This window comes from Paenibacillus sp. FSL M7-0656 (genome assembly GCF_038003225.1).
Classification (GTDB): Bacteria; Bacillota; Bacilli; order Paenibacillales; family Paenibacillaceae; genus Paenibacillus; species Paenibacillus amylolyticus.
In genome coordinates, this window is sequence record NZ_JBBOOT010000001.1 from 461,372 (window position 1) to 519,042 (window position 57,671).

Here is a 57,671-nt window from a genome sequence, read left to right on the forward strand (position 1 = left end):
TAGCTTGCCTAAAATTAATAAATAATGGGATTTTGTTTAACCAAGCTTGACTCACAGTATTTTCCTTACAATAGCCGTTTAAGAAGTTGCAATAGTAACGCTTTGCAATCTCCTTCCTTACATATCCAGACACAACCCAAGGAATAGGGATTTCATAGAATATTTGTCGGATGATATTCTTAGATGTTAATAGGAGGAAAACATGAAAAAGCAACCTCAAATAACAGAGAAAACAAGACAAACCTTTGTTGGAGTTTTTTGTGAGTTATATAGCCAAAAACCAATCGAGAAAATTTCAGTTCAGGAAATCGCGAATAAGTCAGGATATAACCGTAGCACCTTTTATCAATACTTTACTGATATTTACGAATTGTTAGATGCTCTTGAAAATGACTTATTGAACGACATAAAAGAAGAATTGGCGAAAAAAGAGCTATCGATGCATACGGTTCAAGATGCGCTCCATTGTCTGGACAAAAAAGAACATCTTTTGGTTCTCCATGCCCTTTTAGGTGATTATGGAAGTCCCCGTTTTTTAAAACGCTTAAAAAAAGAAATTACTCTAAATCAGTTGGAATTAAATGTTCCGCAAAACCCTGCCTTAACGCCATACTTGATTGAGTTTTACCTGTCAACCTCCCTTTCCTTATTTCGTCTTTGGCTCCAGCGACAAAAGGATTTATCGTCAGAAGAGTTTTTCAAGTTAGTGGACAACCTCTACTCAAAGGGGGTTACGTCCTATTCTAAAGAATGAGTCTGGCATTCAAACCTAATCGGTGTATAGTACAATAAAAAAACTGCCCTTTCTTGTGGTACGGTTCACGCTTAAACTATCTTGCCCGTTAGTTTAAGGAATTGAAGGACAAGATGACGATTAGATACACGCCTAATCGGCAATAGGAACATGTTCTTGTCCAATACGGTAATCGGTACAAGTTCTTGTCCTTGGCCCGGGACAAGAACTTGTACCGATAAAACAAAAAAGCCGCTAAAATAGCGACTTCAATGGGACCATGTTCTTGTCCCTCGACATTGTAGGTATTGTTGGCTCGGGACAAGAACTTGTACCGATAAATAAAAAAGCGGCTAAAATAGCGACTTTAATGGGAATATGTTCTTGTCCCTCGACAGCACCAATTAAAACTGCATTGCAGGTTGTATTTAGGTTATTCGCCGAAACGAATATTTTTAACAGTTTTATTGACTAACGAGAAGTTCTGGAAAGTCCGTGGTCCACCCTCTCCTAATGGCGCCTGTGCTTCAAGGCCAACCTTAATGGTCTCTTCCACTGGTAGTGTAAAGAAACGCATCATCACATATTTGAGACCATCCAGTGAATAGTGGAATGCAAAGGAATTGCCGACTCGTGCTATTTGTAGCCAAATGGTGTCACTGTCGATATTGGACCCGTTTGCATCATCCGATGTTTGATTTGTTACTACGCTAACTACTGCATGTGTATCAAAATCTGTTTTTTCAAAACAAGCTTTAGCCCACACCTGGAAATCCTGCATAATCATAAGTGTTGCTGAATCATAAGTGTCCTTAAATCCATGGGAGACTTGAGCACGCATTACAAAATCCCCCGTAACTTCTTGATAATAAAAAGGTGCATTGGCAAGACTCTCTGGTGTGATCCCTTCTTCTGAAACGGGTCCAGGTCCACAATTATTAAAGAAATCGGATTTAGCAGTTGCCTCAATAATCAATTTGTCATTCTCAAAGGTTGCTTTGCTTTCATTAATCCATTTGAAATGTTCAAAAGCTGATTTTTCCATCTAATTGCCTCCTTAAATTATGTCACAAAGTATCACTAAAACTTTAAGGCTTAATAACCATGTAACTTAGGTCACTTTATAAACGTATATTGAAATCATGTTACAAAATGGCAATGTTTCTTTTACCGAATTACTGTGGTTGACCTCTGAGAATTCTATCTTATATTAGTTTCCCCCTACTGTCGTGTACAGTGGCATTCTTTTTAATAAAACGATCGTTCTTGAAAAAGAATACATTGATTCTTAGGTGTTTGAAAACTAGGAGTCAGATTAATGACTTTTCCAAATCAAATATAGCTACTTGGGAACGATCAGTCAACATATCGGTTACATGGATTGAGATCGTTTTTTGTAATCGTAGTCCTTTAGCTCCTCTTTTTTTGTTGTATTTACAACAAAAAAATTATCGTTTATAATCATTCTAAAAGTATGTTTAATTTGTTTTTAATTACAAAATGAATTTCTGAAAGGATTATAAGAAATGAAATCAAAAAAAATAGACTCAATTGAGGGGCTCAACATCGCTTTTCAAATAAGAGAAGAAGTGTTTGTGAAAGAACAAAATGTACCAATTGAAGATGAGTTTGATGATTATGATAATTTAGATGGACAGTGTGAGCACATCCTGGTCTATTTTAATGAACTACCCGCCGGAACAGGCAGAATTATTATTCGAGATGGCGTAGGTAAATTAGATCGAATATGTATCTTAAAACCTTATCGCGAATATGGTCTCGGTAAATTAATCGTTACATCACTGGAAGAAATTGCAGAAAATAAAGGAATATCCAAAGTTAAATTACACGGACAGACACATGCAGAGGGATTTTATCACAAGCTAGGATACCATACTACCTCCGATGTATTTATGGAAGATGGAATTCCGCATTATCTAATGGTAAAAGATTTATTATCGAAATGATGCCATTATCACGTGTAAATCAATGTTTAATTTATGCAATAGGTATCTTAATTCTAACTCTTGGCATTACCTTGACCATACAATCAGATTGTTTTTCAAATTTTTGTGTTTCGGCTGCGTTTTGGTTGTTGCAGGAATAGGAACGGCCATGTATCTACAGACCAATTTTGCACCGATTCCGATCGATCGGTTAACACTCTCACTAAAAAAATAACTCGAACGAATATATTTTTTTCGAGATTCGAGAACTCTGATTAACGTTGTACTTCTGTTCACGGCATTCATTTTTGGTGGACCCATAGGTATAGGAACTGCACTGGCTGTCTGCTACAGTGGGGCCATTTTAAATGTTTTTATGCCATGTATCAGAAAGATGATAGAAAAATTGAGTTCAACAGAACCAGGAAGTAATGAGGTGGATGGAAACAATTCCGCTAAAATCATCGTGTATATAAGACTTTAGTCTTTATGAGTTGTATCTACTCATTATTTAGGTCTTTGTCTAATCGGATATGGGAACAAGTTCTTGTCCCTCAACGGCTAGTTTTATTATGAAATCTCACTAATGTAATCCTTAGCAACCCGTGTTTACCCTCAGAAACTCAGTTGCTTCATCTTGACGCGACAATTGTATAATGTGTATTTGTCCTAATAAAGCCTTACCTGAATGTACTTTTTACTTAGATATTCATCTAATCGGTAATCGGACCATCTTCTTGTCCATTTCGGTAATCGGTACAAGTTCTTGTCCTTGGCTCGGGACACGAACTTGTACCGATAAAACAAAAAATCCGCTAAAATAACGGCTTCAATGGGAATATGTTCTTGTCCCTGGACAGCATAACACATAGTGCTGTTATTGAGCTAATGTCAATTTATATGATCTCTTGACTTTAAAAAAATAGCCCGCTATGCGAGCGAGCTTGATAATCATCTTCATTGAGTTAAAGAACATAAGGAGTTGCCTCTACACTTTTATTGTAATTACTGGACTACCCGCAGAAATATTTTGTGCCCCCATCCGACTTACTGACACATAATTGTCAGAGTTCGTTATTATCAGCGGAGTAATCAATTCAAAACCTCTTTCTTTAATTTTCGCCAAATCTACTTCCATCAGGACATCACCGACATTCACCAAATCACCTTCTTGGACTTTGAGAGAGAAGCCCTCGCCTTTCAGTTTGACCGTATCAAGGCCAACATGGATAAGAACCTCCACACCATCGTTGGCAATGACTGCAATCGCATGTCTTGATTTGGTTATCGTGGTAACTACACCTTCAACAGGAGATACAATCGTTCCGTTTGAAGGGATAATTGCAATTCCTTTGCCCATCGCTTCACTAGAGAACGCCTCATCTGCAACATTTGCAAGGTCAACAACCTCTCCAGTCACAGGGCTATACACCGTCATCTCTGCTTTCGTAACAGATGAACTTGAACCTTCATCCGTTTCCTCAATACCGGAAACAGATACGGAATCCGTTGTGCTTTGCGTTGCTAACTCGCCGGATTTGGTGCGGGTTTGGTATCCCCACAGATAGGTCAAAATGAAACCAACCACCAGACCCACCGCCATTTGCAACACATAACCATAGAAGCCGGGATCAATGCCTTGAGGATTGACTGCACCAGGAATACCGAATACGCCGGATGGAGCAAATGCATAAACTTTGGACAAAAAGGCTCCACCGATCACTCCACCAATACTACCACCAATAATCGCCATTATGAGCGGTTTTTTTTGAGGAAGCAGTACACCGTAAAGTGCAGGTTCACTCACACCGAGCAATGCTGTGCCACCCGTTGAAATACCCAGTGTTTTCAGCTGTTTATCCCGTGCTCTCAGTCCAAAGGCCAAGGCTGCGCCTGCCATCGCAAACTGATTCGCTGCCAGTAACCCCATCACAGAATCGTAACCAACAGTTGCCATGTTGTTAATAAAGATTGGGATAAAGGCCCAGTGCAAACCAAACATGACGATCAGAATCCATGGTCCACCCAATACAAGTCCAGCAAGAATCGGATTAAAATTGTAGATAGCCGTTGTAATATCAGCAAGACCGTTACTGAGGTATGTGATTACAGGACCGATGATGAACAGTGTCAGTGGCACCGTAACCAAGAGTACGATAAATGGAGCCAGAAAATATCTAAAACCTTGCGCGATACGCTTCTCAATAACACGATTTAACAGGGATGCAAACCATACTGCAACAATTGCGGGGAATACGGATGATGTGTAATTCATGATATTCATCGGCAGACTGAGGAAGGTCAACTGCTGCTCAGAGCCTACAAAACTCACTAGCGCGGGGTAGACCATGGAACTTCCAATAATCATTCCCACATATTGATTCAAGCCAAAGTATTTGGCGGCGGAGCTACCCAGGAAAATCGGGAAGAAATAAAACAGTGCATCACCGATAGCATTCAGTACGATATACGTTCCATCCGTTGCCGTCAGAGCACCGAATGCAGATAGACAAGCCAGCAATCCTTTAATAATACCACTTGCTGCAAGCGCTCCCATAACAGGCATAAAAACACCGGAAATCATGGATGTGAAGCGGTCAAAGAGACTTTTTTTCTCACCTTGTATCTCATTGGAGGATTCAGTATTGCTCATGTCTCCCAGGAGGGAAGACAGCTCATTAAATACGGGAACAACCTGATTCCCGATGACCACCTGATATTGTCCTCCTTGCTGAATAACGGTCAGCACGCCATCCATTGCTTTGATCTCTTCGGCATTGGGGATTTTGCTGTTTTTGAGTTCGAATCTCAACCGGGTTACACAGTGGGTAACCTTATTGATATTTTCTTTGCCTCCGACACTGCGTAACACATCCGTTGCCAGTTGACGATGATCCATGCCTGCTCACTCCTTCATGGGTGAGATATGGAATGAACAAATAAGCTCGTGTGCATTCAATGTGCATTCCATATCTATTCTCAGTACTCTAAATAGACATTACCTACAATACCTGTCGGTTCCTGAATCAGGAACTGGGACAGGAAATCTTGCTGTTCTTTTACAAGCGTATTCGTCACTTCAATCACAAGTCTGTTGCCCTTTGGTTCTAAATATCCGCTTGCTTCGTACGCATAAGGCGGACAGATTCGCGTTCCGATATCATGCCCATTCAGCCACACTTGAGCTACTTCGTACGGTTCATGAATGACCAGCCGCGCTGCTGCCGGTACTTCGTGCATATCGAACTCTATTTCATATCGCACGGTCCCCGAGAACTCGGGTAACATCGTCGGTACGGCAAGTGAAGTAAGTTCAGCACATGTCCCATATGCAGAGAATTCCGGGTATTGCTTAGCCGTTGCCAAGGAGAGCTTCCACTCTCCTGTAATCTCGTGTAGGTTGGTGTATGAACAATGTGCAGTTGAGACTTCCGCGATCTCCTCACTCAGTGCAGTCCCCTGCACAATCAACACAGATTCATATTTTTCGAGCCTCAAGGAGAATGATTGCTTGTTTCCATACATCCTGGTGTGAAGTGGTGAGAGTGTATTCGCAAAAGCATTATAGATGTACATCTCATCCACGCCTTTCAAAGCCGGAACGGTAATCGTGGTCTCAATCGCTTTTGCCGGATCTTCATTGAAGAACATATATACCTCACCGTCGTTATGACGGTAGTGGTAATAACGCAGGTAGGGCTGGTATTCCGAAACGGTGATCTCATACACATGGTCACTCCGCAGGCGCGTCGCCAGTTCATCTAGTGCAACAATACTCACAGATTTATGCTTCTTCAGATCTGACAACTCGCTCGTGCAATCCTCTCCTTCACTGCTTCGAGCAGGAAGTCCATCCACGAAATAGACCTGTAAACCCGCTTCGGCATAGGCAACCAGTTGAGCAATTAATTGACTCGGTAGCGCTTCGGCATAAGGAATAATCAGGGCAGGGAACTGTTCACGGTTCATCTGGAGTTTTCCGTCTTTCACCTGCGCCGAGATCACCAGTTCCGATGGAACGATGTCAAAATCTATCTGGTTCTGCGTAAGCTCTCTCGCGGGCTTCTGGAACAACATATACACTCCAGCCCACTCCGCTTCTGCATGATACAGAATGGCTGCCGGTGCAACATGCACACCATCCGATAACAGATGACTTACTCTGTTCATGTAGTAAGCTAGTATTGGCAGATACCGATACTGCGGATCATATCCGTTCGCGTATAGATGAGGTGGACAATCTGGATCAGGATACTTTTTCGGCGAAAATGCATGTGGCACAAAATGGTTCACACCCCGTACCAGCATGTGGTCCGTTAGCCATTTCATCAGTTTCAGCCCTTCTCCGAACCCATATGCACCGTACACTTCACACATGGTACGACCGTGCTTCTTAGGGTCCAGGTGTCCGAGTGAGGTTCCCATCTTCGCCATTCCATAATGGAAGAACTCACCGTCCCATCCAGTGGATGTGAATGATTTGTAATAGCCATCATCCATGCCTGGCAGAATCTGATGAAGCACCACGTCAATGCCGGACATATCCTGCCCCCACAGACTGCGATAGAAATGCCCTGTACCATAACCGAGTCTTGCATGAGCGTTATTGTCTTCAATGACATGCCCAATGTACTCTACACCATGGGCGCGACACCACTCTCCCAATCTGTCCGTGAAATGTTCTGCGTATAATCGAGTGATCAGATCCATGTAGCGATAGCGCATCTCTTGTCCTTTCACACCTGCATTCGCCCACAACAAGGGGAGTGAACGAATAACATCATCGTCGGATCCTTCCTGCTTTAACATGTCCTGCAAATCTTCACACCACGGAAGAATCATATCTAGGCGTCCGATGGAAGCCAGTGGTCCTTTTACATTGCCAAACCTTGGCTCATCCGAGAAAAATCCAGCCAGTGTCGATCCAAAATCATCTTTGTATCGATCATAATGTGCCTCGTACACCGTATCAATCAGCACCTGTGTGGCTTCGGGCACAATTGGATTCAGATATCCTTCGGTTGCTTTTTCCCCTCCATCATAGGTAAGAACCAGCGTAAAGATTCTCCAACGCCCCTCAGGCAGATCCCATTGCACCGTTCCTTCATGTAATTGTGAGGTCAGATCAACCAGGGAATCGGGATCAATCTCATCAGGTCCCGTTTTGCGAGCGGCAACTACACCAACAATCCGATCTTTAGCCGAGAAGACTTGCTTTTGTTCTCCCTCATGATCCGACTTTACTTGCTCCACTCCAACACTAATACCTCTCTGGCCGGGTCGTTGCAGCGCCCATTTCACCAGAATTCCCGCCTGAAGCTGGGGTCCGACGAAATCCTGTTGATGTATTTTCAGAAACTGCTTCTGGTACTGGGGATAATCCGTCTTGATTCTGCCAGCGGCATATCCTGTAGGAAAATGAGAATCATCCAGAATCCACACTTTCATCTTCCGGTTACGCGCCTCATCCATGATGATATCCAGATCTGTCCACCATTGGGGCCCTACAAAATCCGGATGCGGGCGGGATTCCACGCAAACCGCCTTGATGCCACTCTCATCAATAATCTGCATATGTTCACGCAGTACAAGTTCTTCTTCACCATGCTGCCAGAAGAAAGGCAAAATATAATTGTTCTCCCGGTTTTCCAACACCTCGGTCATCTTTCTCATCAAAAACCCTTCCCTTCTGCTAGACAGACAACTTCGTTGTTTATGCTCTCTCCTATCAATTAAGTGTCAAAATTACATATTATATAAAGAAAATCCCATATGAACCAAAACATAAATCAATACATTAAAATCCATTAATCAATCGTAAACAGACCAATATAAATATAAACAAAGATGTTTAATCACTTCACACTTTTAATATAGCGCTTTCAAATGAAGACCGAAATATCAAAACAGTACATATTGACTGTCATAAATTCAGATGTTAAGGTTACTACAAACTTCAGCCGACTGGAGGCAGTGAGCATGAATCACGACCAATTGGATGCAAAGCTTCGTAAGCTTACGGATAGGGATCTGCATTATCAGGCTCATCCTTCTGCACACTCTGCTACCTACGATTCATTGAAGAGAGTAGATCATGAAGGACAGAAAGTTTATGTTTTTGCGGACATGATTGGAGAGAAAGACAACATCACCATTTCCAAGCACACACGGTTTGCCGAGGTTCCGCTACATATTCACACTTTTATTGAGCTCAGCTTCGTATATTCCGGTCAGTGCACCCAGATCATCAATGGAAAAAAGGTCACGCTAAAGGGCGGACAGATCTGTATTGTAGATACAGGCATTCCCCACGCCATTCTGTCCACAACGGAAGAAGATGTGATTATTAATATTCTGATTCGTAAGCGTTACTTTTCCTCTTCTTTCCTGAGCAAACTGGCCAACAATGGCATTCTGTCTCACTTTCTGGCGAATGCCATCTCAGATCGTAAGAATCATAACCGGTACATTATTTTTCATTCCGAGAATAACACCAACATTCCTATCCTGATGAGACAACTGCTCTGTGAATTTTATGACCCGTCACTCGGCTCATCCGAGATGATGGATTCCTATATGCTGCTGATCTTCTACGAACTGCTGCGTGTGTTCCAGTACGACACGAATCGTCCTCGCACACTGACGCAGAACAAGGTGACGATCATTGAAATTTTGAAATATATTGAGAATCATTATATGGACTGCACCCTCACATCCACCGCGGAGCATTTCAACTTCAATGCCAACTATTTGTCCACCTTGATCAAAAAAACAACCGGTCAGACCTTCAAGGATCTGGTTCAGAGTGAAAAATTCAACTACTGCGCGTTCTTGCTCGCCAATACTAATCGCCCGATTTATGATATTGCCAGCAGTACGGGGCACAGCAACTTGAGCTTCTTTTACAAAAAATTTCAGGATCACTTCGGCATTACGCCTCAGCAATATCGGGAACAACATGCTGCCAGAATAATGGAATGATAGTGAATAAAGAACCCTTTGCATCTGTTATGGCTTCCCTCTCGGGCTCAGTGAAATGTTTATAGTTCAACCAATATTGTCAGCAAAAAAACAAAAATACTTACTCCCAGGCTTTTATGTCGCTACATGAGTTCCCTCGCAGTAATATTTAGATGAATACCTAATCCGAAATGCCACAATGTTCTTGTCTTTTTCGGCAAAGGAACCAAGTTCTTGTCCTTAGCTTGGGACAAGAACTTGGTTCCTTAAAACAAAAAAAGCCGCTATAATAGCGACTCCAATGGAACAATGTTCTTGTCCCTCGACAATAAAAAAAGTCGCTAAGCAGTTTGATTATAACCTGCCCTATCCTCGGTTTTATTGAGCTATCGTTTCCCGAATCTTTAGATTGCAGCTTCTTCCATAACTCGCCTCAATTTCTTTAGACAATACATTTGTTTGTTCCCCTAGATATTTCAAGTCGTTAGTCAGAACTGTTGTATCGTCGCCTAACCGAGCCATAACTGATACACTTACAACATTTCGAACATCAACATCATTACTTAAAGCCATTGTTCGATAAAACCCAAAATTATCACAAGTATTTTTTCCTCACTTTTGGTTAATTCATGGTTAATTTAATTGTGAACAACATTTTTATAATTTAACGTTATCTCTTTCCTCTTTAAGCAAGGTTAGTCCCACTCAACTCTTCGACTTGTTTGTTAAACTATCCTGCCCTTATGATACGGTTCGGCGTATTATCTGTAGAGCGAAATCGAAGGCACCCAGTAGGGTGCCTTCGATGTTCTAACTGTCTCTCTTTGGCAAGTTGGATAAACGAACTCAAATCCATCAACCAACCTTGTTGGGACACTCGATCATTGTAAAGAACGTGCAAGTGCTGCAACAGAACCGCGGAAATCGGGTCTGCCGTCAGCCGTCCACAAAAGCGCTGTCACAAATGTATGGCGATTCGGATCGTACAGCGGATCTCCTATAATGTTCTTGTACGTTCTTGCGTGAAACACAAATAGTGTCTCTTCGTCGTCCTCTGACACCGTGAAGGAATTATGACCGGGACCATACATTGAGATGCTCTCATCTGTCGAGAGAACCGCTATTTGCGACTTACGCCATGAGGTGGCATCGAGCAAATCAGCATCCGCATCGGCTTCAAGTAAGCCCATGCAATAATTGAAATCGGTGGCGCTAGCCGAGTAAGAGAGGAATACCCGATTACCCTTGCGAAGAAATGCCGCGCCTTCGTTCACTTTATAACCAATGATCTCCCAGTCATATTCCGGCATCGAAATCATCGTTTGCGACCCAGTCAGCGTCCACGGATTGCTCATTTTAGATATATACAGATTAGAGTTACCTCCGATGTTCGGATCCTTTTGTGCCCATACGTAATAACGGCTGCCATTATGCTCAAAGGTAGTGGCATCGAGGGCGAAGCTTTCCCATTCGGTACGAACCTGCCCCCTTTCCATCCAACTGCCTTCGAGCGGATTGGCATTTTCATTCTCTAGCACGTACATCCGATGGTCGAACAAGCCTTCATTCGTTTCCGTCGTGTGTGCGGCAGCGAAATACACGTACCATTTGTCATCAATAAAATGCAGTTCGGGTGCCCAAATATTGGCACTAAGGATACCATTCTCGCGCTTTCTCCAGATCACTACAGGAGTTGATGTAACAAGCTTCTCAAGGTTCTGGGCTCTACGGATTTCAATCCGATCATACTCCGGAACGGATGCTACGAAGTAATAATAACCATCCGAATGTCTGTAAATAAAAGGATCAGCTCTCTGTTCAATTAATGGTTGAATGTCGTGTGACGCTCGTTGTTGGATTTCCATCTTATCACCTGTTTCATCATAATATAGATTACCCTTTAACAGCGCCTGCAGTCATACCGTCTATGAAATATTTCTGAAAAGCAATGAATAGTATGAAAATTGGAATGATGGAGAAGAAGGAGCCCACGATCAATAAGTCATAGTTATTGCCATAAGGAGTTAACAACGTTTTCAAACCGATTGGAAGTGTATATTTACTCTGATCTCCGAGCACCATGAATGGCCACAATAGATTATTCCAGCTATTCATACCATTCAATATGGCCATTGCTGCAAACGATGGCTTCATAATCGGCATAATTAGTCTGAAATAAATCGCATACTCGTTTGCACCATCAACCCGCCCAGATTGAATAATCTCTTTGGGTATGCTTCGTAGATATTGCCTGAAGAAAAATATTGTCGCGGCATTGGCTATACCGGGCAGAATGATTGCCGAATAGCTATTCACCATTCCCAAATCATTAATTAGGCTGTACAAAGGAACCAGCAGTATTTCGAAAGGCACCATCATAATGAGCAAAACACATATAAAGAGGAAGTTCTTACCTTTAAAATGATATGTTGCAAAACCATATGCAACAAATGCGCTTACAAAAAGTGTTAAAACCACTTGAACGATTGTTAAAATCATACTGTTCCAAAACCACACAAAATAATCATGTTCTCCAGTAAACAGAAAGATGAAATTATCAAAACTCATGATTTCAAAATCCAAACTTAGGTTAAGACCATATCTAACTAATGATTCACCTGGTTTAAAGGAAGATAGGGCCACTGCGTAGAATGGGATCATAATTATAACGAATAGTATAATGAATAAACAAATAATTACTATTCTAGAGATGAAATCACTCCTCGTCTGACTTCTGCCCACTTTAATCCTCCTCCTTTTTGAACATTCCACTAAATTTCAATTGCGTTAAATTGATAACCATAGCAATGATTAACAGAACGATACCAACTGCAGCTGCGTAACCCAGCTTATTCTGCTCAATCCCTTGTCTATACAGATATCCAACAATGGTTAAGCCAATATTTTGGGGTGATTTGTTACCGTTGAACATCATCAGGCTCTCGGTAAACATTGCTAAACCTGCATAAACACTAATTGTTGTAACATATACCGTGGTCGGCTTCAATAATGGCATTGTGATCGTTCTAAACTTCTGCCAAGCAGATGCACCGTCAATTGAAGCAGCCTCATAATATTCATTGTCAATGCTTTTCAAACCCGATAGATAGTAAAGCATATTAACGCCTGTCCATCTCCAACATGCGAGGATTAACAGTGCTGCCATACTCCAATTTCCGTCTTTCAAAAATTTGATAGGCTCTACACCAAATAGACCTAGGAAACTGTTCATTAATGAACCTTCCATCTCACCGAATGTAAGGCGGAAAATGGTACCCGCAACTGCGACAGATGTCAATGCAGGGAGAAAGAAAGAAGATTTAAAAAAATCTCTTCCCATCATTAACTTACTGTTGATCATAACGGCGAATAACATGGGAAAAGGAATCAACAGCACTAAGGTTCCTAACATGTACACAACGCTATTTTTAATAGATGTCAAAAACACTTTATCAGTAAGTAATTTCGAATAATTTGCTTCACCAATCCATTTAGGATCCTGTCCCAGCATCCTATCTTGAAAGCTCATTACGAATGAATTTACAAGCGGAAAAAACCAGAATATCAAAAATATGAGTATAAATGGCAATACAAAAACATAAGGTGCAACTTTTTGAGAGTATACAAATTTCTTTATCATATTCTCAATCTCCCTTGACTATGGTTAAACCTGCCGACCACTGTACCTGCCGACAGGTTTAATCAAATCATTTACTTATTATATTTATTTCAATTCTTGTTCAATTGCTGCTTGTGCTTCATCCAACGCTTCCTTCACATCTTGGCCATCTTCAAAGATAGCATTCAAAGTAACCGTATTGAATATATTGCCGATGGTTGGTGAAGCTTTAACGGACTTTATCGCTCTAATTTCGTCCTTGATTTCATTCAAAGTATCAAATGCATTTGTTTTAAAGTATTGGACGTATTCATTTTCAGGGTTTTTCGTAACTGCATCATCTTTCCATACTTCCATGTTGATTGGGTCAAATCCAAGTGTATTCCAGATTTCAGTAGTAGCTTCTTTCGAAAGCTTAGCAAAGGCTACAAATTCTTTTGCCAACTGAACGTCTTTACCATTCTTAGTAACAACTGTGCCAGTACCGCCTAAGCCAACGGAACGAGGATTACCTTCTTCGAATACAGGCAATGGAGCTATTGCATACTTACCTTTAAGGTCTTTCATTTCGTTTACAAAGCGGGACATGTACCACTCAGGCATTAATGCACTTGCGTAGTTGCCTTTGTTATATTCGCCTTTTGCTTCTTCTGTGTCGGGTTGTCCGCCAGGGATCGTATGAATAACATTGTTCTTCTGCAGATCGACTAACATTTCAAACGCTTTAATCATTTCAGGCGAGTTCACTTTTGGATTACCATTTTCATCTGTAAAATCAGAATTTTGCTGAGCTAGTAGCAGCGATGCTTGGAACGAAGCTGATGTATCAGCAGTACCTAAGTACTTGCCAGTCTTTTCGTAAACCTTGATACCTGCTTGTTTGTAATCTTCCCAGGTTTTGATTGTCTTGTAGTCAACACCTGCTTCTTCGAGAATTTCAGTGTTGTAGAAAGCAAGCGTAGCACCTACGTGATAATCAAAGCCATAAACCTGATCGGCTTTGGAGTAAATCTCGACACGTGAAGGAACAACAGCGTCTTTGTATGGTGCAAATACATCATTCAAAGATTCCAGGGGAACGTTGTCACCTTCCAAGAATTTAGGGAATTGACCAAGCTCAATATCCGCGATATCAGGAGCACCTTTTCCGCTTGTAACTGCCAATAAGAGCTTGTTGTGCATATCATCGTAAGGCATAACCGTTACATTCAACTTAATCTGTTTGTCTGGGTTCTGTTGGTTCCATAACCCCAGCATTTTATCCAAATGCTTGCCGTGCAAATCTGCGAATGTCCAAAATGATAATACTGTTGCATTCTCACCGGCATTAGCGCCTAATTGTTGTGTTTCCGTTTTTGAACCAGAAGGACTACCACATGCAGTAAAAACAAGTGACATAATCAGGAGAGTAACGATGGAGATTAAAGCACTGCGTTTTTTCATTTGTTCGTCATCCTCTCTTTTTTGTTATGCATTTGAAAAGTCGGCTGACTAGTTAGTTCTGTTAATTTAAGCGGTTACAATCCATCTTGGCACCACCATCCTTAACATAATTCTAACCTTTCAAAGAAAAGACCCCTTCGCAACAATTTCTCAGATTCCATATTGTAAGCGCTTTACATGCCGTATTATAATATATATGAAATAAGCTTTATATAACCAATTGATTATAAAATCATAAAGTTTATGGGGAGATGCTACTCTTTGAAAAAGCTGGCGCTCTACAAACAAATTCGAGAAAACATTATACAGAAAATTAAATCAGGGCAGCTTCGGCCAACGGACCGCATTCCTTCTGAACAAGAACTAATGGACGAATTCAGAGTAAGTAAAATAACCGTCAGGAACGCCCTAACCCTACTAGCTGACGAAGGATTAATTATACGCGTACAAGGCAAAGGCTCATTCGTCTCTTCTAGTCTTGTTGTTTCTAGCATCAATTTCTCGCCATCCCCACGCAGCGCGTGCTCCATGCCGCTCATCGGCTTCATCATTCCGACGATGAGAACCCGTGTCATTCAGAAGCTCGTTGACTACACGGAACACTTCCTACAAGAAGCCTGCCTCAGCATGGTACTAAGCATCACGCGCGAGTCCTCCTCTATCGAATCAAACGTCATTCGTACACTAACGGAGCTCGGTGTGAAGGGGTTGATCGTTTTTCCAACAGAAGATGAGAAGTATAACGAATCATTACTGCGTCTGTCGCTCGATAAATTCCCGTGTGTGTTCATCGACCGCTATCTGCGCAACATTGAGACGTACACCATTACATCCGACAATTACGGCGGTGCGTATAAAGCTGTATCCCATTTGTTATCCAAGAGTCATCAGCAGATTGCGCTCATCTCACCTGAAAATGCCAATACAGCCGTCGAGGATCGCACGCTCGGCTTCGAGCAGGCATACACAGATCAAGGCATCTCGATTGACAAGAGCTTGTGGTGTCACATCCCTCTCGACATTCTACGCAGCGAGCAAGCATTGGACTATGTAAGCAACTTCTTGCAGAACCACAGTGGAATTTCGGCAGCCTTTTCCTTGACTGAAGAAACAGCACGCCTTACATCCGCCGCTATCAGTCTTCTGAACGTTCACTCAAATATCGACTTGCTATCTTTTGATAATCCACATCTTTCAGGCGTAGCTTATGTGCAGCAGGATGAACAGGAAATGGCACGAACAGCCGTAAAGCTGTTATGTGAACAAATGGATGATATCTATTCTCCCAAGAACGCCGTTATTCCCGTGCAACTCATCTTCCCTTGACACGACAAACGTTGCAGCCTACACAATGATCTTGTCTTCAGCTTGGGACAAGACTTGGTTCCTAAAAACAAAAAAAGGCACCTCTGTGGAGAGATACCTTTACCTATATTATCCGCAAGACATGTTTCTGGCTGAGCAACGGATAAACATTGAATAATGCTGCAGATTTCAAACACCATAAATAAATTTAGTTGTCATTGTATACAGCCTCCCTTTTTCGCAGTACCACTACGATATCTGTCTGAGGTACAAATAAATTATAATTCGTTACATGGACTTGTCTCGTTTCGGTTACTGATTCTATCTTTAATTCAGGAGGAAGACAGCGCTCTATGTGAGTAATTAATGTTTCTTTGGTAAATCTCCAAATTACACCATCAATCGAAGAGTTCGCCATATAACCACCGTCCGTTACAGAACCTGAAAGAGACTTGAGAACAACCGGGTCCGCAATAATGATAGATCCACCGTCACGTAACAGTCTGCAGCTCTCTATGAAGGCTTTTTTGTGATAGCGAATGTGATGAAAGCTTCTTGCAAACAAAATCATATCGCAACTATGATCAGGTAAAGAAGTCGGTTTATCAATGAAAGCATGGATATAAGAATTAAACCTTCCCCACTTCTTTCCAAGTTTTAGAGCATTTATATTCGGATCCATGTTGAGAAAACGAACATCCTTCTGCTTGCGAAGATACTTGTTCAATAAACCTGTACCACAGCCCACCTGAAGAACATCGCCCTTTAAAGGGGGTAAAACTTTATAAACATTACGAGGAATAGGAAAATTTTGAACGTACATGGCCAATTCGTAGAAAATCGGATAACGCTCTTGCAATCGAACCAATTTACTGGTGTAGAAAGGATTCCGCTTTTTGTGACGTTTAAAGTCCCATTTGTTCAAATAGTAGATAGGGGTTAACAGCAAGAACAGAATAATAAAGACACTTTGGACGCTATAAATTCCAAGTTTACTAAAACGATCATTGGAATTATGAGACATCATTTGTTTAGAAGTATTCAAAATGATCACTCCCCTCTCACAACGCTATAAATGGTGTAGAACCTCTTTAACATAATAAACGAATCCAAAATATGGTTGAATGCGCCGAAAAATACAGACATACTGTCCGTAAGCAATGCTTCCTTCCAAATGACTTACGAAGCGAAGGGAATCTGATCATGCACAATTCAATCGTATTTAGAGAAGAGTATTTTTTGACTCCTTCACCCCCGTCCATTTGAAGCTGACAAAAGAAGAGCCGTTTACGTTGATGCATCACATGTGTTTCAACCACTGGATTTGAAAGAACAGGTTCCGTTATAATTATGAACTGTCTGTATAAGCCGTTTTGGAGATATCATTTTTTCGTGGAGGCCCCAATTGGACAATGTTTGTCGAGCGGCGTAACGAATTTCGCAACGTATTCGAACAAATGTTACATCAACAGGAGGCTGATGCTACGCCTTATTTAGCTGCTGCTCAATATAAATCATAGTCGTCTTGGTTTGGAATGGTACAATGTTCTTGTCCCGCGTCAGTCCTCCAATACTATGTCATTGAAGTTAACTTTATTGCATAAGAAAACATCTTCGTTAGACTCACTTTTCCACATAGATAGTTATCTAAGTGGAAATTTGGACATGTTCTTATCCCTCATTTGAGCATCGAAAAAGCCGCCCACAGGCGACCTTTTGAGCAAGAATACGATTTTCAATTTGAAGTATGATCATTAAGACGATGGATCATATAGGTCTGCATCATGTTCTTCGATCCAATCAATTTGCCTGAATCCATAGCCAGCCATCGTTTGCTACACATCCAGCACCTCTAATTCCGGTGCCTGCCAAGGCGTTTTTTTCGTTTCCATCGGTCGTCCCCGCTATCTACAAAAACTGGAACCAAGATGCGAGCACCCTTAAATTACTTGTGCGATACAAACTTTTTAAGATACGATATGTATCTTTGTTGAAATTATAAGACACAATACGTATCTAAGTAAACAACTATTTCATCCCTTTCTATGGGTTAAGTATTCCCCTGTAGCGCTACTGACCCGAGTTAAAGCCCACTCTCCTCTATATAGCTTTTTTATTTTGATACTCATCTAATCGTTAATCGGACTATTTTTGATCTGATCACTGAAGTGAAGAGCAGTAAAGAAATCATTCATGAATTGATGGCTGACTTTATTAAGGAGTAGCACAGGTCACCTGGATCATATGATATCAAACAAACCGATAACTGACTTGTTTCAGTTGTCGGTTTGTTTTTCAGAATTTGTTAAAACCTTATTTCAATAAATGCTTTGAGATCCTATTCTCATTCCAGTCGTATACTAAGACACTATTCTCACGGTAGTCCAATACAGACCCTTTTACTCCATTAAATTCGTGAATAGAGGCCAAAGTTTTTACATCTAAAATATACTGGGTGGTAAGCAAATCTACATATAGGTTTCCTTCTACCGTTTTCTTTGCTGTCGGCAGACCGTCTCCCTCAGACATATTAAAATTCGATAGTACCCTATCCTTTACTAAACCCTTCTGGTTGAACAATCTTAATTTTTTGGTTTGAGGATTAAATACCATATAATCATCCCCAGCTTGGAAAGCAAACCCAAATTGATCGATTGTTCTTCCCCAGATAGCGGAACCTTTTGGAGATAAAGCTATTAGTTTACGCGTATTTGCTTGATATACTGAAAACACAAAAGTACCATCATCGAGTGCAAAAGCAGTATAAAAGTTGACTCCTGCTCCCTTTGGGAATGTGTATTGAAATGAGCGCTGTAAGGAAGAGTTGTATACTTCAACTTTTTGAGCATTGCCTTGCTTTGTTAACAGCTCTATGGCGATTTGGTTCTTCGACACAGTAGTTAGCTTTCCGGATACCACCTTACTTGCTTTCTGCTTGCCATTTTTATCGAAAGATAGTAGTTGTACCGTTTCTGCACCGATTGTATTCGATTTCTGACCTGCAATAATTAAGTTTCCGTCACTCATGCGATATAACTTGCCATCAAATGCCCCTAGATCTTGTCCTACGCGCTTACTCCAATTTTCCTTCCCTGCAGGGCTCACAGAATAAAGAATTCCTGGAAATGAGAAATAGGCGTATACCGTACCGTCTGGTGCATAAGCAAAAGGATATTCTGTACTTGGCCATCCGTATCCCGCCTTTGCAAACGAGAATACCCATTTAATCTTTCCTGTTTTGGGATCTACGGCTCGAAGTGTATCGGGTGACCAAGCTTTTGTCTCAGAGAATCTTTCTTCTCCAACATGTAAGTACAGCGTATCTTTTCCTGGCACATAAAAACTCTCTGGTTGAATCGATATGTAATCTTCATTCGGTGATTGAGTCCAAACCGCTTGTGGCAAGAATTCATAATTCTTAGCAGCCACCACCCCACCAACATTTGCAAAAACCAGGGTAGCTACCATGAGACTAATTAACTTCTTTTTCATACGAAAACCTCAACTTTCCTTTTTGAATTGATACTTCATAACCGGAGTTAGATTCAATAGGGTTGCCCCTTATAAACTTGCATTGTTTTCCCCTCTCCTATTGGACTATATAATTTTATCGACATTATTTCACTATTATTAAGGAATATAACATGACATTTTTTGAAAACACCTAACAGCGACATATTTCATTCTTCGTAGCATACTGTTTAGAGGCGCTAATCCGCTTTGATGCAGCAGCGCTCTAGTCATCCGAGAGTGCATCTCGATAATCGGTAGCAGCCAAGAATTGTTGCTCATGGTAACCACTGCCTCTCAATTGAACAGTAACGTTATTAATATATGGGTAGTATTCACTTAAGGCTGTTTGGCTATCTTTAGCTACGTACATGACACTCGTTGTGGAGATGGGTAATCCTGCTAAACCTGCTTTAATCGCACTTGCTGGTGGTCCTCCTACTGTACGCCATATCGGCATTTTCCCATGTAATGGTTGGGGGATGATTTAGGTATGATGTAGTGGTGCCCGGAATTCACCTTGCCATGTAACACGTTCTTCTTCGTTAATCTTCAGCAGTAAAGCCAATTTCTCTTCAAACAATTCTTCATAGTTACTCACATCAAAACCTAATAACTCATATGCACCTAGACGTGAACCACGTCCTGCTACAATTTCCGCACGTCCATTTGAAATCAGATCCAACGTTGCAAAGTCTTCATAGATCCGTTGCTGTACAGAGATGCGCTGGCCTGTTAAATGGAATAGAGACCGATCTCCATACCTTTTTCTTGTTGAATACGATATTGTTCCATCTTGGTCTGTCCTTCCATATGAGCTCCATGGAGGCCTAGAAACCAAAAGTTGATTTCATCTCAATTTATTCGTTGAACTTACTGGCACCTAGTCCGAGCTTCTTGAGAAGATCGGTTAACTGTATTTTTTCTTCAGTGGTAATCGAAGACAGATTTTTGGATTTAATCCTAATGTTTAATTAAGTTAAATTTATTAATTCAATCAGTATACTGCTGAAGTATTCTTTGTTCAGCAGAGATTTTCTCCAAGTTTGAGTGAAACAACTGATCCTCCTCCTATCAAAAAAGCAGCCCCGTCAGGAGCTGCCTCATGTATTATGCCTTATATTGTAATCTTATCTGTTTCCGCTAACCTGTCAGCTTACTCCGCACCCGGATAAGGGTTGATCTTCTGGATCGTTCCGTCTTCGTTGTATTTCAGCTCGGAATATTTAACGCAGCGCTTGTGGTTGACGCCTTCCGACAGGGAGCTGTCGTGATAGAACAGATACCACTTGTCTTCAACTTGCACAATGGAGTGATGGGTTGTCCAGCCGATAACCGGAGAGAGAATCTCGCCCTTGAACGTGAATGGTCCCATCGGGTTCTTGCCGATCGCATATACGAGCTTATGCGTGGTTCCTGTAGAGTAGGACAGGTAGTAATAGCCGTTATATTTATGCACCCATGGGCCTTCAAAATATCTCCGTTCCTCATCCCCAGCCAGAATCGGATTCCCGTCTTCATCGACAATCAATATCTCGGCAGGCTTGTCTTGGAAGGACAGCATGTCGTCGCTAAGCAGTGCAACTTGCGGTCCAAGCGCCGGCTGGTCAGGAGCAGGTCCTTCAGCATCTGGCACGAAGCTGCCGGTCTGCCATTTCTCCAACTGGCCACCCCAGAGTCCGCCGAAATAGATGTATGACTGATTGTCGTCATCCACCAGTACGGCCGGATCGATACTGAAGCTGCCTTCCATATAATTCGGTTGCGGTGTGAACGGGCCTGCCGGAGACTCTGATGTTGCCACACCCAGACGGAAAATGCCGTCATGGTCCCGTGCCGGGAAGAACAGGTAATAGGTATTGTTCTTATAAGCGGCATCCGGTGCCCAGAGCTGCTTGGAGGCCCACGGAATATCTCTCAGATGCAACGCTTCGCCGTGATCGACCACCGGGGAATCGAAGTTGTTCATCGAGAGGACATGATAGTCTTCCATTTTATACTGGTCGCCGTTATCGTTGCTCGGCTCGTCATGATCGAGGTCATGGGAAGGATAGATGTAGATTTTGCCCTCGTAGACATGGACGGACGGGTCAGCAGTGAAGATGTGGGTTACGAGCGGCTGGTGGGGCTTAGGTAGTTGTTGTTGATTCATAAGGCATCTCCTTTGGTATTGGAATAATAAAATACTTCATATACGGGATTACGGTAATTCATTGATTGCATCCTCAGAATTAAAAGCAAGCGTTTACAATCTCTAATGTTATTGTATAAGCTCCGCTTATTCTTTCCTAGTACACATAATAAAGAACTTCCCCCGAAAAAATGTACAATTCCCGCCCATCTCATAATTCTTATATTCTACAATGAAGTGATCTTTTTTGCGTTGTCTTGTCGCACATATTATTTCTTCTCCTATGGATCACAACCATTATATGTCTTCACAAGTTTTTGAGCTCGTAAGCTTTTTTCTCGAAGTTCCACCGTCTCACGTTCGTAATACACTTTTCCTTTATTATCACTTCACTCTTTCGGAAATATTTTCACTTATTTCTTCAGGATTTTCAACACCAATGATCAACTTTGATATTTTGAACATACCAACTTTCAAGCTATTCAAATCTAAATGAAGAGTTTCAAGCTCATTTTCAAAAAAGTGGAGTTGAAAACCACCATTTGATCTAAATAACCCATTTCTCTTTTCTCCTAATAAAGCACCATATAGTTTAAAAGCATTGGGTATTGGTCTACCTGTTGTTATTCCCTCGATTGAAGAGTATGGAATTTGCAACCCTTTATCTAATTTTATAAAGGGTGAGTTTCCAAAGTCGATATTTACGTAGGTTTCCATTAATTGAATTTTACGTTCCATATTTTGATTCCCCCATTTTCTTTTCAAATAATCCATTTATTTCATAACCCATAATTACATATAATACCACAGACACCTCTTTTATTCATGAAAGTCTAAGCACTGCCCTCCGCGCCTTCGCGGGTTACGTCCTCCTTTTTATATTCCATTTCCAATCATTTATTAAAGAACCTACGCGTGTAGCATGTAGTGCTTAAACAGGGACTTATCTTTAACCTAACACTAAGAAAATACTATATTTTCACTGGACAATTAGTTTATTTTTCCTACACATTTGTTAAATGAAATTGTATGAAACTTAGTTAGGTGTTTATCTAATCGGCAATCGGTACAAGTTCTTGTCCTCGACTCGGTACAAGAACTTGTACCGATAAAACAAAAAAGCCGCTAAATTAGCGACTTCAATAGGAATATGTTCTTGTCCCTCGACAGCAGGTGTCTGAGGACAAAAACTGGTACCGTTAATGTCGAGACGGTTCATCTAGTTTTGCGCGGGTCTCCTAGTAAGTCAATAACTTAGGTTCCCTCAGTTCTTACTTATTTATCAAGCTATGCACCATGTCATTCCTCTTGTTTGGTTCTTTTAACCATGTTTCTTTAGTAAACTGACTGCTACATGAACCCCTTATTTGAATGATTACTTCATTAAGGAAGGAATAATTGAATCAATCTGCATCCCTCTAGATGCTTTTAACAAAATCACATCATTTTTATTAATTTTTCGCTTTAATGCATTCGCCAACACTATTTTATCTTTAAAAGTCATTACAGTCCCTATTGGATATCTCCTTTTTGCTTCTGAGGCAATATGGCTACTGAGATCACCAAATGTATAAATATAATTTATTTTATCTGGATCAAGATTTCTGCCAATTACTCGGTGAAACTCTATTTCATCATCACCCAGTTCAAGCATATCACCAATTACTAAATGCTTTTCACAATAAGCCGTCAGTTCCTGAAAAGTCATAATTGCTGCATTTACGGAATCCGGGCTAGCATTCCAAGCATCATTAATAATTGTAAATCCCAATGGTGAACTAATCTTCTCTAATCGCATATTAGGCAATTTCAACTGATTAAATCCTTCATTTATTTCAGCAGAGTTTAAACCCAACCTCAGAGCTATGGCAATTGTAGCAAGTGCATTATTAATATTATGTGCACCAAGAAGTGGAAGGTAGTAAGTATCGTTTGCAACAGAGAATTGGGAACCATCGGAGTTTGATAATGTATTCTCGGCGATCACATCATTAAAATCCCCCTGCCCAAAACTAATTGTTTCTATTGAGATATTTTTTTTGATATTACTTAGTTCTTTGGTTAAATACGGCTCGTCACCGTTGAAAACAAAGCACCCACCATTCTTTAGACCACTAATAATTTCTAATTTTGCTGCTGCTATTTGTTCTCTAGAGCCGAGACTAGATAGATGGGAAACTCCTATCATTGTAATCACAGCTATGTCTGGATGTGTAATTCGGGAAAGTTGCTCAATTTGACCTCTTTCACTCATCCCCATCTCGATTACTGCAACTTCAGCATCCTTATCTATCCCTAAAACCGTTAATGGGACACCTAATTGACTGTTTAAATTACCTTCTGTTTTATAAACTCGAAATTTTGTCTGTAAAACAGAATTTAGCATCTCTTTTGTAGTTGTCTTACCGTTGCTACCCGTAACACCAATAACTTTGACTTGTAATTCTCGTCGGTATTCTGCCGCTAATTTTTGTAAGGCTTCTAAGGAATCATTTACATAAATTAACGGAAGATGAACTGGTGGGTTAGGGTGATCCTTTTCCCAGAAAGAAGCAATCGCTCCTTTAGATATTGCTTCACTTACATAATTATGCCCATCTAACTCTCTTATAATTGGGACAAATAAATTTCCCGGTTTTATGGACCTAGAGTCAATAGACACTCCTTGAATCATGAGTTCCTCAAACTCCACAGATAACCCATCACCTGAAGACATTCTTTCAATAACTTTGAGTTCATGAGTAATCATCATCGCACCACCTATTGAATTGAATTTTTATGTGGAGCTTATAACCTAACCTATTTTTGATAATGACATGTAAGTCGAGAAATCAAAAGATCCATGACTAAGGCTTTTTCTTTAAATAGTGGTTTTCACACTATTTAACTTGGATAAGTTTCCTGTTTTTTGATATCTCTTAACCTGATACTCTCCAGTATTCATTAAACTAACTGCCCGTTAGTTTAATGAATTGAAGGGCAAGATGATGATTAGATACATGCCTAATCGGCAATAGGAACATGTTCTTGTCCCTTGACAAAATCCCCCCGATACTTTTCTTACTACATCATAGACACCTCTTGCTTCTATTGCTTCTACAGTGCAGTAGATCGGTTCCTGTGCCAACCAAAAAAGAAGTCGCTCCTATAGCGACTTCTTCATCTCTTTCAAGCGTTTCTTAGCACAAAATATATGCCTAGTTCTAAAGCTCATCTACTTGGTTACAACTGTATGTTATGACCTGCTGACATCATCACCAATGCTTAAAACAGGATGGTTTCGGGGGTAACACCCTTAGGATACTCTTCTTCCCATACGGTTTTCTCTACATAGGCCTGGTACCACATCTCTGCAATTACATCCGGATCATTAATTGCGCCGGTACCTGACTCCTTGATCAATAAACCTAATGAGCGGTGGCCCACAAAAATCCCTTGAGCAGACAATGAAGTATGAAGATTAGTAACATAATTGCGTAACCCTGAAAGAGCAATACCGATATTCCCCATCATGGACACAGGGTACATGGCGGATAATCCTGAGGTAAAGAGCAAGGCTCCCTCTTTCCTGGCGAGCATATCAGGGAGAACCGTATTGACGACATGGATGGCACTAACCACATTCGCCTCAAATGCGTCCCTGGCGTTCTCCGCCGTTAACTCCAATACAGAAGTGGGAGGATAATTGCCTGCTGTTGGACTGAATTCCAACACATCAATCTGACCATACTTTTCTTTCATGTTGGTCATAGCCTGTTCAATCTGTTCCTTGTTAAAAATATCTGCTACGAAATAAGATGCCTCGATACCATCCGCTTTCAGTTCCTCCACCATATCTTGCAGTTTTGCAGCATTTCTTGCAACTAATGCCACTTGGAAGCCGCGCTTGCCAAAGCTCTTCGCAATAGATAATCCTAATCCCTTACCTGCACCAACAATCGCCAGTGTTTTCATTTATGATTCTCCTTTTATGAATGAGTTAGTGAGTTCAATTGACAGTTTTAATTGTAAAACGTACACTTAAAGGGCTCAATGGTTGATATAATTCAATGTGTTAATTAAACATCACTTTTGATAAATCCGACTATTATTTATGGAGGGGAAGCACGAATTGGGTAAAGATAAAGTGGATCTGCGCATTCTCAAAACGCGGAAAGCCATTAAAGAAGCGTTTCTGAGATTAGTACAAACCAAAGGCTATGAACGAATTACTGTGCAGGACATTGCCAAAGAAGCGATGATAAATCGCAACACATTTTATTTGCACTATGTAGATAAACCTCAATTCATGGAGAAGTTATTTCAGGAAAACGTGGAGAGTTTAAATGCTTGCTTAAGCCTGGAAGTGAGTTCAATTCATGAGATGGATAAAGATATGTTTGCGACCATGTTAAAAACGATTTTCGACGATATTGAAGCCAATATGATATTCTTTAAGACAATGATCACTCAAAATATTTATCCAAACTTCTCCGTTTACTTGAAAGAGGCTTTTAAAACGATCATTTTTTCGGGAATCGGCGATCATCGCCACGATGAGAAGATAAAAATTGGCATCGAATACATGATATCTGGATTGGTAGGAGTAATTTGTCTCTGGATAGTTGAACCGGAGAACTACAGGGTAGATAACTTTATCGAGCAACTGAGTGAAATTCACTATTCTAACATGGTTGACTTGCTGAAGGATACTTGATAATAAACTAGTATGATCTGAACAGAAAGGCTATTCTTGCCGAATCTGATCTGGCTCGACTCCCTGCTTAGATCTGTCAGAACTAGGCAGGCATAGAATAATGTTTGCAGCCGAGAGAGTTCAGGTTGGTAGGATGGCCTGCCTGTTTCACCATACTTTGAATCAACTTGCTTAATGGGTAATTACCACCACTACAAAGCAGAATATCCCCGTTAAGTATAAATTCTCACTTACATACAATTGATTTCATTAAACCGAAGATTATTTATAATCCATATTTTGTAAAATTAATCTTAATCCAAAATAGCAAATAATCGGTTGCTTCCTTTATGATGTTGAGCTTGAATGCGGCAAGTGTCTTTTTGTACTTATGAAATTTGCATTCACGATCTTAGGTGGAACCCCTAAGCACATATTCGCGTCCCGATGGTTGGCGCAGATTGATTGGTCTTTACCGGAAAAAAGTTATTTCTAATAAAAAAATCGTTATTCACGCGAATTCTTAAATTCATGTGCTTTTTTCTTGCCACATGATCTTCATCATGATGCTATTTAGATAGATACCTAATCCGAAATGACACAACGTTCTTGTCCTTAAAACAAAAAAAAGCCGCTGTAATAGCGACTTTAATGGAACAATGTTCTTGTCCCTCGACAATTTCGTTCTATTTTTGTTTTTATAAGTTCCCCTTTCTTGCTTTTTTTAGCGATGTCACTCTTCGATCGAATTCATAATAACTTTAAGCCTTGCGAAGCATTTGTCTCTCGCTTAGATGTGAAAGCATATCCTTCGTCATGGCCTTCAGGTCGTAGCGAGCATGAAATCCCCATTCTGTTTTCGCTGCCGTCGCATCAATGGAATGCGGCCAGCTATCGGCAATCGCCTGTCTCTTCGGATCAACGTCATAATCGAGGATAAAGCCTGGAAGCTCATCCCGAATCGCTGCAGCGATCGCCTCCGGATCCACGCTCATTGCGGTGACATTAAATGAATTTCGGTGCATCAACCGGGAAGAATCCGCTTCCATCAAATCGATGATAGCGTTCAGAGCATCCGGCATATACATCATGTCCATGTTTGAGTCCTTGGCGATATAAGATGTATATCGGCCAGCCGTCACGGCTGCGTAATAAATTTCCACGGCGTAATCCGTCGTTCCTCCGCCGGGAGGCGTCATATAAGATATCAAACCCGGGAATCGCAGTCCCCTAGTATCCAGGCCGTATTTGTGAAAATAATAATCACAAAGCAGTTCGCCGGACACTTTGTTCACGCCGTACATCGTATTGGGCCTCTGGATCGTATCCTGAGGGGTATTGTCTTTCGGAGTCAAAGGACCAAAAGATCCAATGGAGCTTGGAGTGAAAAATTGGCAGCCGAGCTCCCTGGATATTTCAAGTGCATTCATCAATCCACCCATATTCAAATTCCAGGCAAGTAGCGGTTTCTCCTCTGCGGTAGCCGACAGCAGCGCAGCCAAATGGATGACGGTATCAACTTCGTACCGCTTGGCGATTTCGAACATCGCCTTATCATTCGTCACGTCCAGCAGCTCGAATGGCCCGGATCGGGTAATTTCGTGGGCTGATGATCTGAGATCCGTAGCAATGACGTGATCCGCACCATAAATTTCACGTAATTTAACAACTAACTCAGAACCGATTTGGCCCAGTGCTCCGGTCACCAAAATCTTGTTCATAAGACATTCCTCCCGAAATGTACTCCCGCGAATGCAGCTAAATCAGCTTCATTTCCTTGCCAACTTTCTCATAAACGGAGATCACCTGGTCGAGCATATCCTTGGTATGGGCAGCTGTCGGCATGTTGCGTATTCTTCCGGTTCCTTTCGGAACCGTCGGAAACAGGATTGCCTTGGCGTAAACGCCTTCTTCATAAAGCCGTTTGCTGAACTGTTGGGTGGTTACTTCATCGCCAATGATACAAGGTGTGATCGGCGTTTCGCTTTGGCCTACATCATATCCAAGCCGGCTCAAGCCATTTTTCAAATCATTGCCGTTCTCCCACAGCTTCTCGATCAGCTCTTTGTCATTCATCAAAATGTCGACAGAAGCGCTACAAGAAGCGATTGCAGCCGGAGGTAGCGATGTCGAGAACAGAAACGGACGGCTTCTCAGCTTCAACCATTCAATCAGTTGTTTTTTACCCGCCACATAACCGCCGACAACGCCAATCGCCTTGGAAAGAGTACCAATTTGAAAGTCAATGCGGTCGGACAATCCAAAATGCTTCACGGTTCCCGCACCTGCTCCGAGAACGCCCGAACCATGGGCATCATCCACATAAGTAATCAGATCGAATTCTTCTGCTATTTTCACGATTTCAGGCAGCTTTGCTATATCACCATCCATGGAGAAAACCCCGTCGGTGATGACCATAATTTTATGGTACTGACCGGATTCCTTCGCATCTTTCGCCTGCTGTCTTAAATCATTCATATCCGAATGCTTAAAGCGAATCACCTTGGCTCTCGACAGGCGGCAGCCATCAATAATCGAAGCGTGGTTCAGCTCATCTGATAAAATCGCATCATGCTGGTCCATTACCGCGGATATAGCAGCCATATTGCAGTTAAATCCCGATTGATACACGATAACGGCTTCCGTTTTTTTGAAACGGGCCAGTTTTTCTTCAAGCTCAATATGAAGATCCATCGTACCATTAATTGTTCTCACAGCCCCTGCGCCTGCCCCGTATGTCTGCGACGCCTTAACTGAAGCATCAATCAGGCGGTGATCTGTTGCCAGTCCCAAATAGTTATTGGAAGACAAATTGATTAAGGACTTTCCGTCGATACGAATAACAGGACCATTTGCACCCTGCAGCGTATCGATGACGTTATATAGACCTTTAGTCTTTAGATCTTCGATGTTCGAACTTAAAAATTGGTCCAATGCTTGACTTGACATTCCATTCCCTCCTCGATATACGTATGTCCTCGTACAGGAGACACATAATTCTCCGGGAAAAACCTGTTATAAAAAGGGTTAGATTGATTTTAATGTATCATCTTTTTATTTTTTTGTACACATGTGGCGGACAAAAAAATAAAAATATCCGCAAAAAAACATAGCGATTGCTTCCCCCATTCCCGGAAGCAATCGCTACTAAATCTTTGCTATACTTTTTGTTACATTCTATACTAATTCATCATGTATTAAACTATTATTATGCAATGAGAAACTCTATTTCAACCTGTGAGGTGATTTGATGAACAAGATTTTAGCGATCTCGATTTTGGGAATGGGTTTAACAGGTGCTGTTTTAATCATCTCAATTGCTCTGTTGTTTAACCCTCCAATAGGAAGTGTGTTGAAGATGGTTACTGCTGCTTCAACATTATCTTTTATTATATTTGCTGTCTCGGCTTTGATATTTCGTCGGCGATTAGATGATGAAAATAGTGAGTAGTATATTTATACTTCCTCGATTTAGGACGAATGCTTCGCAGTAGCAATCCTAACAATGTTTCTGCTTATCTTCAGAAAATAATGAAACATGCATTCCCCCCTACAAGCACCCATGCTAGAAAATAGAATCTTCTGTTTTAAAATATATAGAAGCAGTGGCTTTCTATACCTTATTTTTCCATAACAGTCCAATATAGTTGTACCGTTCTTCCTGTTCGATCCGTTGTTTCTCTGTGTAGAGCGTTTGAATGGTTCTACAAAGTCACTTCTACTAAGCTTACAGCATGTAAGCTACTCAGCATCACCAAAATTATCGATCGGACTGTGAAAAATAAAAACATCACTTTGCCGGGCAACACCCACTGTTTTCCCTTTATATCCAGGTACGTGATCGCTGACCTGCACTTGGGGCGTCCTAGTCTACGGAGGAGCCCTTTTTCGTGATTTAAATACTCATACGTAAACTATACAAAAAAGGATCGTTAGCATTTCTGCAACGATCCCTGTTGTTAGTCCGCTAGTTGAAATCAGCAGATGATCAATTTGATACCTTATTAAGTTTGATTAAGCTAACGTTTCTCGTTAGCTTAATCTCGACAATAGATCGCTTTCTTTGTAACGATCTCTCTTAAGCTTTTAGATTCTATAGGATAACAGTGGAATTAATATTTAGCTTACTCGAATAACTCTCTGAGCATCCTATCCTTGTTATTCACAAACTCTTTCATAATCATATAATGGTCGGTTTCTTCCAATACTTGGACTTCGATACCATCCGGCTTTAGATTGTAAATAATCGAATCTGGGTATGCCATAAGGATCGGGGAATGGGTCGCAATTATAAATTGAGAGTTTTGCAAAACAAGTTCATGGATTCGTGTCAGCATCGCCATTTGGCGAAGGGGAGACAGTGCAGCCTCAGGCTCATCCAGTATATATAATCCATTCTCCCCGAACCGATGAATGAAAGTGGAAAAGAACGACTCTCCGTGCGATTGCTCATGCAAGGACTTGCCACCGTACGAATCTTTAATAGGGCGAATAGGGCGACCGAATGAAGGCTGGCTGTCCAACTCATCGATCGTTGTGGCTAAATTATAATAACTTTCTGCCCGGAAGAAGAAGCCATCCCTTGGGCGTCGCGGACCTCTGATCAATTGTATATATTCATATAAGCTCGAGTGAGTAGCCTGGGTTGAAAAGGAAAAGTTGACCGTCCCACCCTCCGGGTTAAATCCCCATGCGACAGCAATGGACTCCATCAGTGTTGATTTACCCATCCCATTTTCACCTACGATATAGGTTACCTTGGGGTGGAAATCAAGAGTATTTAGATTTCGAATGACCGCCAAATCAAAGGGGTAACGATTATAGGTGGGTACTTGTTGCCTCTTAATCTGAATTTGTCGTAAATAGGGATGCTGTATATTAATATAGTTCACTCCCTTTTAAAACTTTGATCGTTATGCTTACCTTTTTTTTGGAAAACACTGACTGATGTTTGTCTCAAGCTTTAGTTTACTCCATCAAACAAATAATACCACATACCGAAACTATTCTGCCCGTTAGCTTAATGAAACAGATAAATATTCTAATCGACATCGGTACCATGTTCTTGTCCTTTTGGCAATGGAACCAAGTTCTTGTCCTCAGCTGGGGACACTGCCATGCTTATTCATATGAAAAGAAGTCCGCAGAATCTGCGGACCTAATTGTGTAATACATCATGTTCCTCATAGTGCTTCAAATCAAGAAAATACCTCACGATTACGGAACGCTCGATATGTACCAAGTACAACTACAGCTGTAACTACAGTCATAATAAGCAAATACAACTGTAGATATGACACCTCCACCCTGAATATGGAGTAGTTTACTGGAGTTTGAAACAGTCTCGTTACCCGCATCATCGTACTGAAGGAAAATTCCTCAATCCACTTCGCCCATCCCGGGTTAAAGTTCATCACATCAAATGCCAGATAGGGCACGCCTACAATAGCCACATTAATGATTATGGCAACAAACGCCGTTGAACTGAGCGAAGAAACCCATAGCACAACGCATCCAAAAATCAGGCTGCCTGCCAAGTGTGTGACCAACTGAACTACATAATACTGAAGCGCAGACAACCTATAAGGCGAGAACTCATAATCGAAGCCTTGAAAGTACATGCCTACACTCTGTATTGGGGTATCTGCTCCAGCCAAATTTCCAAACCTCAACCAGTAGATTAGCAAGTTGATACTTGTAAACAAGATGACGCATAGGACAATATATACTATTGAAGCCATCAATTTAGCCGATACGATTTGGCTCTTCCCTCGCTTGCTGCTGCGTACCAATGCTGCCGTCCCCAATGCATATTCCTCTGCGAATACGGGAGCCAGTCCCAGTAAAATCATGATCATCATAAAAAGCACGCCAAATTGATCAATGTATTCCAACAGATAACCCCAAGGTTTATTGTAGTGAATTTCAGTGACGTTTACGGTCCGTTCCATGACATTCCCGCTATCATCAGTTTTGGTGTAGTTTTTTATGAATTCCGGCGAAAACATGGAAATCTCATAAAATACGCCATATCGATTCTGATTCGCTTCATCACTATAACCCTTGTTTTGTAACTGTTCCTGTGCAGCCTGAACCTTCTCAGCCGTAATGGCTCCTTCATAGGGTTTGTAGAACGATGTACCCTTCATCGGCCCCGGATGTCCGAGATAGGCATACAGAACAAGCAGCATTAGTAGCCCGGTGAGTGCAAGATAGATACTTTTACGCGTCATTATTTTAACAAATTCATATCCGGTCAAACGAATCACGATGTCGCCTCCTCATCAAAATAGTGCATATATACGTCTTCAAGCCGAGGGGCCTCTGGCATAGCTTGTGGGACAGGCCGTTCTTTTGCCAAGATTCTCGCCACAATACCATCGGACTGATAGGACAATCCGCTTACCTTGAAACGAGAGGTGAGTTCGGCAAGCTGCTGTTCTGTTAACGTTGCAGTCCAAACGCTGCCTTGCATACTGTTCATGATCGCTTCCGGTGTGTTCTGAGTAATCAGTTGACCTTCATTCATCAGGATCATTTCCTTACACGAGAACTCCAGATCAGAGATAATATGCGTCGATAACAGTACAATCCGGTCTCTTCCCAACTCACCGATAATGTTACGAAATCGAATACGTTCCTTCGGATCAAGGCCAGCCGTAGGTTCGTCGAGAACTAGAATTTGCGGATCATTTAGCAAGGCTTGTGCAATTCCGAGCCGCTGTTTCATACCGCCAGAGAACGTACGAATTTTATGTTGTGCCTGCTTTTCCAGATCAACCATACGTAATGTCTCCTGCACTCGAATAGCGGCTTGATTCGTACTCAGTCCTTTTAACGAACACATGTACATGAGAAATTTATGAGCACTGAAACGATTATAAAATCCAAAGCGCTGCGGCATATAGCCCAATATATCGCGATAACGATCCCCCATCTGTTCAATGGGTTGCCCATCCAGCATAATTTGTCCGGACGTTGGCTTGGCGATGTCTACAAGCATGCGAAGCAGCGTTGTTTTGCCCGCTCCATTTGGTCCAAGCAGGCCGTAGACGCCACCGCTGGACAGCTCTAGCGTGAACGATTTCACGGCCCACTTGTTTCTATACTTCTTGGATACGTTATCCATGGTCAATTTCAAAGGAATAACCTCTTTCCGTTTGTGATGTATATTTTCGCGTCATCTGCCGGATCTGACTGATCAACAGAACCACTCCACATAATGCGATTGCAATAAGTACTGGGGTCTGGATAGATTGTACTAAAGTAACAAATCGGGGATTGCTTAACATAAGCCAGAAAAGCCCAAACCATGCGACCAAGAAAATACTAACAGCTGTTCCACCCCGAACACGCATAGCCAGCCACAAACTAGCCCCTGCCGCAATCATCAGTTGGGTATACCACAGACCGACGCCACTCCATGAGATGAAACTTCCTCTTCCGCCAGATACCAATAGCATAAGAAGCAGAACAAATACCATATTTCCTGCAAGCACGACGATCAGACGAGTCAGCATTAGCTGTTGTGCCGTAATTTTACAGGTCAGTTCGATCTCCATCAGCCCCTGATCCCGACCTTTGAATACTTCCAGTAATCCGAGAATAAAAGGTACAGGTACCAGAATAAGTCCACTCATGTATGGGGATATTGTGCTGCGGGTTCCCAACCAGAATCCGCACAACAGAAGCAATGCGCAAACTAGCCAGTACGATTTGTGGAAAACCATAACCTCACCCCGAACGAGTTGGAACAGTTCTGTAAATGATTTCCCCGGTGATTGCTCCAGATGAACATTCATCTGTCCCGGCATATGTGCATCCAAGGCCCTTATCGTCCTATCGATCTCCATCTCGGATGGATATTCAACCACATAGTCATCCAAAAAAGGGGCAATTTCGGCGTACTCCTCCATCTCCAATTCAGCTCGACGCTTCCTTCTATCTTCGTTTTCTGTACGTTTCATCCCGCTCACCTCCCACAATGATCTCTTTTAATTTCGTTATGCCCAAGCGTATACGTGATTTCACTGTCGACTCATTCGATCCCGTCAGCTCGGCAACCTCTTTGATCTTTAGTCCGTTGTAATAGTTCAGAATGACCGCGTCCCTCTGGTGCTCAGGCAAACTTTGTATCGCCAGCCTGACCTTATCATTCTGAAGCCGTTTATAGAATATGTTCCACACATTCTGGTGCTCACTTGCTGGGAGCGCCTCTTCTGTTAACTCACTCTCTCTGAGTTGTTGCTTGAACTCACGCCCACGAAAATAATCCATACAATGATTCACTGCTATTTTCAATAACCAGTGGCGGAATTTTCCGTTATCTCGATAATTTCCCAATGAATTCATCATTTTTACAAATACCTCTTGAGTTAGATCAAAAGAGATATGATAATCTCCCGTTTTTCGGTACACATATGAAAATATCGACTTGTAATGCCGCTTCACCAAAACTTCCATTGCAGCCCGACTACCTTCACGAATCTCATGAATTAATTCTTCATCATCCAACGCTCCCTCACCCCCTCAAACTAATTAACGATAACTTGATCATAAAAGATCAAAACTATTTATGTCTTGCTTTACGCATAATGCAAAATTAGCCATTTCGAATATTCCTGGGTAGCCCATGTGAAGGTCAAGGCCCTATATTATCAGAACAGCGGGGAAATTCCTGCTTCCATGCTGTTGAGAAAGTCTCACCGGCCTATGGATATTCATCTAATCGATAAGCAGAAGATGTTCTTGTACCGATAAAACAAAAAAAGCCGCTAAATAGCGACTTTAATGGGATCATGTTTTTGTCCCTCGACAACTTTGTTATTAAGTATATTCGTTTTGGTTGTATGAGCAACATTGATCTAAACCTTAAATTTCTCTCGCATAATACATCCACAGTGCAAAAAATACGATTAAAACAAATAATAAACAAGTTAGTAAGGTGTAGAATATCAAGGGATTAAAGAAACCGGCGATCACGGAGGCAATGCCCATACCAATGAGAATGATTGCTGTGCTGAGTGTGCCGGCTCTCTGGAGTATCATTACACTCCGCTCGTCATTCTCCTCAATATACTGCTTCTTCAGCTCGGCTTCATTATTACTGGCTTTTATATACCTGACGAGGAAAAAAGCGACGGCCACTTCAACCCCGATAAAAGCGCCTGTGTGAAATCCCTTTATAAAACTAGGTAAATCGGGTAGTCCACCTCGGTAAAATATAAGTCCTACATAGATCAATAGGGTAGCAGCGGCTACCAGTGACAGTACGTTTTTGCGAGTTTTTATTTTAATCTTGTACTTGTCCATTTACATTTCCTCCACTTCGCTGAAATCAAAAACATCTTCAATGGCGAGTCCAAAAAAATTGGCAATTTTGTAAGCAAGAATAAGGGAAGCCGTATATTTTCCCCTTTCAAGAGAGGTAATGGTTTGCCGGGTAACACCAACAATTCGTCCCAGCTCTTCTTGTGACAGCTTATGCTGCTTACGCAGTTCTGCAATTCTTGTCTTCAAGTGATCACGTCCTTGCAATGTTTACTTTGCATTTTTAGCATAGTTCACTTTGCATTATGTGTCAAGTTAACTTTGCATTTTTACTTACCTCTGAATGCAAAACAAGCTAAGCCCCTCTTTGTAAAAGGAGGGCTTGGCTCGGTTGATTTTTGATTATATAAGATGCCAGAAGAGTTTACTTAAACAGAGCAAATGGTTGAAGCGCTTGGTGTTACCCCTATAGAAACGTATGTAGGCCGTGACTTAATGTTAGTATTGGAAAGTGAAAAAGCGGTTTAAACCGCTACACCTGATTTCTGGAACCATAGATGGTATACTCGTACACTATTTATTCAGGTCTCGGTGCCACTTATCATCTCCCATTATTCTATCAACAATATGATGGGCTTCCCAAACAGCCGCAATCTCCAATCCTTCGCATTCTTCGCTTTTAGAAGGTCTAATCTCTCCCATATGATAAGTCAAATATTCTCCTGATATCTTATCAATGATACAGGCAGGTGGGGGCCAAGCCTCTTCTTCATCCGGGAATGGACGATTTTCAACGACCGGCCAATCACCTGATTTCAGTACATCATCATATACACCCACGATAAATTGGTATTCCTCTTCTTGAGGTATCTCTTCTATCGTGTCACTTATCACATTATAGATTGCAATGCTGGCATCTTTAAGCCTTCTCCCAAAGGCAAACTTAGCGTTAGGCAGAGGTATAGCGTAGATATCACCCAATTTTATTCGTTTACGTCTCGTATTTTTCACGGTTTTCCAAACTCCTTCGTTGAGGTTTTAAGTTAGTATTTTTCAAGTTCTGTCTTTAAATCCTCAATTAGTATATCGACTTCTAATACAGCAGAATCAGCATTATTTAAGAATATTGAAGGTTTAAAACCCTCTTTTTTTAAATTGGGTAGAAAATCGTCTATGAACTCGTACAAATCCATACTTTTACTTGAGTAAATTTCCCAACCATCAGTTGCACAGTATTCCGCGAATTCTTTTTTAGGCCAAAATGGAAGTAATTTATTACCTTTATCATCTTCAGTAACTGACCAACCATTCTCATAAAGCCCCCACACTTCTTCTGAATCCACTACTTTTTTGATGAAGTATTCATAACGAATATTTGCAGGGAGATTGATGACTGATTCAAATTCTTTCTGATTCATATTTCCTCCTAATGCTGTTGTTCTTCGACAAGAGTTGCAGCAGAAGAACTGAATTATCGAGTCTAAATTTAAACGACCGATTCCCAGGTAGAAATATTGGGAATCGGTCGTAAGCCTATTTTAGAGTATGAGATTTCAGGTCCGGTTTGCCCAGCATCTATTCCATCTGATCTTCATTCGCTGTATCCGAAATCGCAAATTACTGTTCTTTATACACGCGTACATAATCCACTTGCATCGTCGCCGGGATATCGGAGGCGTTCGGGGTACGGCCGCCGTCAAAGTTTCCGCCGATTGCCAAGTTCATAATGAGGTAGAACGGCTCATCAAAAGGTGCATTCGGATTATTCGGTGCAGCTGCGGAATACCACTGCTCGTTAGTGACTTTATAGTAAAACTTGCCGTCTACATACCATTTAATGTTGTCCTCTTCCCAGACTACCGAGTATACATGATAATCATTGGCAAAAGTTTGCCCCTCCGGGAAGTGATAATCGCCGCCGGAATACTGGTTCCCGGGCCATTGTCCACCAAAGTGTATGGTACCGCTTACTGATCCAGGCAGACGGCCTCTCGCTTCCATAACATCAATTTCACCTGATGCAGCCCAAGTGCCGTATACTGAATCTTTTGGAAGCATCCACAGTGCTGGCCATACACCATCACCTGTAGGAAGCTTGGCACGAAAATCGACTCTGCCGTATTTCAAGGACAGCTTATCCTTGGTGTTAATCTTTCCCGAAGAATACTGTGCATACCGATTCGGGTCTTGTGGGAAAGATTTGCTGTCGTTCATGGCTTTGATATTTAGCTTGCCGTCCTGTACATAAACATTTTGAGTGCTGTTTGTGTAGTGCTGCAGTTCTGCATTTCCCCATCCCCAAGTACCGGGATCGTTATTGAGATAATATCCTGTTTCATAGTTCCATTTATTTGTATCCAGCGTAGTTCCGTTGAATTCATCCTGCCAAATGAGGTTCATGTCCGCGATTGCCGGGTCGGTTGGCGTTCCGATTGAGATATCCTCTTGATCGGATACATCCGGACGCGGAGCATTTGGATTGCCGATGAAAGTATAGTTCACGAAGTTGTTGCCAATATTTCCACCCGCCTGTCCGTTCAGCGGATATCCGATACGGATCTGCATATTTTCTTGGATTGGCTGGAACCAAAGACCATAGATATAATCGGCCCAGTAACCCCACTGGTTGGCATCGGACATATTGTTATACCCATTACCGGAGTATGCAAATTTGCTCTGGCTGGAGTTACTCAAATCAACCCATTGCCCATTGATGTTAATCTGGTATACGAAGTTGCCTAGTTCCTTGGCGATTGGCGCGCCCCCATCAATTTTGGGAAGCGGAACCCCAATGGAACCATTCGCATCTGCTGTGAAGGTTGTTCCTTCGTATGGCGTAATGACATATGAATTTCTTGTAGGTTCATTAAACGTAATGGTATAAACAAGATTAGCCGAAGAAGTCTTTGATTCTAATTTGACATTGATCGACTCGGTTACGTTAAACCAATACCCACCGCCGCCATCCGTGAATTGGCCAAAATTGTGATCGTAGATCCAGCCGCTGGCTGCGTTATTGTCAATATCAATCCAAGTGCTGCTGTTTACAGGTTTGACATAGACCTTCAAATCATCCGCAACAGCTTCATAAGTGATTGCAGGTTTATTGTTGAACGTTGGATATGTAAAGCCTGCACCGCCTGTGAAACTTGCTGTGATTTGTGGACCTTGTGTCGCATTCATCGCTGTGATGGTTGTTTTGTTAATATTTTGGAATACAAGTTGATACTCCAGCTTAACACCATTCGCTTTGGAGTACAGCTGAATCTCGGTTGTTGCGGAGAGGGTGAACCAATAGCCGTTGAAACCGCCATCGCTCCAGTGTCCCCAGTTTTGGTTATAAATATAACCGCCTGCCTGGTCGATATCAACCCAGTTGTTTCCCACTTTTACATTAACGCCCACATCACTGTGAACATCATTCCATGTCGCAGAGCCTCCATTGAACTTAGGCATAACAAATCCGTAGCTGGCCTTGCCAACCCCAGATTTAGAAATAACAGGCCCGTCTGCTGGTGAGAAGTACTCCATTGAGGTTACGGTAGTTCCCGCTGCCTGAACCTTTGAAGCTGGCAGTATGCCAATACTAGCCAGCATCACAACCACAAGGAACATACCGAGTACCTTTTTCATAAACCGTTTCGCCGTAAAGTGAGATGGTTTCATGATTGCCCTCCTTTGATAGGATAATAGTTTCTCCCAATCTATGCGCATAAAGGTAATCGCTTACAAGTGGGAGTATCTTTATTCTATCGAATAGGTTCATTTGCTGAAAAGGTACAATTGTTTTTGTGGTATCCCATTTTTTTGGCTTTTGATTCAATCTGCCTTCTGCCGCATCATCTGTCGGTACTCTGTGGGTTGGATCTGCATCACAAGTCGGAACGCGCGTGTAAAGCTTTTGTAGCTTTCATATCCAACCATAGCAGCCACCTCCACAATTTTATGATCGGTTTCGGCGAGAAGCCGCCGCGCTTTATCCAGACGCACATCTCGTAGGTATTCAGCAAAACCTTTACCAATATTCTTCTTAAACAGATTTGAAAAATAAGCATAATTAAGCGATACATGATTGGATACCATCGCGAGGTCCAGCGGTTTGTGGTAACTCTCGTGTATAAAACGAATGGCTTCATTAAGATCCTGCGAATGGCGATAGCTGCACTTATAGTCATAATATAACTGATTCAGCCGAAGCAGCTGCTGTTGCAGTGCTTGTATATACTCACGCATCCCTTGATAATCAAAGAGGTTACGCAAGGATTCAAGATCCAGCACTTCTTCCCTCATATAAGGGTGGATAACTCGTTGGTATTCCTCCATCATCTGAACGGTGGCGGCGCAGAGCTGTTGGGTATAGCGAATAGGATAGCGTTGCAGCACCTTTTTGTGAAATATTGCAGAAATACCCTGAGTAATTGTTCCGCTGTTATCTGTTCCAATCGACTGGAACAGTTCATATAAGTCTTCATAGGGCAGTTGCCACTGCTGTTCCATATGCTCAATATGTGCTGGGGAGATACTGTACTGATCAGGAAACAGGTAACTGTGGCGATAGAGCTCAAGCACTTGGGTATAGCTGTCGGGTAGTTCTTTTAACCCCTGCATCGGGTTAGTCATGGCTGTTATGACATTGATCTTTCCTTCCTTGAGCGCTGCAGGCAAAACACTTGAATCTATGGACGCATCCACCGCAAGGATCAGGTATGGGCGATGCTGCAGGCAAATACAACCTTGTCTGCCAAACACACGATAAGCAATGGCTTCCATGCTATGGGCGCTGCTGGCTCCGGGCTGGTTAATGCAAACTTCTTCCCGCAGCAGGGCTAGACGATAATTACGCCATAACGCATCATTTTGTTCCTCAATCTGAAGGATCCATGAGTCATCACTTAACGCACCTTGCATAAACATTCTTAATTCTTTACGATCGGTCTCTTGGGCGAGGCGGGATACACGCTGCATATTATGCGTAAGTGCCTGCCGTGTCTGGATCTCTTGCCATACATGCTCCAGGGAATGTTGCAGATCCTCTCGCTTCAAAGGTTTGAGCAAGTAACCCTTTGCACCAAGCCCGATAGCTTGTTGGGCATATGTAAAATCACTATAACCGCTGATAATGAGGTATTCCACATCCATGTATTCCTCTTTGGTTTGAGCCATGAGCGTCAACCCATCCATATCGGGCATCATAATATCGGTAATAACGATGTGAATGCAATGCTGCTGCAATAGGGACAGCGCCTCAATCCCACTCGCGGCACAGTATATGTTGTTCAGCTCCAGAGGAAATTGATGCAGCATGGCCTGCAGGCCGTCACGAATGTGTTTTTGATCGTCCACAATCAGGATATTAATCATGCTCTACCACCCTCCAAGATTTACATTTTCCCAAGGCAAGCGTATCGTTACGCAGGTATATGCACCTTGCACACTATCAATCCAAAGACCGCAATTCTTGCCATAATGAAGCTGCAATCGCTTATTCACGTTTTCCAAACCAAGTCCGCTCCTGCTAGTAACCATCGGTGTATCCGATTCGCTCCGCAGTAATGCCTGAAGACGGTGTAACATCTCAGGCTCTAACCCCTTTCCGTCATCTCTTATGTTAATGAAAAGCAGACTGTCATTCTCCACAGAAAAGGTAATCTCTATAGTTACCCTGCCGCCTGAAGGTGCCCCGTGATGAACTACATTTTCAACGATAGGCTGCATACACATCTTGGGAATGGCGTAGCGAAGTATCTCCGGAGGAATATCCGCCGTCATAACGATACTGCCGCCTTCCATAAAGTTGATAAATTCAATATAACTTTGGATATTGGCAAGCTCCTCACGAAAAGCAACGGTATCGCTGTGCCACTGCATGCTGTAACGTAGCTGGGAGCCCAATGACACCAATGAATTGGCTATCGCAGGCTGCCTCTGTACCTCTGCCACCATACGGATCGATTCCAGGGCGTTATATAAAAAATGAGAATTAATCTGCGAATGCAGGGAGTGCAACTGTGCGTTTTTGGCAATTAACTGCTTATCCACGACCTGTGTCATTAGACGTTTGACCTCATGTAACATTTTATTGTAATTCACCGCCACCTCATCGATTTCATCCCCTCTTTCGTTCTCATCAAGGCCTATATCAATCATTGCATCCAGCTCGCCTTTCCCTACCTGACGCATGGATACCAGTACGCTGTCCAACCGCCGGAAAATACGCCGCGTCGTTTGGGATACGAGTAACATAATGAGCAGCAAAACACATAATGTAATCGTTACCACAAATGCATACCAACTGCGCGGCCCCTTCATCAATGCCTGATGGGAAGCAATCTCGACCACATAAGTGTTCAACGGAGCGATGTATCGATACAATGCATAGAAGCTCTGATCTCCCACCTTAACCTGAAGCGGGCTTTCCTGCGGCAATATATCCAGCTGGCGATGAATACTGCCAAGGATCTCCTCCATCCCCTGCCCGTATTTCTCAGAAAACTCATGTTGGGGATTGTAAACATATTGGGGAGGATCGCTTGCGTTCATCAACACCGAAAAGAAGTCCCCCTTGCTCTCCTGGAGCAGGTCGCTGAAAAACATGCTGTGCGGGGCTCGCACTTCCATAATACTAGGGCGTTTTTGCTCCTGCCCTTGAAGGCGAACCAGACGATAGTAGGATAATGTGTGTTCACCATCCCTAAAAGAAAATAAACGGTAAGCCGCACCACCTTCGTCCCGAAGCTTTACCCAGTAATCCTGCGGCCAAAATTTCTTATAATGATAGATTTCAGGCCAGATTTCATACAAGTTTGGGTTATCAACGTAAAAGCTAAGCTCACTGATCATCGCATTGCTTTGAATGATATTAAGCATTTGCTCAAACTGGTTCTGCTTAAACTTCACCAGACGCAGTCCATCCACAAGCATATTGGAATGAATAAAATCCACAAATGACTTTTGAGTAAGGGCTGTATTGGAAGCGTTCTCAATCATATCCATTCTTCTGCGCAATTGTTCATTCAGCCATGAAACGTGGCTGTTGCCCGTTGCCATAGCATCCTTATATAGCTGGGTTTCTTGCATGCGGATATACACAAAGGATATCAAAATAACAGGTATGGCAATCATCAGGCTAAATGCCAGAAACAGCTTTTGGGATATACGGGCATTGCGATAAAGCTTCCTCAATCTCGTTAGTAGGTATTTCATTCTGATGTATTCACCACCTTTGGTTATACCATATATTACTAGTTAGCTGATAATTAACAATGTAGTAGGAATGGTTATCTGGCTATCTTGGCTTTTCGCAGTTCCAGTTCAGCCTGGCGATATTCCATCACCTGGTTAAAGCCGTAGTTCACACGACGTATCAGAAAATTCTCAAAAATTTTGTCAAAGGCAGCTTCATCCTTCGCTGTAATCAGTTCTGGCAGCACTTCTTCCCAATTCTGAGAAATACGTGACCAGGCTAACGCGATATCGGAATCCCCTATAGGATCTAGTCCCTTATAGATGCCGCTGTTCAGATCGGCCTGTTGGTTGGCGAACTCCTCCATTTGCTTAATGGATGGGGCATTCTCTGGTCTCCACTTGTTAACGAAAGCAGGGTTTCGCAGCATCCAGTAGGTATCCATAATGCCATATTCCTTTTCCAGCCGCTCCCGATCCGTGTCATGCAACTGAACCATTGCCGCCGTCAACTGCGGTTTGCCGTTCTTCATCGCCCAGGTTTCACCTTCTTTGCCCAAAAATAAATCCCTTTGGCCTTCTTCGCTGGCCAGATAGGTCAAAAATCGAATGGCCCGTTCAGGGTTTTCCGTTGATTTGCTAATCATCGTAACCATCCAGCCATCCATGCTGCCGGGAAACAGTTTGGCGGATTCCATCCTGCTGCTCCGGGGTCCATCTACAGCAATATAGTATGAACTCTGATTCGTAAGGACTTCCAATTTCGAATTAAGGTCCGATATGTCTGTCCATTCCCGAATCATCATAAAATATTGGGCATGGTTGGTTTTTTCCTGCACCTGCGCACTGGAGTCGACCAGAAAATCAACATTAATCAGGCCCTGCTCGTAAGCGATACGAAATGTTTCCAGCCACTCCATATAATCGGGATCTGTCATTCGGTCGTATACTTTACCGTTCTGTTCATGGGGGATCGCAAGCAGATTTTGCAAATATTCGGTCAACCCATAGGATGCATTCCCCTGTGTCCAAAACGGACTGATCAGCTGACCTTTATAAACAGAATATTGATTCTTCAGCAAGTGTAATGCATTTAAAAAACCTTTTGGTGTGGTAAGGTCCGGTTTGTCCATCGACTCATACAGATCTTTACGTACGAGAAAGGTTTGGTTCGCTCCCGTCAAGCCGGTTGAACGCATCTGTTCGGGACTGTACGCATCATTGGGAATGACATAGGTATGGCCGTCTTCCTGCCGATACCATTGTAGAGCACCATCACCTGCTACCTTGTAAAAGTAAGGATCATACTGGTCGGCTAGCTCATCCAGGGCATAGACGAGATTACTCTCCCGAAGTTTGTTAACCGCACTCTCCCAGGAGCCGATGGTTATCAGATCCGGCAGACTACCGGTCGTCAACATCCGTGATAACATCTCGCTTGGTTCACCAGTTGATACTTCAAATTCGATATTGACCCCTGTTTTTTGGGTGACATATTTGGAAGTCAGGCTCTCACCCCAAGTGTGCCCGTACCATTCGGCTCCAACGAACCACGTTAGATTCACGGGGGTGGTATCCAGCTTCCATGACGGTTCTTCCAGATTCAGATTAAGGCTCTGTATCTGCTCCGTGAAGTCAGCCTTTGTCGAAGCACCCTTATCTTCCGCTTGCTCTGACTCAGAACAAGCAGTCAAGCCTGACATCAGAAACATCATCAACAAGGCTGTAATAAAAGGACTTCGAAACATAAACACTTGAGCGCCTCCTTTTTATACTGGCCATCTCCATCCCCATCTGCACCAGCATTCATACTAGTGGTGGTACAACCGATTTTACTACCATTGGATTAAAATGGAAATGGTTTAGTGGTCGATTCCCAGATGATCCGCAACATTCCCCCTAACGAAACATAACTTGTAATAAATCAATGGAAGGGAGACCAATTCGTGTATTTAATCTGGATACTTATTGTCGGTGGGCTAATTGGCTGGTTAAGTGGAAATCTGATTGGACGGGACGTGCCGGGAGGCGTACTTGGAAATATCATTGCTGGCTTTGTTGGATCGTGGTTAGGGTATGAACTGTTGGGACCGAGGGGGCCGGTGGTGGGTGGATTTCATATCATACCCGCGATCGTCGGGTCAATCATTGCTCTCTTGATTTTCTATGCTCTGGCGCGTGGTGGAGCGTTCCGAAGACGTTAAAAGGCGGAGACGACAAGTTTTACCCAATTGATTGGGTATTGACGTAAAGCTTCTTTCGCCACCGTTGCATCATCTTCTTCACAAAGCGTAGTTTCCACCCGGTAGTCGAATAAAGCCGCCGATCCTGTTGATCGGCGGCCTCCTTTGGTTTTATGGAAATTAGAAACCACCTCTAGAATGAATGATTTGTCCGGTGATCCATTGGGAATCGTCGCTTGCCAGAAAAGCAATCAGACGGGATACATCTTCAGGAAGACCGATCCTGCCCATCGGAAATTCCGGTAGCAAAGCTTTTTTCACTTCTTCTGACATCCAACCCGTATCAGTAGGCCCGGGATCAACCGCATTCACAGTAATGTGAAGCGGAGCCAGTTCAGCAGATAGACATTCGGTAAAGGTGGAGACAGCGCCTTTTGTTGCGGCATAAGCGAGATTGCCAGGCATCGGCCCCTTACCTTGACCGGACGTGAGGTTGATGATCCGGCCGCCGCAAAGGTCCTGATGGACGGCCAGTTCAACCTCCAGCATACGTGCAAATTCGGCCGATAGCATGAATGTACCTCGAATGTTCATGGCACAGTGCGCATCGATCAATGATGCATTTAATTGACGGAAATCAGCTGCTACACTGTAGGTAGCGTTGTTGACGAGAATGGTCGGCAGCCCGAGAGCCGATCGGCATGCATCAAGCAGTTGCGCTGGAGAATTGGGATCGGTAAGATCGACCTCCATATGCGCTGCCTTAACGCCATAGGAGCGAAGTTCTTCGGCAAAGAGATCCGGCCAGTTTTTGTCGGCATCCCCCGGATTCTCTGATTTATCGTAATCGTACAGATGGGTATAGAACACATTAGCGCCTTCGTGCGCCAACGTGCGGCAGACAGCGGTTCCGATACCTCCGGGGCGGCTAGTGCCTGTCACGATAGCAGTTTTTCCATATAGTTTGGTCATTTTATTTCCTCCGTTTAATAAGGGAGGGAGAAAACCATTTTTCATTGGAGATGGAATTATCCTAGGTATAACAAAAAGCGGATACATCAAGTATCCGCGCCCGGGTTTGATTCAAACGGTTCCTCGCGTCCCTTGAATGATTGCGGATCGGCATCACAAACCAGGCGTGTGGTTATAACCAAAACACCAAGTCGAGCGATCCAGTTTAGATAATCATTACAAGGAAGTCCACATGGTCCGGCGAGTCCCCTTTCCTACATCTCCACTTTAAATATTACGAGTCAGACTCAATTACTGTCAAGATAAATACATGGTAGTGACAAATATAGCAATTCTTATTAAACTAACCTGCCCGTTAGCTTAATGAATTAAAGGGAAAAATAACGATTACGCCTATTCTGCAATAGGAACGAGTTCTTGTCCCTAGACATTTTTTGATAGCAACATTTTAGAATTCTCCTTGACACTATAATTTAATCTTGATGGAAGAGATAATTCTCATTTCACAAATATCAAAATTTGATTAGGTCCAGTCCTTTTCATAACCCGGTAGCCTGTTGTAGATGATGTTGCAATTCCCTCGTTATTCGGCCGGCAAAATCCCCCTACCTGATTAGTACCGTCATCACGAACAAGCAATTTACCGACAACACCAATCGGTATCCATTCTACCCTTTGCAATCGTGGGATATATTCCTTCGATGAGTCATATTATTCGACCTTCCTTATCTTTCACTTCAGGTACAATAACATCATGATATTGAATTCTTCTCACTTATCTTTGACGTATAGATCATTCCATCTGAGGAATGACGGCGTACCATAGTTGCCATTCGCTGGTAAACAACGGTCACTTCGCGATCAGCACCACCATCTGACGAAGGAGTCATGAGTCAGTTCTTAATTTTCTTCATCTAAAGTAGCAAACTCTTCAATCGAAACTTCTTTCTGACCTCGGATTGAAGAGTGATAAGGTACTATATCATTTGCAGAATTCCTTGATTTTCTCCCAATAAGCCACTTCTATAGCGACATGAATGCAAAATGCGCCTCTATTCTTGTCAATCGACAGTTTTATAAAATCGATCTGTGGAGGCTATGTAAGTTCGGATATTTTTTTGCTTCTGGGTATACTACAGCAAGTCGATTGAACAACTTCAAGGAGGATGAGTAATGAATCAAGAACAATTGAATTATGGTACAGATTATAAGTTCGTCCCCGTAACTTCAGTAGGAAGTGGTGTGGGGATTGAAATATTACCTGATTTATTTTGCTACACTATCCAAATCGTCAATATCTGTCTAGTGGGTAACCAGGAATCTGACGAGTTCGTTTTAGTAGATGCTGGAATGCCAAAGTCAGCAAATGAAATAATCTCTATCATTGAGAAGCGTTTCGGTGCAAACAGCCGCCCCAAAGCGGTAATCTTGACTCATGGACATTTTGATCATGTCGGAGGGGTGATCGAACTTGTAAAACACTGGGAAGTTCCGGTTTATGCACATCCGTTGGAGCTCCCCTTCCTCACAGGGGTAAAAAACTACCCGGAACCAGACCCTACAGTTGAAGGTGGTTTGGTAGCGAAGATGTCCCCATCTTTTCCGAATGAATCAATAAATCTTGGAAGCCATGTGCAAACGTTACCTCCTGACGGAACTGTACCCCATATGCCAGGATTTAGATGGATTCATACGCCAGGACATTCGCCGGGTCATATTTCGTTGTTTCGGGAAAATGACGGAGCTTTAATCGCAGGTGATGCTTTCACTACTGTAAAACAAGAGTATATGTATAAAGTATTTAATCAGGAATTGGAGATAAGTGGACCCCCTCGCTATTTAACAACAGATTGGGTTGCTGCGAAGCAATCTGTTGTTAACCTTGAGAATTTAAAGCCCTCGGTTGCTGTAACTGGCCATGGATTACCGATGTCCGGTGAATTGCTGACAACAAGCCTGAAAAAACTGGTTAATGAGTTTGACCAAATTGCCGTACCGGATTACGGCAAGTATGTTAACTAATTTTGTTCACTTCGAGCATAGTGTTTGGACAGCGGTACAAATTCCGTTGTCCAAACACAATGCTTTAACTTTTTAGTACCAGAACCTTCGTTTATTTAAAATTGCCAAAAAACTTCTTTATATCATTCATGAGAAGTACAGGCTGTTCTAAGGCTGCAAAGTGACCGACCGCCACGTTTAAACTCCGACCAGTGAATGATCTTATGATCGCGCTCGGCAAATCGACGAATCGGTAGCATAGTATCCTTCTGAAAAACTGCTACACCAGTGGGTACTGTAGAAATTTTCTTGTTTTCCACTGAAGGATCATACTTAAATAATGTCTCATAATATAGACGTGCTGAAGATCCAGCTGTTCCAGTTAGCCAATAATGCATGACATTTGTAAGAATATCATCACGATCGATAGCATCTTCAGGAAGGTTTGTAGAGTCCGTCCACTCCTTAAATTTTTCAACAATCCATGCTAGTTGACCAACAGGTGAGTCGGTTAAAGCATAGGCTAAAGTCTGTGGACGTGTGGCTTGGATTTTCATGTACCCAGATAATTCAAGATCATAAAGCTTCAATTTTTCTAAACGCTCTTTTTCTTCTTTTGTCAGACTCTCTACCTCTTTAAAATCTTCAGGAGGAAATGTCGTCAACATATTAAGGTGAATTCCAATAATATGATCAGGGTTTAGCAATCCTATTTGTTGAGAAATAAATGAACCCCAATCTCCACCTTGTACGCCGTAACGTTGATATCCTAATCGTTCCATAAGCACTATAAACATCTGAGCGATACGTTGGATATCCATTCCAGGTTGCCGGGTCGGTCCTGAAAATCCGTATCCTGGAATGGACGGCACAACCAGATGAAAAGCATCCTCTGGATTCCCTCCATAGAACCGAGGGTTAGTTAATGGACCAATAATATTTAGAAACTCAACAATCGATCCCGGCCAGCCGTGGATCATTAACAACGGTAACGCATTGGGCTCAGGAGAACGAACGTGGAGAAAATGTATGTTTTCACCGTCTATCGTTGTGATGAACTGAGGAAACTCATTAAGCCTAGCTTCATGTTTTCGCCAATCGTAATTCGTACTCCAGTAGTTTACCAACTCCTTAACATAATTAAGTGGTACACCGTAATCCCATCCCACTCCAGGTAATTCATCTGGCCATCGAGTGCGTTCTAAACGATTTTTCAGGTCATCAAGATCAGCTTGAGGCACAGAAACGCGATAAGATTGAATTTGTTCCAAAGTTGGATCTGCAACTTCCGTTCCTCGTTTCTTTGAATCATTCATCCTTGAAAGCCTCCCATTAAAACTATATTGATTCCATTAATAAAATCGATGAGATCCATTGTGGCAGGCATTCTCCCAAATGCCCGCATTAAACAATAGCAACCATTCCCTCTCCATCTATTAGGATGATGGGTTTCCTACTTGTACTCGTTTTATGAAGAAAGCAAGAGGCAAGCCGACAAGAGCAACCACAAACGCAAAAACAAAGCTAGTCTGGACACCTGCTATTAGAGCTAATGAATCATTTACAGGGTTTGTCGGGTCACTTGCCGTTTCCATAAAAGCATGACTCCCGACTGAAATCAGGCTGATGGCAACTGCCGTACCGATGGCTCCGGCAATCTGCTGAATCGTATTCATAATCGCGCTTCCATGCGGGTATAGTTCCGGAGGCAGTTGATTAAGACCATTGGTCTGCGATGGCATCCACACAGCACAGATACCGACCATCAATCCGGTGTGCATGATCATAATGAGTATTAACGAGGTACTTTCCGAAATTCCCTTAAGAAAAAACAATGCCGTAGAAATTACGATCAAGCCCAAAGGAACAATCCAGCGGGGGCCAAATCTATCAAACAATTTCCCCATTACCGGGGACATAATGGCTTGCAGAATGCCTCCAGGTAATAGCACCAAACCCGCTGTTAAGGCATCCAGTCCCAATCCTCTGATCAAGTACATGGGGAGCACGACCATGGAAGTTAATATGAGAAGCATGCAAACAAACAACATGAGTGTTCCAATTGAAAACATGGGGTATTTGAGTGCGCGTAGATTCAACATCGGCTGCTTTATTCGGTTCTGGCGCCACACGAATACCAACAAAGCCAATATTCCTGCAATCATCGGTAATATAACCATCGCACTACCCCAACCGCCCTCACCTTCACCTACACCACTAAAAGCAAATACAATTCCACCAAATCCTACCGTAGAAACGAAAAGAGACAAAAAATCGATTTTGGGTTTGGAAATCGTAGACACATTTTGGATGAACCTCAATCCAAGCAGCAGACAAATTCCGATGATGGGAAGGGACAACCAGAAAATCCACTGCCACCCCAAGCTTCCGATAATTATTCCAGATAACGTTGGGCCCGTGGCAGGTGCTACAACCAGCACAAGACCCAAAACACCTATGACCGCACCTCTTTTTTCTGGAGGAAAAATAATAAGAATAGTATTAAACATCAACGGCACCAACACGGCCATACTTGCAGCTTGAATGATTCGTCCGATTAACAGTACCTCAAACCCTGTGGCAAGGGCGGCAATTAATGTACCCCCTATCGATAAGCTTAAGGAGAAAATAAACAGTTGCCTGGTGGAAAACCATTGCAGTAGCAGTCCCGACAACGGAACTAAAATGCCCAGCGTCAACAAGTAACCAGTGGTTAGCCACTGCGCCATCGAAGCTGAAATCTGGAACAAGTCCATCAAGCTGCTTAAGGCGACATTCAGCGCTGTTTCGCTGAACAGTCCGACAAAACCACTAAGCAAGAAGACTGCCATAATGAGAGTTGTTTGGTAGTTTTTTTTTGAATTTTGTACGACTTCTGATCCTTGCACATTCATCTGTACATTTCCTATGCATAATAGATTTTATAGATACTTTATGTATCTAATTATTTCAAAAAAAATTAAAGTTTGTCCTTCATTTTAATAACAAGTTTGACCAACATTTGCTCTCCTAAATGCTGCTCCATTTTGGCCTCTGCGGCTTCAACGACTTGCTGAATCGGACATTCAGGTCCGTGGTCAAAACTGCAATCAAATAAAGACGATGTACCTTCAATAACATGAACGATATCAAGTAAAGATAGTTCATCCCATTTTTGCTTTAATTTATATCCCCCATGAGCTCCGGAAGCGGATTCGATCATGTCCGCTTTAGCTAGCTTGGTCAGAATTTTGGACAAATAGGTAGGAGATACCCCCTGTTTCTCAGCCAGCTGATGTACCCCAATTGTCTTGTCGGGGGTAGCGGCCATCAAAAAAACATCGTATGAAGCGCATAATCGGTAGCTTTTGAGTATTTCAAGCTCATCAACCTTCTTTATTAGAGAATCTACATATTCATACTATTTTTAAATTGATGGTTGGATCAAGCTTATGAAAGGTCAAGTCGCTTTACTGGCTGAATTCTTCTTCGGTCAGCTCAAGATTCAGGCTTGCGGCAGCAACACTTCCTGCAGCGGCAGCCACAATAAGTTGTGAAGGGGCACCTGAAGCTGCTTCACCGGCAGCAAATATTCCGGTAATCCCCGTCTTTCCTGTAGCATCGGCAATGACCCCTCCTAAGGCATTTGTCTCCAAGCCTAACCGCTCAGAAAACACAAAATTCGATTGCCAGTTCGGAGTAACAAAGCCACCTGTTCGTCTAATTTTGGAGCCGTCAACAAATTCGACTTCTTGCAGTATCCCGTCTTCGCCATGAAATGCCGCGACTTTTTTTTCTGAAACCGTGATATTGTAGCCGATCAATTTTTGCTTTTGTTCATCGGTCAGAATACTGCGCCCGTTGCTGCAGATGACAAGATCACGACTCCAGTTATATAACAGCTTTGCCAAGTGAAAGAGACCCTCGTTCTCGGCAATAACAATTAGCGGACGATCTCTAAGTTCCCATCCATCGCAATAGGGGCAATGAAACAGACTTTTCCCATACAACTCCTTCAAACCGGGAATATCGGGTACCGTTTCCTTCATCCCTGTAGTAATCAACAGCTTGCGTGCTCGTATCACCTGATCTCCTGCCATAATTAGAAATCCTTCCGGTATCTTCTGGATATCCATGACCGTAAGTGGGTGATGTTCTACAGATGGATAACTCGTGACCTCTTCATAAGCGATGCGCCGAAACTCAGACGGTGTAATCCCATCCCGTGTCAGAAATCCGTGTGAAGCATGTGTAACTGCATTGCGTGGTTGATTGTTATCCAGCAGGGCAACCTTCCGTCTGGCTCTACCCAGTACTAATGCCGCATTCAATCCTGCGGGACCACCGCCAATAATGGCACAATCATAAAGCATATTCAATCTCCTCCTTCAAATTTGTTTGTTGGGCCTTAATCAACATATCACAGACCCTTAATATCTGTAAATGAAATAATTAAATTTTTATTAATTCCTAAATGCCATGAGTATGCTATTTGTGATGGGGGAAGTACAAGAAACAGATAAAAGTACCAAGAAATATCGTTTTCATGATTCCATATAAACAGGTCATTGTAACTTAATCGCTTGTGCCGATTGTACCAATATCTATGGTCAAACTACTCATTAGTTGAACAAAAACAGCCGATCAAATTGATTGATCGACTGCTTTCAACTGTCTTTATTGAGCTATCATTGGTAAGCTAATTATTCGAAACGAATCTCATCTATCCAGATTGTACTATTTCCACCATGCCAGAATGTCATCGTTAGTTGTCCTGGGCTGCTGCGATCTATACCCTTCGCTGCCAAATCAATTTCAACTTCTTTGAAGCTGGTTGTTAACGTATCCCCGCTGAAAGCTGCCAGTGTTTGGGACACTCCCCCGATCGAGAGCTGCATATGATGTTGTTCACCGCCATGTGCACCTTTGATTTTAATTACCATCTTTGAATAATTTTCTATGTTCTGCTTAATATCAGAGCCAAACCATCCGTTATTGTTATACTGAAGCTTCAACGCGCCTGATTCAATGACACCAGCATCGTTTACAAACCCGTTTGCTCCTGTCCATTTGCTAATACCATTGCTTCCCGGCCAACTCATTGAGTCGTTAAATTCATCCAGGAGTAAACTGCTCGTTCCGCTACTGTAACCGCCGTCATAAGGAGTTTGAGTTAAGCTATACGAAAGTGTATTTTCAGACTTCAAGCTGTCGAAAGGCCTGATGTTCTGGTTAGCAGGTTCCATGCCGATGCCCACTTTTCCAAGTGGTGTCCTGCCGCCGGAATAATAATTTGTATTGGCAAATCTTGCGCTCGGACGATTGCCATAAGGATCAAGAATGGACAGCGCCAAGGTGTAAGTACCCGCTGGCAGGTTGGAAGGGATATCAAATTCCCCGGAAACTTGCTGATCGGAAGGCGTCTGATCATATTGACGCGTAGAACTGTTCCAGTCGTCACCTGGCATCCAATTCCGAATATCCTCATTGTTAAAAATGCCCTTCCAAGCAACTGTGCGATCGCTTCTCAGCAAGCTGGCTTCAACGGGCCATTTATAATAGAACGGGGCAGAACCTTTGTTTACAACTTGCAAAGATACTTTCATTTTCTCACCAGGCTGCACGTTTTCCGAAAATGTCGCTTGATTGATGACGAATCGATATCCGAGTTCCTTCTGCATCAGTGCAGCTCCCTGAGAGACAGCGGAATTTTTGGCATCGTACAGATCAATCCAGCCTAGACTGGTCGTATGCGTCTTTTTGATCCAATCGATAACATAATTCCGATGCCTTATATCGCTTAACGTATCATCCGGAGTATCGCCAGGCTGGATATGTTTCTGTCCCCAATCATAAGCAACCTCGCCGCCGTTGACTTGCGTTCTCCAGCTATCTCTAGCAACAATGCCTTCCCCACCTTCCAAATCATCAATTAATGCGAATGAGTCCCAAAGAAGGCCGAAATCATAATTCTGGAACGTATCGGGATAACGTACTTGAACTTTCTTGTTTTGAAAAGCTTGCTCAGCAGCGTCTCCTAAAGCTGTCTGGAAGCTGAGCGGAATCCGGTCGGTCTCATCGGCAAGTTGATCCGGATAAATATGATGTTCTCCCCAATTCCCCCACAATCCCAGCTCCACATAAGCAACACGGGGATCGCTATCCCATGCCTGACCTAGCTTTTGAATAAATGCAGCAAGACGATCTTTCAATATATTTGTTGTCCAGCGTGTAGCCACGTCGCCACTAGGAACCCCTTGGGGCCAAAATTCTCCTTCGTTCGGATATACGATGAGAACGCGAGGAATAACTTTTTTATTTTGGCTTTCAATCCCGGCCCAAGCTGCATTGCTCCAATCCATGATTTTCTGTACAGAGTCCGATGACGCATTCTCCAAATCCGTGTATTTGATATAGTGCTTAAACACCGTTCCGTATTCATGATTCGGAAATTTGGTGTCATTCATAAACCGAGTAGGTCTAAATCCCTTAAAAGGGTTTTTGAAAGCCTCTTGCGTTTCAGTTAGATTAACGGTGATTGTACCAGCCGCTGCTGACGTTTTAGGAAACATTACCGCTAATGGACCTCCTATGAATAACCCAAGAGTTAATATCATGGCCATCGGTTTAAGTAATTTTCTTTTCATCAATGATTCCTCCCAATATCTGATATAAACTTACTGTTGCTAGTGTTAAATTAAGTTTGCAATAAACATTATGTAGACGTCTTTTCCACCTCACTGCCTTTAGTCAATAATTTACTCCAAGATTCTATTATATGATCAATAATCAACCGATCCAAATTGTATCTGTGAACGTCGAGGTCGTCTTGTTTTAATTATTTTGGTAAGTTTCATGCCCTTCTTTCGCCTTTATATTAAACATACTTATATATACAGACACTATCCTTTCTGATAGTAACTATCAATAAAGTGCGTACTTTGTTTAAGTAAGTTTTTATTTTATACTAGCCTTACTTTGAAGAAAAGGAGTCAAAAACAATGAATAAAGTTAAAACCTACAGTCACGATCTTTGGGATCACGGCATCAGCCAGGGCTACAGCGTCAACGGCACCATTTATATTTCGGGACAATTTTCCCACAATACGGAGGGTGAATTCGTTGGTGAGGGCGATATTGAAGCACAGACCCGGCAGACGCTGGAGAATCTCGATCGCGTGCTGGCGGAATTTGGTATCACAAAATCGAACCTCGCTTATGTGGAGATTTATCTGACAAACGCACAAGAGCATATCGAGCCGTGCATTGGGTTGTTTAAGGAATACATGGGACAACACCGGCCTGCGGGCAGCTGTATCGGTGTGACATACCTAGCGTCACCTGAGCAGCTGATCGAAATCAGTGCCGTTGCACACACAAACTAACTCCATTACCGTTTTTTATATGTCACTAAATGTGATATTTCTTGAATGCTTAAAAGAGAATCATTTCATTATTCGCTATATCGGATCTTTATAAAAATGATTGTATGGGTTGATCCTTGACATTCTATATAAACTGCGATAATATTATCTCAAATGACAGTCACCACTGACAGTCATTAAGGCGAGGGATAGCCAATAAGTAACAGTGAAATTTTAGCAACAATGAATAAAATGCTGTTGGCAACGCTCGATCTAATCATGGAAAAAGGTTACAAGATGTGCAGATAATCACTAGGGCTTAACCCCCTAGTTTTTTTACTCACATGATGACAGTCAGTACAGACAGTCATTTCAATTTGAAGGGTGGTGGTTTGGCAGTACAAAGATAAAATTACGCAATACGGATGAAGAAAATAGTTTAAATTAAGTAAGTTTTGATCAGTCGAATACCAACCACTAACCAAGGAGTGAACATGACATGACATTAAAAAAAGACGATAACACACGCCGCACCGCTGCACAGCACACCCTGAGCGAGCATCTGCGCCTTACCGCAGCAGGACGCGTCGACGAATGGTTGAAGCTGTTTGCCCCGGACGCTGTGCTCGAGTTCCCGTACGCGCCGGCCGGCGTGCCCCAAAGGGTAACGGGGCGCGATGCACTATTTGCTCACATGAGTAACTTTCCCAAGACCTTTGACGTGGAGTTCGTCGACCTGGTATTCCACGAGACGGTCGATCCGAATCTGGTGATCGCCGAATTCCGCTCGACGGGAACGGCGCTGCCGACCGGCAAGCCGTACGAGCAGACTTGCATCTCCGTCGTTCGGACCAATGACGACGCGCTCATCACCCATTACTTGGACTACTGGAACCCATTAGTAGCGATCGAGGCGCTCACCCCCCACGACGTGCAGTCCAATCCTGATGACCACAGTGTGACTTTTGGGAGCTGAGGGGAAGCCATGTTTTTAGCTGATGCCTATGCCCTCCGCTGATGCTAGCACGAAGAGCGACGAACGACGTCGGACCATCAATGCATTTTCATTATAATTTATTGTAATAAACATGGTACCATTTCCTGAAAGAGGTGATGGTACCATGTTTATTTCCCAATGGTTCTAACGTCTCTAATTTTATTTGACATTGTTATGTACTTTAGCTACTATAACAATGATGACAGTGATTACTGACATGATTAGAAAAGAGGAATGAAGATGTCTAACAATACAAAATTAAGCAGTAGGGAAAAATTAATGATGGCCGCCATTGACTTAATCTCAAAAAAAGGCTATAGCAGTGTAACAACTCAAGAAATTGCTACTTCTGCTGGTTTAAGTGAAAAAACATTGTTTCGGCAATTTGGAACGAAACAAAACTTGTTAGAAACAGCCTTCGACCATTATCACTATTCAGAAGAAATGGCCAAGATATTTAATGAAAGGCTAGTTTGGGACCTACAAACGGACTTAACATTGATCTGTAGAACATATCATGAAATTATGAATCGTAATCGAAAAATGATTATGATTAGCTTGAAAGAAGAAGATAATTTACCTGGTTTCAGGGAACGAACAATAAAACATCCTCGTCAACTGATGGAGGTTTTGACCAATTATTTTAAAACTATGTATGATAAAGGAAAATTGATTGAAACGAATCCAGAAATACAAGCTTTTTCATTTATGTCACTGAATTATGGTACATTTATAAATAATCTGAATGCAGGATCTTATTTTCCAGCTCTCTCTTTAGAAGATATTATTAAAGAGTTTGTATGGCTATTCTCTAGGGCCTTAACTCCCTAGTTTTTTTCTCGATAATTTGACAGTAAGCACTGACGGTCATTTGTTTAATTATTCATAGCATATAAAGAATCGAGGAAAATTAAATGAACAGCAACGCTGCTACAACAGATAAAACAGGCCCACTTTTACTCCGTGTTCTAGTCTTCACACTTATCATTTCAGTTATGAACGGAACGATGTTTAATGTGGTATTGCCGGTAATCAGCAAGGAATTTGAACTCACCGCATCACAAGTAACTTGGATTGTCTCAGGTTACTTGATTGTGTATGCCATTGGTACAGTAACCTATGGGAAATTATCAGATAAATTTAGTATTAAAGCTTTAATTACGTTTGGTCTCTTACTTCTCGCGGCTGGGTCCATTGTGGGTGTGGTGGCTACACAGTATTGGATGATCATCGTTGCGAGGATCTTGCAAGCTGCTGGTGCGGCTGTGATACCTGCGTTAGCCATGATAATTCCGGTTCGTTTTTTTTCACCTGAGAACCGTGGTCACGCTTTGGGAACTTCTGCAATCGGGACTGCTCTTGGATCAGCACTTGGTCCCATTATTGCTGGATTCGTATCGA

At 42.3% G+C, this 57,671-nt stretch carries 46 protein-coding genes and 2 pseudogenes (1 of these 48 cut by a window edge); 12 read left to right on the forward strand and 36 right to left on the reverse strand.

Annotated features, from left to right (window positions below; all coding sequences use genetic code 11):
* The first annotated feature begins 202 nt into the window (after window positions 1-202).
* The gene (locus MHI01_RS01975; protein ID WP_282321218.1) at window positions 203-754 is read left to right on the forward strand and encodes a TetR/AcrR family transcriptional regulator; all 552 of its coding nucleotides are present in this window, start codon (window positions 203-205) and stop codon (window positions 752-754) included.
* Between the two features lie 412 nt (window positions 755-1,166).
* Here the strand turns inward: MHI01_RS01975 and MHI01_RS01980 are convergent, their stop codons facing one another.
* A complete protein-coding gene (locus tag MHI01_RS01980) occupies window positions 1,167-1,778 on the reverse strand; it encodes a DUF1349 domain-containing protein (RefSeq protein WP_036673660.1) in 612 nt (203 codons plus the stop codon).
* A gap of 481 nt (window positions 1,779-2,259) precedes the next feature.
* On the opposite strand from MHI01_RS01980, the gene MHI01_RS01985 reads away from it, so the two are divergent.
* Complete coding sequence (locus tag MHI01_RS01985; RefSeq protein WP_036673659.1) at window positions 2,260-2,700, forward strand: GNAT family N-acetyltransferase; 441 nt, start codon at window positions 2,260-2,262, stop codon at window positions 2,698-2,700.
* A gap of 967 nt (window positions 2,701-3,667) precedes the next feature.
* Here MHI01_RS01985 and MHI01_RS01990 read toward each other — a convergent pair.
* Complete coding sequence (locus MHI01_RS01990) at window positions 3,668-5,578, reverse strand: beta-glucoside-specific PTS transporter subunit IIABC (RefSeq protein WP_340982395.1); 1,911 nt, start codon at window positions 5,576-5,578, stop codon at window positions 3,668-3,670.
* An 80-nt stretch (window positions 5,579-5,658) separates the two neighbouring features.
* Entirely contained in the window at window positions 5,659-8,352 is a 2,694-nt protein-coding gene (locus tag MHI01_RS01995; RefSeq protein ID WP_340982396.1) for a glycosyl hydrolase, read from the reverse strand.
* Window positions 8,353-8,658: 306 nt separating this feature from the next.
* On the opposite strand from MHI01_RS01995, the gene MHI01_RS02000 reads away from it, so the two are divergent.
* Window positions 8,659-9,660 (forward strand): helix-turn-helix domain-containing protein, encoded by a 1,002-nt coding sequence (locus MHI01_RS02000; RefSeq protein WP_036673655.1) that lies wholly within the window; start codon window positions 8,659-8,661, stop codon window positions 9,658-9,660.
* A gap of 860 nt (window positions 9,661-10,520) precedes the next feature.
* Here the strand turns inward: MHI01_RS02000 and MHI01_RS02005 are convergent.
* From MHI01_RS02005 to MHI01_RS02020, 4 genes are all read right to left on the reverse strand, one after another.
* Entirely contained in the window at window positions 10,521-11,504 is a 984-nt protein-coding gene (locus MHI01_RS02005) for a glycoside hydrolase family 43 protein (RefSeq protein WP_340982397.1), read from the reverse strand.
* 28 nt (window positions 11,505-11,532) lie between these two features.
* Complete coding sequence (locus MHI01_RS02010) at window positions 11,533-12,351, reverse strand: carbohydrate ABC transporter permease (RefSeq protein ID WP_405159396.1); 819 nt, start codon at window positions 12,349-12,351, stop codon at window positions 11,533-11,535.
* 31 nt (window positions 12,352-12,382) lie between these two features.
* Window positions 12,383-13,279, reverse strand: coding sequence for a carbohydrate ABC transporter permease (locus MHI01_RS02015; protein ID WP_340982398.1), 897 nt, complete (start codon window positions 13,277-13,279; stop codon window positions 12,383-12,385).
* A gap of 84 nt (window positions 13,280-13,363) precedes the next feature.
* Window positions 13,364-14,701, reverse strand: a complete 1,338-nt coding sequence (locus MHI01_RS02020) for an ABC transporter substrate-binding protein (protein ID WP_340982399.1) — start codon at window positions 14,699-14,701, stop codon at window positions 13,364-13,366.
* 261 nt (window positions 14,702-14,962) lie between these two features.
* On the opposite strand from MHI01_RS02020, the gene MHI01_RS02025 reads away from it, so the two are divergent.
* Window positions 14,963-16,027, forward strand: a complete 1,065-nt coding sequence (locus MHI01_RS02025) for a GntR family transcriptional regulator (RefSeq protein ID WP_340982400.1) — start codon at window positions 14,963-14,965, stop codon at window positions 16,025-16,027.
* Window positions 16,028-16,214: 187 nt separating this feature from the next.
* Here the strand turns inward: MHI01_RS02025 and MHI01_RS02030 are convergent, their stop codons facing one another.
* The 7 genes and pseudogenes from MHI01_RS02030 to MHI01_RS02065 all read right to left on the reverse strand — a co-directional run bounded on the left by MHI01_RS02030 (window position 16,215) and on the right by MHI01_RS02065 (window position 25,601).
* Entirely contained in the window at window positions 16,215-17,051 is an 837-nt protein-coding gene (locus MHI01_RS02030; protein WP_076250501.1) for a class I SAM-dependent methyltransferase, read from the reverse strand.
* 1,268 nt (window positions 17,052-18,319) lie between these two features.
* Window positions 18,320-19,498 (reverse strand): hypothetical protein, encoded by a 1,179-nt coding sequence (locus tag MHI01_RS02040; RefSeq protein WP_340982402.1) that lies wholly within the window; start codon window positions 19,496-19,498, stop codon window positions 18,320-18,322.
* Window positions 19,499-19,754: 256 nt separating this feature from the next.
* Window positions 19,755-20,225, reverse strand: a pseudogene (locus MHI01_RS02045) (LLM class flavin-dependent oxidoreductase); the annotation flags it as partial.
* A 447-nt stretch (window positions 20,226-20,672) separates the two neighbouring features.
* Entirely contained in the window at window positions 20,673-21,668 is a 996-nt protein-coding gene (locus MHI01_RS02050; protein ID WP_340982403.1) for a glycoside hydrolase family 43 protein, read from the reverse strand.
* Window positions 21,669-22,031: 363 nt separating this feature from the next.
* Window positions 22,032-22,385, reverse strand: a complete 354-nt coding sequence (locus MHI01_RS02055) for a hypothetical protein (protein ID WP_340982404.1) — start codon at window positions 22,383-22,385, stop codon at window positions 22,032-22,034.
* Window positions 22,386-23,022: 637 nt separating this feature from the next.
* On the reverse strand, window positions 23,023-24,396 hold the full coding sequence (locus MHI01_RS02060; protein ID WP_340982405.1) for a UDP-N-acetylmuramoyl-tripeptide--D-alanyl-D-alanine ligase: 1,374 nt from the start codon (window positions 24,394-24,396) through the stop codon (window positions 23,023-23,025).
* Window positions 24,397-24,911: 515 nt separating this feature from the next.
* A complete protein-coding gene (locus MHI01_RS02065) occupies window positions 24,912-25,601 on the reverse strand; it encodes an SDR family NAD(P)-dependent oxidoreductase (RefSeq protein WP_340982406.1) in 690 nt (229 codons plus the stop codon).
* Window positions 25,602-25,758: 157 nt separating this feature from the next.
* Between MHI01_RS02065 and MHI01_RS02070 the strand changes: the two genes are divergently transcribed.
* Window positions 25,759-26,343, forward strand: coding sequence for a TetR/AcrR family transcriptional regulator (locus MHI01_RS02070; protein WP_051447337.1), 585 nt, complete (start codon window positions 25,759-25,761; stop codon window positions 26,341-26,343).
* A gap of 740 nt (window positions 26,344-27,083) precedes the next feature.
* Here the strand turns inward: MHI01_RS02070 and MHI01_RS02075 are convergent.
* Window positions 27,084-28,043: an L-threonine 3-dehydrogenase gene (locus MHI01_RS02075; RefSeq protein ID WP_076250511.1), complete on the reverse strand. Its 960-nt coding sequence runs from the start codon at window positions 28,041-28,043 to the stop codon at window positions 27,084-27,086.
* A 37-nt stretch (window positions 28,044-28,080) separates the two neighbouring features.
* A complete protein-coding gene (locus MHI01_RS02080) occupies window positions 28,081-29,271 on the reverse strand; it encodes a glycine C-acetyltransferase (RefSeq protein WP_315372705.1) in 1,191 nt (396 codons plus the stop codon).
* 301 nt (window positions 29,272-29,572) lie between these two features.
* Between MHI01_RS02080 and MHI01_RS02085 the strand changes: the two genes are divergently transcribed.
* Window positions 29,573-29,773, forward strand: a complete 201-nt coding sequence (locus MHI01_RS02085) for a hypothetical protein (protein ID WP_237175103.1) — start codon at window positions 29,573-29,575, stop codon at window positions 29,771-29,773.
* Window positions 29,774-30,446: 673 nt separating this feature from the next.
* Here the strand turns inward: MHI01_RS02085 and MHI01_RS02090 are convergent.
* The 13 genes from MHI01_RS02090 to MHI01_RS02150 all read right to left on the reverse strand — a co-directional run bounded on the left by MHI01_RS02090 (window position 30,447) and on the right by MHI01_RS02150 (window position 44,522).
* On the reverse strand, window positions 30,447-31,199 hold the full coding sequence (locus MHI01_RS02090) for an AAA family ATPase (RefSeq protein ID WP_405159395.1): 753 nt from the start codon (window positions 31,197-31,199) through the stop codon (window positions 30,447-30,449).
* Window positions 31,200-31,520: 321 nt separating this feature from the next.
* The gene (locus MHI01_RS02095) at window positions 31,521-32,591 is read right to left on the reverse strand and encodes a hypothetical protein (protein WP_340982407.1); all 1,071 of its coding nucleotides are present in this window, start codon (window positions 32,589-32,591) and stop codon (window positions 31,521-31,523) included.
* Entirely contained in the window at window positions 32,588-33,463 is an 876-nt protein-coding gene (locus MHI01_RS02100) for an ABC transporter ATP-binding protein (RefSeq protein ID WP_221821441.1), read from the reverse strand. Before MHI01_RS02100 ends, MHI01_RS02095 begins: the two co-directional genes overlap by 4 nt.
* Complete coding sequence (locus tag MHI01_RS02105; RefSeq protein WP_221821440.1) at window positions 33,444-34,289, reverse strand: hypothetical protein; 846 nt, start codon at window positions 34,287-34,289, stop codon at window positions 33,444-33,446. The genes MHI01_RS02100 and MHI01_RS02105 overlap by 20 nt, the downstream gene beginning before the upstream one ends.
* Window positions 34,264-34,836: an RNA polymerase sigma factor gene (locus tag MHI01_RS02110; RefSeq protein ID WP_340982408.1), complete on the reverse strand. Its 573-nt coding sequence runs from the start codon at window positions 34,834-34,836 to the stop codon at window positions 34,264-34,266. The genes MHI01_RS02105 and MHI01_RS02110 overlap by 26 nt, the downstream gene beginning before the upstream one ends.
* 357 nt (window positions 34,837-35,193) lie before the next feature.
* The gene (locus tag MHI01_RS02115) at window positions 35,194-35,634 is read right to left on the reverse strand and encodes a hypothetical protein (RefSeq protein WP_127549256.1); all 441 of its coding nucleotides are present in this window, start codon (window positions 35,632-35,634) and stop codon (window positions 35,194-35,196) included.
* The gene (locus tag MHI01_RS02120) at window positions 35,635-35,841 is read right to left on the reverse strand and encodes a helix-turn-helix transcriptional regulator (protein ID WP_036613900.1); all 207 of its coding nucleotides are present in this window, start codon (window positions 35,839-35,841) and stop codon (window positions 35,635-35,637) included.
* A gap of 324 nt (window positions 35,842-36,165) precedes the next feature.
* Window positions 36,166-36,603 (reverse strand): Imm26 family immunity protein, encoded by a 438-nt coding sequence (locus tag MHI01_RS02125; RefSeq protein WP_340982409.1) that lies wholly within the window; start codon window positions 36,601-36,603, stop codon window positions 36,166-36,168.
* 32 nt (window positions 36,604-36,635) lie between these two features.
* On the reverse strand, window positions 36,636-37,010 hold the full coding sequence (locus MHI01_RS02130; RefSeq protein WP_076250519.1) for a DUF2750 domain-containing protein: 375 nt from the start codon (window positions 37,008-37,010) through the stop codon (window positions 36,636-36,638).
* Between the two features lie 199 nt (window positions 37,011-37,209).
* Window positions 37,210-39,258, reverse strand: a complete 2,049-nt coding sequence (locus MHI01_RS02135) for a glycoside hydrolase family 16 protein (RefSeq protein WP_339282716.1) — start codon at window positions 39,256-39,258, stop codon at window positions 37,210-37,212.
* A 153-nt stretch (window positions 39,259-39,411) separates the two neighbouring features.
* Complete coding sequence (locus MHI01_RS02140) at window positions 39,412-40,953, reverse strand: response regulator (protein ID WP_339282715.1); 1,542 nt, start codon at window positions 40,951-40,953, stop codon at window positions 39,412-39,414.
* Between the two features lie 3 nt (window positions 40,954-40,956).
* On the reverse strand, window positions 40,957-42,774 hold the full coding sequence (locus tag MHI01_RS02145) for a sensor histidine kinase (protein ID WP_340982411.1): 1,818 nt from the start codon (window positions 42,772-42,774) through the stop codon (window positions 40,957-40,959).
* Between the two features lie 95 nt (window positions 42,775-42,869).
* On the reverse strand, window positions 42,870-44,522 hold the full coding sequence (locus tag MHI01_RS02150; protein ID WP_340984818.1) for an extracellular solute-binding protein: 1,653 nt from the start codon (window positions 44,520-44,522) through the stop codon (window positions 42,870-42,872).
* Between the two features lie 198 nt (window positions 44,523-44,720).
* Here MHI01_RS02150 and MHI01_RS02155 point away from each other — a divergent pair, with 198 nt between their 5' ends.
* Complete coding sequence (locus tag MHI01_RS02155) at window positions 44,721-44,978, forward strand: GlsB/YeaQ/YmgE family stress response membrane protein (protein WP_074095306.1); 258 nt, start codon at window positions 44,721-44,723, stop codon at window positions 44,976-44,978.
* A gap of 159 nt (window positions 44,979-45,137) precedes the next feature.
* On the opposite strand, the gene MHI01_RS02160 is transcribed toward MHI01_RS02155, so the two are convergent.
* Window positions 45,138-45,929 (reverse strand): SDR family oxidoreductase, encoded by a 792-nt coding sequence (locus MHI01_RS02160; protein WP_340982412.1) that lies wholly within the window; start codon window positions 45,927-45,929, stop codon window positions 45,138-45,140.
* A gap of 498 nt (window positions 45,930-46,427) precedes the next feature.
* A complete protein-coding gene (locus MHI01_RS02165) occupies window positions 46,428-46,610 on the reverse strand; it encodes a peptidase G2 autoproteolytic cleavage domain-containing protein (RefSeq protein ID WP_235431580.1) in 183 nt (60 codons plus the stop codon).
* Window positions 46,611-47,102: 492 nt separating this feature from the next.
* Here MHI01_RS02165 and MHI01_RS02170 point away from each other — a divergent pair, with 492 nt between their 5' ends.
* On the forward strand, window positions 47,103-47,951 hold the full coding sequence (locus tag MHI01_RS02170) for an MBL fold metallo-hydrolase (protein WP_340982413.1): 849 nt from the start codon (window positions 47,103-47,105) through the stop codon (window positions 47,949-47,951).
* A gap of 122 nt (window positions 47,952-48,073) precedes the next feature.
* Here MHI01_RS02170 and MHI01_RS02175 read toward each other — a convergent pair whose 3' ends face one another.
* From MHI01_RS02175 to MHI01_RS02195, 5 genes and pseudogenes are all read right to left on the reverse strand, one after another.
* Window positions 48,074-49,246 carry an epoxide hydrolase family protein gene (locus MHI01_RS02175; RefSeq protein WP_340982414.1) on the reverse strand — a complete coding sequence of 391 codons (1,173 nt, stop codon included), beginning with the start codon at window positions 49,244-49,246 and terminating at the stop codon, window positions 48,074-48,076.
* Window positions 49,247-49,366: 120 nt separating this feature from the next.
* Window positions 49,367-50,824: a DHA2 family efflux MFS transporter permease subunit gene (locus MHI01_RS02180; protein WP_445744888.1), complete on the reverse strand. Its 1,458-nt coding sequence runs from the start codon at window positions 50,822-50,824 to the stop codon at window positions 49,367-49,369.
* Between the two features lie 65 nt (window positions 50,825-50,889).
* Window positions 50,890-51,290, reverse strand: a pseudogene (locus MHI01_RS02185) (Rrf2 family transcriptional regulator).
* 89 nt (window positions 51,291-51,379) lie between these two features.
* Window positions 51,380-52,282, reverse strand: coding sequence for an NAD(P)/FAD-dependent oxidoreductase (locus MHI01_RS02190; protein WP_340982415.1), 903 nt, complete (start codon window positions 52,280-52,282; stop codon window positions 51,380-51,382).
* 330 nt (window positions 52,283-52,612) lie between these two features.
* The gene (locus MHI01_RS02195) at window positions 52,613-54,556 is read right to left on the reverse strand and encodes a DUF4832 domain-containing protein (RefSeq protein ID WP_340982416.1); all 1,944 of its coding nucleotides are present in this window, start codon (window positions 54,554-54,556) and stop codon (window positions 52,613-52,615) included.
* A 354-nt stretch (window positions 54,557-54,910) separates the two neighbouring features.
* Between MHI01_RS02195 and MHI01_RS02200 the strand changes: the two genes are divergently transcribed.
* From MHI01_RS02200 to MHI01_RS02215, 4 genes are all read left to right on the forward strand, one after another.
* Window positions 54,911-55,294 carry a RidA family protein gene (locus MHI01_RS02200; protein ID WP_047843230.1) on the forward strand — a complete coding sequence of 128 codons (384 nt, stop codon included), beginning with the start codon at window positions 54,911-54,913 and terminating at the stop codon, window positions 55,292-55,294.
* A gap of 478 nt (window positions 55,295-55,772) precedes the next feature.
* Window positions 55,773-56,249, forward strand: coding sequence for a nuclear transport factor 2 family protein (locus MHI01_RS02205; RefSeq protein WP_340982418.1), 477 nt, complete (start codon window positions 55,773-55,775; stop codon window positions 56,247-56,249).
* Window positions 56,250-56,510: 261 nt separating this feature from the next.
* Complete coding sequence (locus MHI01_RS02210; protein ID WP_340982419.1) at window positions 56,511-57,101, forward strand: TetR/AcrR family transcriptional regulator; 591 nt, start codon at window positions 56,511-56,513, stop codon at window positions 57,099-57,101.
* An 83-nt stretch (window positions 57,102-57,184) separates the two neighbouring features.
* Window positions 57,185-57,671 carry the 5' portion of an MFS transporter gene (locus MHI01_RS02215; protein WP_340982420.1) on the forward strand. 884 nt of this gene lie beyond the right edge of the window, so only the first 487 of its 1,371 coding nucleotides appear in the window; the start codon lies at window positions 57,185-57,187; the stop codon falls past the right edge of the window.

Bases quoted from the DNA above. Each gene is read 5' to 3' on its own strand.
- MHI01_RS01975 (WP_282321218.1), top strand. From the start codon at position 203: ATGAAAAAGCAACCTCAAATAACAGAGAAAACAAGACAAACCTTTGTT.
- MHI01_RS01980 (WP_036673660.1), bottom strand. From the start codon at position 1,778: ATGGAAAAATCAGCTTTTGAACATTTCAAATGGATTAATGAAAGCAAA.
- MHI01_RS01985 (WP_036673659.1), top strand. From the start codon at position 2,260: ATGAAATCAAAAAAAATAGACTCAATTGAGGGGCTCAACATCGCTTTT.
- MHI01_RS01990 (WP_340982395.1), bottom strand. From the start codon at position 5,578: ATGGATCATCGTCAACTGGCAACGGATGTGTTACGCAGTGTCGGAGGC.
- MHI01_RS01995 (WP_340982396.1), bottom strand. From the start codon at position 8,352: ATGAGAAAGATGACCGAGGTGTTGGAAAACCGGGAGAACAATTATATT.
- MHI01_RS02000 (WP_036673655.1), top strand. From the start codon at position 8,659: ATGAATCACGACCAATTGGATGCAAAGCTTCGTAAGCTTACGGATAGG.
- MHI01_RS02005 (WP_340982397.1), bottom strand. From the start codon at position 11,504: ATGGAAATCCAACAACGAGCGTCACACGACATTCAACCATTAATTGAA.
- MHI01_RS02015 (WP_340982398.1), bottom strand. From the start codon at position 13,279: ATGATAAAGAAATTTGTATACTCTCAAAAAGTTGCACCTTATGTTTTT.
- MHI01_RS02020 (WP_340982399.1), bottom strand. From the start codon at position 14,701: ATGAAAAAACGCAGTGCTTTAATCTCCATCGTTACTCTCCTGATTATG.
- MHI01_RS02040 (WP_340982402.1), bottom strand. From the start codon at position 19,498: ATGAAAAAGAAGTTAATTAGTCTCATGGTAGCTACCCTGGTTTTTGCA.
- MHI01_RS02050 (WP_340982403.1), bottom strand. From the start codon at position 21,668: ATGAATCAACAACAACTACCTAAGCCCCACCAGCCGCTCGTAACCCAC.
- MHI01_RS02055 (WP_340982404.1), bottom strand. From the start codon at position 22,385: ATGGAACGTAAAATTCAATTAATGGAAACCTACGTAAATATCGACTTT.
- MHI01_RS02060 (WP_340982405.1), bottom strand. From the start codon at position 24,396: ATGATTACTCATGAACTCAAAGTTATTGAAAGAATGTCTTCAGGTGAT.
- MHI01_RS02065 (WP_340982406.1), bottom strand. From the start codon at position 25,601: ATGAAAACACTGGCGATTGTTGGTGCAGGTAAGGGATTAGGATTATCT.
- MHI01_RS02075 (WP_076250511.1), bottom strand. From the start codon at position 28,043: ATGAACAAGATTTTGGTGACCGGAGCACTGGGCCAAATCGGTTCTGAG.
- MHI01_RS02080 (WP_315372705.1), bottom strand. From the start codon at position 29,271: ATGTCAAGTCAAGCATTGGACCAATTTTTAAGTTCGAACATCGAAGAT.
- MHI01_RS02085 (WP_237175103.1), top strand. From the start codon at position 29,573: ATGAACAAGATTTTAGCGATCTCGATTTTGGGAATGGGTTTAACAGGT.
- MHI01_RS02105 (WP_221821440.1), bottom strand. From the start codon at position 34,289: ATGAAACGTACAGAAAACGAAGATAGAAGGAAGCGTCGAGCTGAATTG.
- MHI01_RS02115 (WP_127549256.1), bottom strand. From the start codon at position 35,634: ATGGACAAGTACAAGATTAAAATAAAAACTCGCAAAAACGTACTGTCA.
- MHI01_RS02130 (WP_076250519.1), bottom strand. From the start codon at position 37,010: ATGAATCAGAAAGAATTTGAATCAGTCATCAATCTCCCTGCAAATATT.
- MHI01_RS02135 (WP_339282716.1), bottom strand. From the start codon at position 39,258: ATGAAACCATCTCACTTTACGGCGAAACGGTTTATGAAAAAGGTACTC.
- MHI01_RS02140 (WP_339282715.1), bottom strand. From the start codon at position 40,953: ATGATTAATATCCTGATTGTGGACGATCAAAAACACATTCGTGACGGC.
- MHI01_RS02150 (WP_340984818.1), bottom strand. From the start codon at position 44,522: ATGTTTCGAAGTCCTTTTATTACAGCCTTGTTGATGATGTTTCTGATG.
- MHI01_RS02160 (WP_340982412.1), bottom strand. From the start codon at position 45,929: ATGACCAAACTATATGGAAAAACTGCTATCGTGACAGGCACTAGCCGC.
- MHI01_RS02170 (WP_340982413.1), top strand. From the start codon at position 47,103: ATGAATCAAGAACAATTGAATTATGGTACAGATTATAAGTTCGTCCCC.
- MHI01_RS02175 (WP_340982414.1), bottom strand. From the start codon at position 49,246: ATGAATGATTCAAAGAAACGAGGAACGGAAGTTGCAGATCCAACTTTG.
- MHI01_RS02180 (WP_445744888.1), bottom strand. From the start codon at position 50,824: ATGAATGTGCAAGGATCAGAAGTCGTACAAAATTCAAAAAAAAACTAC.
- MHI01_RS02190 (WP_340982415.1), bottom strand. From the start codon at position 52,282: ATGCTTTATGATTGTGCCATTATTGGCGGTGGTCCCGCAGGATTGAAT.
- MHI01_RS02195 (WP_340982416.1), bottom strand. From the start codon at position 54,556: ATGAAAAGAAAATTACTTAAACCGATGGCCATGATATTAACTCTTGGG.
- MHI01_RS02200 (WP_047843230.1), top strand. From the start codon at position 54,911: ATGAATAAAGTTAAAACCTACAGTCACGATCTTTGGGATCACGGCATC.
- MHI01_RS02205 (WP_340982418.1), top strand. From the start codon at position 55,773: ATGACATTAAAAAAAGACGATAACACACGCCGCACCGCTGCACAGCAC.
- MHI01_RS02210 (WP_340982419.1), top strand. From the start codon at position 56,511: ATGTCTAACAATACAAAATTAAGCAGTAGGGAAAAATTAATGATGGCC.